49 protein-coding genes (2 of these 49 only partly in view) are annotated in these 57,671 nt (G+C 65.7%); 24 read left to right on the top strand and 25 right to left on the bottom strand.

Translation table 11 applies throughout. The features are described from left to right. On the top strand, positions 1-69 hold the end of the coding sequence (gene shc, locus FLL57_RS14190) for a squalene--hopene cyclase (protein WP_142883209.1). 1,893 nt of this gene lie to the left of the window's left edge; 69 of the gene's 1,962 nt are visible here — the last part of the coding sequence; its start codon lies beyond the left edge, outside the window; the stop codon is at positions 67-69. Then, entirely contained in the window at positions 66-809 is a 744-nt protein-coding gene (locus FLL57_RS14185; RefSeq protein WP_013501376.1) for a phosphorylase, read from the top strand. Before shc ends, FLL57_RS14185 begins: the two co-directional genes overlap by 4 nt. Positions 810-1,294: 485 nt before the next feature. Here FLL57_RS14185 and hpnH read toward each other — a convergent pair whose 3' ends face one another. Both hpnH and ispH read right to left on the bottom strand, forming a co-directional pair. Continuing rightward, a complete protein-coding gene (gene hpnH, locus FLL57_RS14175) occupies positions 1,295-2,455 on the bottom strand; it encodes an adenosyl-hopene transferase HpnH (RefSeq protein WP_142883208.1) in 1,161 nt (386 codons plus the stop codon). 41 nt (positions 2,456-2,496) lie between these two features. Next, positions 2,497-3,441, bottom strand: coding sequence for a 4-hydroxy-3-methylbut-2-enyl diphosphate reductase (gene ispH / locus FLL57_RS14170; RefSeq protein ID WP_013501378.1), 945 nt, complete (start codon positions 3,439-3,441; stop codon positions 2,497-2,499). Positions 3,442-3,753: 312 nt separating this feature from the next. Here ispH and FLL57_RS14165 point away from each other — a divergent pair, with 312 nt between their 5' ends. The 7 genes from FLL57_RS14165 to FLL57_RS14135 all read left to right on the top strand — a co-directional run bounded on the left by FLL57_RS14165 (position 3,754) and on the right by FLL57_RS14135 (position 12,045). Further along, positions 3,754-6,360: an MMPL family transporter gene (locus tag FLL57_RS14165; RefSeq protein ID WP_142884220.1), complete on the top strand. Its 2,607-nt coding sequence runs from the start codon at positions 3,754-3,756 to the stop codon at positions 6,358-6,360. Between the two features lie 334 nt (positions 6,361-6,694). Further along, the gene (gene hpnO / locus FLL57_RS14160) at positions 6,695-8,086 is read left to right on the top strand and encodes an aminobacteriohopanetriol synthase HpnO (protein WP_142883207.1); all 1,392 of its coding nucleotides are present in this window, start codon (positions 6,695-6,697) and stop codon (positions 8,084-8,086) included. A 63-nt stretch (positions 8,087-8,149) separates the two neighbouring features. Next, positions 8,150-9,157, top strand: a complete 1,008-nt coding sequence (locus FLL57_RS14155) for a universal stress protein (protein ID WP_235677144.1) — start codon at positions 8,150-8,152, stop codon at positions 9,155-9,157. A 134-nt stretch (positions 9,158-9,291) separates the two neighbouring features. Beyond that, complete coding sequence (locus FLL57_RS14150) at positions 9,292-9,639, top strand: antitoxin (protein WP_082315484.1); 348 nt, start codon at positions 9,292-9,294, stop codon at positions 9,637-9,639. A 7-nt stretch (positions 9,640-9,646) separates the two neighbouring features. Further along, positions 9,647-10,057: a type II toxin-antitoxin system VapC family toxin gene (locus FLL57_RS14145; protein WP_041807132.1), complete on the top strand. Its 411-nt coding sequence runs from the start codon at positions 9,647-9,649 to the stop codon at positions 10,055-10,057. A 107-nt stretch (positions 10,058-10,164) separates the two neighbouring features. After that, positions 10,165-10,551: a hypothetical protein gene (locus FLL57_RS14140; RefSeq protein WP_142883206.1), complete on the top strand. Its 387-nt coding sequence runs from the start codon at positions 10,165-10,167 to the stop codon at positions 10,549-10,551. A gap of 39 nt (positions 10,552-10,590) precedes the next feature. Beyond that, positions 10,591-12,045, top strand: a complete 1,455-nt coding sequence (locus FLL57_RS14135; protein ID WP_142883205.1) for a type I restriction-modification system subunit M — start codon at positions 10,591-10,593, stop codon at positions 12,043-12,045. 576 nt (positions 12,046-12,621) lie between these two features. On the opposite strand, the gene FLL57_RS14130 is transcribed toward FLL57_RS14135, so the two are convergent. Continuing rightward, positions 12,622-14,241, bottom strand: a complete 1,620-nt coding sequence (locus tag FLL57_RS14130) for a GMC family oxidoreductase (RefSeq protein WP_142883204.1) — start codon at positions 14,239-14,241, stop codon at positions 12,622-12,624. 124 nt (positions 14,242-14,365) lie between these two features. Here FLL57_RS14130 and FLL57_RS14125 point away from each other — a divergent pair, with 124 nt between their 5' ends. Then, entirely contained in the window at positions 14,366-15,538 is a 1,173-nt protein-coding gene (locus tag FLL57_RS14125) for a M20 aminoacylase family protein (protein ID WP_142883203.1), read from the top strand. Between the two features lie 142 nt (positions 15,539-15,680). Here FLL57_RS14125 and FLL57_RS14115 read toward each other — a convergent pair whose 3' ends face one another. Together FLL57_RS14115 and FLL57_RS14110 are read right to left on the bottom strand one after the other, a co-directional pair. Next, positions 15,681-17,771, bottom strand: coding sequence for a carbohydrate porin (locus FLL57_RS14115; protein WP_235677143.1), 2,091 nt, complete (start codon positions 17,769-17,771; stop codon positions 15,681-15,683). Positions 17,772-17,865: 94 nt separating this feature from the next. Further along, positions 17,866-18,915, bottom strand: a complete 1,050-nt coding sequence (locus FLL57_RS14110; RefSeq protein ID WP_142883201.1) for a transporter — start codon at positions 18,913-18,915, stop codon at positions 17,866-17,868. A 249-nt stretch (positions 18,916-19,164) separates the two neighbouring features. Between FLL57_RS14110 and FLL57_RS14105 the strand changes: the two genes are divergently transcribed. After that, positions 19,165-19,665 (top strand): ferritin-like domain-containing protein, encoded by a 501-nt coding sequence (locus tag FLL57_RS14105; protein WP_013501391.1) that lies wholly within the window; start codon positions 19,165-19,167, stop codon positions 19,663-19,665. Between the two features lie 89 nt (positions 19,666-19,754). Here FLL57_RS14105 and FLL57_RS14100 read toward each other — a convergent pair whose 3' ends face one another. From FLL57_RS14100 to FLL57_RS14065, 8 genes are all read right to left on the bottom strand, one after another. Further along, the gene (locus FLL57_RS14100) at positions 19,755-20,984 is read right to left on the bottom strand and encodes an ABC transporter substrate-binding protein (RefSeq protein WP_142883200.1); all 1,230 of its coding nucleotides are present in this window, start codon (positions 20,982-20,984) and stop codon (positions 19,755-19,757) included. Between the two features lie 349 nt (positions 20,985-21,333). Next, entirely contained in the window at positions 21,334-22,569 is a 1,236-nt protein-coding gene (locus FLL57_RS14095) for an ABC transporter substrate-binding protein (protein ID WP_142883199.1), read from the bottom strand. A gap of 181 nt (positions 22,570-22,750) precedes the next feature. Further along, positions 22,751-23,974 carry an ABC transporter substrate-binding protein gene (locus FLL57_RS14090; RefSeq protein ID WP_142884217.1) on the bottom strand — a complete coding sequence of 408 codons (1,224 nt, stop codon included), beginning with the start codon at positions 23,972-23,974 and terminating at the stop codon, positions 22,751-22,753. A gap of 236 nt (positions 23,975-24,210) precedes the next feature. Then, entirely contained in the window at positions 24,211-25,230 is a 1,020-nt protein-coding gene (locus tag FLL57_RS14085; protein WP_142883198.1) for a branched-chain amino acid ABC transporter permease, read from the bottom strand. 2 nt (positions 25,231-25,232) lie between these two features. Continuing rightward, on the bottom strand, positions 25,233-26,111 hold the full coding sequence (locus FLL57_RS14080; protein ID WP_013501396.1) for a branched-chain amino acid ABC transporter permease: 879 nt from the start codon (positions 26,109-26,111) through the stop codon (positions 25,233-25,235). An 11-nt stretch (positions 26,112-26,122) separates the two neighbouring features. Next, positions 26,123-26,836, bottom strand: a complete 714-nt coding sequence (locus tag FLL57_RS14075; protein ID WP_013501397.1) for an ABC transporter ATP-binding protein — start codon at positions 26,834-26,836, stop codon at positions 26,123-26,125. Continuing rightward, entirely contained in the window at positions 26,833-27,633 is an 801-nt protein-coding gene (locus FLL57_RS14070; protein ID WP_013501398.1) for an ABC transporter ATP-binding protein, read from the bottom strand. Before FLL57_RS14070 ends, FLL57_RS14075 begins: the two co-directional genes overlap by 4 nt. A 30-nt stretch (positions 27,634-27,663) precedes the next feature. After that, entirely contained in the window at positions 27,664-28,530 is an 867-nt protein-coding gene (locus tag FLL57_RS14065) for an IclR family transcriptional regulator (RefSeq protein WP_013501399.1), read from the bottom strand. 131 nt (positions 28,531-28,661) lie between these two features. Between FLL57_RS14065 and FLL57_RS14060 the strand changes: the two genes are divergently transcribed. From FLL57_RS14060 to FLL57_RS14035, 6 genes are all read left to right on the top strand, one after another. Further along, a complete protein-coding gene (locus FLL57_RS14060; RefSeq protein WP_142883197.1) occupies positions 28,662-30,761 on the top strand; it encodes a 3-hydroxyacyl-CoA dehydrogenase NAD-binding domain-containing protein in 2,100 nt (699 codons plus the stop codon). 166 nt (positions 30,762-30,927) lie between these two features. Then, positions 30,928-32,586: a dicarboxylate--CoA ligase PimA gene (gene pimA, locus FLL57_RS14055; protein WP_142883196.1), complete on the top strand. Its 1,659-nt coding sequence runs from the start codon at positions 30,928-30,930 to the stop codon at positions 32,584-32,586. 31 nt (positions 32,587-32,617) lie between these two features. Next, the gene (locus FLL57_RS14050) at positions 32,618-33,805 is read left to right on the top strand and encodes an acetyl-CoA C-acyltransferase (RefSeq protein WP_142883195.1); all 1,188 of its coding nucleotides are present in this window, start codon (positions 32,618-32,620) and stop codon (positions 33,803-33,805) included. A gap of 159 nt (positions 33,806-33,964) precedes the next feature. After that, a complete protein-coding gene (gene pimC / locus FLL57_RS14045; RefSeq protein WP_013501403.1) occupies positions 33,965-35,155 on the top strand; it encodes a pimeloyl-CoA dehydrogenase large subunit in 1,191 nt (396 codons plus the stop codon). Between the two features lie 189 nt (positions 35,156-35,344). Then, positions 35,345-36,487: a pimeloyl-CoA dehydrogenase small subunit gene (gene pimD, locus FLL57_RS14040; RefSeq protein ID WP_142883194.1), complete on the top strand. Its 1,143-nt coding sequence runs from the start codon at positions 35,345-35,347 to the stop codon at positions 36,485-36,487. 133 nt (positions 36,488-36,620) lie between these two features. Then, complete coding sequence (locus tag FLL57_RS14035) at positions 36,621-37,394, top strand: SDR family NAD(P)-dependent oxidoreductase (protein WP_013501405.1); 774 nt, start codon at positions 36,621-36,623, stop codon at positions 37,392-37,394. A 144-nt stretch (positions 37,395-37,538) separates the two neighbouring features. On the opposite strand, the gene FLL57_RS14030 is transcribed toward FLL57_RS14035, so the two are convergent. From FLL57_RS14030 to FLL57_RS14000, 7 genes are all read right to left on the bottom strand, one after another. Further along, positions 37,539-39,158 (bottom strand): sulfite reductase subunit alpha, encoded by a 1,620-nt coding sequence (locus FLL57_RS14030; protein ID WP_142883193.1) that lies wholly within the window; start codon positions 39,156-39,158, stop codon positions 37,539-37,541. After that, complete coding sequence (locus tag FLL57_RS14025; protein ID WP_142883192.1) at positions 39,155-40,927, bottom strand: NirA family protein; 1,773 nt, start codon at positions 40,925-40,927, stop codon at positions 39,155-39,157. Before FLL57_RS14025 ends, FLL57_RS14030 begins: the two co-directional genes overlap by 4 nt. Before the next feature lie 42 nt (positions 40,928-40,969). Then, positions 40,970-41,392, bottom strand: coding sequence for a globin family protein (locus FLL57_RS14020; RefSeq protein ID WP_142883191.1), 423 nt, complete (start codon positions 41,390-41,392; stop codon positions 40,970-40,972). 357 nt (positions 41,393-41,749) lie between these two features. Beyond that, positions 41,750-41,881, bottom strand: a complete 132-nt coding sequence (locus tag FLL57_RS23670; RefSeq protein ID WP_349627482.1) for a hypothetical protein — start codon at positions 41,879-41,881, stop codon at positions 41,750-41,752. 328 nt (positions 41,882-42,209) lie between these two features. Then, positions 42,210-43,370, bottom strand: a complete 1,161-nt coding sequence (locus tag FLL57_RS14010; RefSeq protein WP_142883190.1) for a CmpA/NrtA family ABC transporter substrate-binding protein — start codon at positions 43,368-43,370, stop codon at positions 42,210-42,212. Positions 43,371-43,515: 145 nt separating this feature from the next. Beyond that, on the bottom strand, positions 43,516-44,100 hold the full coding sequence (locus FLL57_RS14005) for an ANTAR domain-containing response regulator (RefSeq protein ID WP_047310094.1): 585 nt from the start codon (positions 44,098-44,100) through the stop codon (positions 43,516-43,518). 15 nt (positions 44,101-44,115) lie between these two features. Then, positions 44,116-44,322 (bottom strand): hypothetical protein, encoded by a 207-nt coding sequence (locus FLL57_RS14000; RefSeq protein WP_142883189.1) that lies wholly within the window; start codon positions 44,320-44,322, stop codon positions 44,116-44,118. Between FLL57_RS14000 and glpK the strand changes: the two genes are divergently transcribed. From glpK to FLL57_RS13980, 4 genes are all read left to right on the top strand, one after another. Beyond that, positions 44,309-45,811 carry a glycerol kinase GlpK gene (glpK, locus tag FLL57_RS13995; RefSeq protein WP_047310093.1) on the top strand — a complete coding sequence of 501 codons (1,503 nt, stop codon included), beginning with the start codon at positions 44,309-44,311 and terminating at the stop codon, positions 45,809-45,811. The genes FLL57_RS14000 and glpK overlap by 14 nt on opposite strands. A gap of 18 nt (positions 45,812-45,829) precedes the next feature. After that, complete coding sequence (locus tag FLL57_RS13990; RefSeq protein ID WP_047310092.1) at positions 45,830-46,066, top strand: DUF4160 domain-containing protein; 237 nt, start codon at positions 45,830-45,832, stop codon at positions 46,064-46,066. Then, positions 46,047-46,310 carry a DUF2442 domain-containing protein gene (locus FLL57_RS13985; RefSeq protein ID WP_047310091.1) on the top strand — a complete coding sequence of 88 codons (264 nt, stop codon included), beginning with the start codon at positions 46,047-46,049 and terminating at the stop codon, positions 46,308-46,310. Before FLL57_RS13990 ends, FLL57_RS13985 begins: the two co-directional genes overlap by 20 nt. Positions 46,311-46,451: 141 nt before the next feature. Next, positions 46,452-47,084 carry a glutathione S-transferase family protein gene (locus FLL57_RS13980; protein ID WP_142883188.1) on the top strand — a complete coding sequence of 211 codons (633 nt, stop codon included), beginning with the start codon at positions 46,452-46,454 and terminating at the stop codon, positions 47,082-47,084. An 865-nt stretch (positions 47,085-47,949) separates the two neighbouring features. Here the strand turns inward: FLL57_RS13980 and metH are convergent. The 3 genes from metH to metF form a co-directional block, all read right to left on the bottom strand. Continuing rightward, positions 47,950-51,831, bottom strand: a complete 3,882-nt coding sequence (gene metH, locus FLL57_RS13975; protein WP_142883187.1) for a methionine synthase — start codon at positions 51,829-51,831, stop codon at positions 47,950-47,952. Between the two features lie 11 nt (positions 51,832-51,842). Beyond that, positions 51,843-52,244: an endonuclease domain-containing protein gene (locus FLL57_RS13970; RefSeq protein WP_142883186.1), complete on the bottom strand. Its 402-nt coding sequence runs from the start codon at positions 52,242-52,244 to the stop codon at positions 51,843-51,845. Between the two features lie 83 nt (positions 52,245-52,327). Next, positions 52,328-53,215 carry a methylenetetrahydrofolate reductase [NAD(P)H] gene (metF, locus tag FLL57_RS13965; protein WP_142883185.1) on the bottom strand — a complete coding sequence of 296 codons (888 nt, stop codon included), beginning with the start codon at positions 53,213-53,215 and terminating at the stop codon, positions 52,328-52,330. A gap of 409 nt (positions 53,216-53,624) precedes the next feature. Here metF and FLL57_RS13960 point away from each other — a divergent pair, with 409 nt between their 5' ends. After that, on the top strand, positions 53,625-54,641 hold the full coding sequence (locus FLL57_RS13960; RefSeq protein WP_041807737.1) for an LLM class flavin-dependent oxidoreductase: 1,017 nt from the start codon (positions 53,625-53,627) through the stop codon (positions 54,639-54,641). 113 nt (positions 54,642-54,754) lie between these two features. Here FLL57_RS13960 and FLL57_RS13955 read toward each other — a convergent pair whose 3' ends face one another. Then, positions 54,755-55,609 carry a prephenate dehydratase gene (locus tag FLL57_RS13955; protein WP_013501421.1) on the bottom strand — a complete coding sequence of 285 codons (855 nt, stop codon included), beginning with the start codon at positions 55,607-55,609 and terminating at the stop codon, positions 54,755-54,757. 59 nt (positions 55,610-55,668) lie between these two features. Beyond that, positions 55,669-56,406 carry a 3-deoxy-manno-octulosonate cytidylyltransferase gene (locus FLL57_RS13950; RefSeq protein WP_142883184.1) on the bottom strand — a complete coding sequence of 246 codons (738 nt, stop codon included), beginning with the start codon at positions 56,404-56,406 and terminating at the stop codon, positions 55,669-55,671. Between the two features lie 227 nt (positions 56,407-56,633). Here FLL57_RS13950 and FLL57_RS13945 point away from each other — a divergent pair, with 227 nt between their 5' ends. Together FLL57_RS13945 and FLL57_RS13940 are read left to right on the top strand one after the other, a co-directional pair. Then, positions 56,634-57,188 (top strand): c-type cytochrome, encoded by a 555-nt coding sequence (locus tag FLL57_RS13945; RefSeq protein WP_013501423.1) that lies wholly within the window; start codon positions 56,634-56,636, stop codon positions 57,186-57,188. Between the two features lie 211 nt (positions 57,189-57,399). Next, positions 57,400-57,671 carry the start of an extracellular solute-binding protein gene (locus tag FLL57_RS13940; RefSeq protein ID WP_013501424.1) on the top strand. 1,624 nt of this gene lie beyond the right edge of the window, so 272 of the gene's 1,896 nt are visible here — the first part of the coding sequence; it begins with the start codon at positions 57,400-57,402; the stop codon falls past the right edge of the window.

Raw genomic sequence — 57,671 nt, 5'->3', positions numbered from 1 at the left:
CTCTGGGCGCTCGCGCGGTATCGGAATTTGCAGGCCACGAACAGCAAGGTGGTAGGGGTCGGAATGTGATTTTGGGGGCAGTGGACGACCAAGCCGCGGCGCATCGCCAAGATCCGCGGCCGGTCTTGATTGTGACGGGCCTGATTCAGGAAGCACGTATCGCGGCGGGGCCGGGCCTCACCGTTATCTGCAGCAGCAGCGATCCGAAGCAATTACGCGCGATCATGGCCGATTTCGACGCATCGTCGATTCGCGGCGTGATCAGCTTCGGCGTCGCAGGCGGTCTCGATCCGTCACTCAAGGCCGGCGACATCGTTATCGCCACCGAGGTGATGGCGGGTGAACGCCGCTGGACGTCGGAAGTTGCATTGACCGACGAATTATTGCGAAGCGCCGGCGTCCGCCGGCAGCGCGTCGTCCGTGGTGGTCTGGTTGGGGCCGAGCAGGTGATCGCGGCGCGTACCGCCAAGGCGGCGCTGCGGTCGGAAACCGGCGCGGCCGCTGTCGATATGGAAAGCCACATCGCCGCCGATTACGCCGCTGCCGCCAACCTGCCGTTCGCGGCGCTGCGGGTGATCAGCGATCCGGCGAGCCGCAGCCTGCCGCAGATCGTCTCGACCGCGATCAAGCCGAATGGCGACGTCGATCTGCGCAAGGTGCTGCGCGGCATCGCCCGTCACCCGACCTCGATCCGCTCGCTGGTGTCGACCGGCATCGACTTCAATCGGGCGCTGCGGTCTTTGCGCGGCTGCCGCAGCTTCGTGCTCGACGCAGTTCTCGGCCGCGGCGGTCTTGTCGCCGAGATCTGAGCGCATTGCGTGCCGCCGGCGAGCGCGGCGCGGACTTGGCGTCCGCCGACAAGCGCTGATCGGCGCGAGTCGTGAGGCTCTTTGAGCGTCACGACTTGATCTCGTGTTTCAGCCACTCCAGGAACCTGCCGAGATAGTGCGGATCGGCGCGCAAGGTTGGTTGAGCCAAGTATTTCTCGCCAGCCAGGCTTCCCAATGGCCCAGCCGCGTCGCTGACGTGACCAGCGGAAATGCGAGACGATTCTCCGGTTTCCGATGGACCTCTCCTGACCAAGATCCAGGCCGCAGATCGGCGTCAGGTGCTCTTCGAACAACAGCGGCGACGCCTTCGAAGGTGGGGCGATCTTGTCACCGCCGCCCCGCGTGATCAGGAGATCGTGCGAGGACACGTCTGGCGTTATTCACGACTTGAACGGGCGACACATGCCCAACAAAAATGCGCGGCCCGCAGGCCGCGCATTTGATGTGTCAGCCTGTCGCCGCGATCACGCCGCGGTCGAGGTCTCCGGCTGGCGCTTGTCCTTGGCCTCGGTGGCTTCGTCGCGGCGGATCTCGGACAGCTTCTTCTCGACCTGCTCGGAGAACACGTACTGCGCCGGGCGCTGCTTGGACATGTCGATCTCCGGCGCCATCGGTCCCGATGTCCGGATGCCGCGCAGCGCCACCCAGGCCGCCTTCAGCGGGTTGTTGAGCGACGCCATCGCCGCGGTCGGCTCGTAGCCGCAATGCGCCATGCAGTCGGCGCACTTTTCGTACTTGCCGGTGCCGTAGGAATCCCAGTCCGTGGTTTCCATCAGCTCCTTGAAGGTCTTGGCATAGCCTTCGCCGAGCAGGTAGCACGGCTTCTGCCAGCCGAAGATGTTACGCGCCGGCATGCCCCAAGGGGTGCACTCGAACTCCTGGTTTCCGGCCAGGAAGTCGAGGAACATGCTGGAGTGCATGAAATTCCACTTCTTGCCCTTGCCGCTGGCGAATACCTGGCGGAACAGGTTTTTGGTCTTGGTGCGGTTGAGGAAGTGCTCCTGGTCCGGCGCCCGCTCATAGGCGTAGCCCGGCGAGATCGAGACGCCGACGCCGAGTTCCTCGGTGAAGTCCATGAACTTGGCGATGTCCTCGGCGGCGTAGCCGTCGAACACCGTGCAGTTGACGTTGACGGCGAAGCCCTTGGCCTTGGCGGCTTTGATCGCCGCGACGGCGCGGTCGAACACGCCCTGCTGCGACACCGCCTTGTCGTGATGCTCCTTCAGGCCATCGAGATGCACCGAGAAGAACAGGTAGGGCGACGGCTCGAACAGATGCAGCTTCTTCTCGAGCAGCAACGCGTTGGTGCACAGCGACACGAATTTCTTGCGCGCCACCAGGCCGCGCACGATCTCGCCGATCTCCTTGTGGATCAGCGGCTCGCCACCCGGGATCGCGACCATCGGCGCGCCGCATTCCTCGGCGGCGTCCCAGCACTCCTGCGCGGTCATCCGTCGGTTCAGGATCGCGTCGGGATAGTCGATCTTGCCGCAGCCGGCACAAGCGAGGTTGCAGCGGAACAGCGGCTCCAGCATCAGCACCAGCGGGTAACGCTTCCGCCCGAGCAGCTTCTGCTTCAGCAGATAGCCGCCGATCACCAGCTCCTTGTGAAACGGTATAGCCATTACAAAATCTTCTCTTTCAAGCGCATGTCGGTTGGTACGGCTCAGGCGGTCGCCAGTTCCGCAGGCAGAACGAATTCGATGTTTTCCTCCCGGCCCGGCAGTACCGAAACGGTCACCGGACCGATCCGGCGCAGCGCCTCGATCACGTCGTCGACCAGCACTTCCGGCGCCGAGGCGCCGGCGGTGATCCCGACCGCGCGCTTGCCCTCCAGCCATTCCGGATTGAGCTCGCTGCCATCGGCGATCAGGTAGCTCGGAAGGCCGGCCTCGGTGCCGATCTCCCGCAGCCGGTTGGAGTTCGAACTGTTGTTGGCGCCGACCACCAGGATCAGATCCACCAGCTTGCTCATTTGCCGGACCGCCGATTGGCGGTTCTGGGTAGCATAGCAAATGTCGCGGGTATCCGGGCCCTGGATGTCCTGGAATTTCTCCGACAGCGCCGCGATGATGTCCTTGGTGTCGTCGACGCTGAGGGTGGTCTGGGTGATGTAGGCCACCGGGGTTTCCGGCGGCAGCGTCAGCGCCGCGACGTCCTCCAGATTCTGCACCAGCAGCACCGGGCCGGGAACCTGCCCCATCGTGCCCTCGACCTCCGGATGGCCGGCATGACCGATCAGGATCAGGGTGCGACCCTTCGACGTATAGCGCTTGCCCTGGTTGTGGACTTTGGTGACCAGCGGGCAGGTGGCGTTGAGCACCGGCAGGCCGCGAGCGGCGGCCTCTTCCTCGATGCTGCGAGCGACGCCGTGGGCGCTGAACACGGTGACCGCCTTCGGCGGCACCTCGGACAGTTCCTCGACGAAGATCGCGCCCTTCGCCTTCAGGCTCTCGACGACGTATTTGTTGTGAACGATCTCATGCCGCACATAGACCGGCGGACCGTACTTCTCCAGCGCGCGCTCGACGATCTCGATCGCACGCACGACGCCGGCGCAAAAGCCACGGGGTTGGGCAAGGAACACTTCGAGGGGGCGAACTTCAGACAAGGGGCACCACGCTCATGGTCGGTCGGTCTCCTGGAGCACGTCGTAATTCCCGTAGCATGATCTAGCTGGTATGAGGACACCCGCAACCGCAAGGGACGCAGGGGACTTATCGGCGCAGTGCAACCCATCATGCACAACGCCCTTGGCAAGCAGGCTCGGTGAGATTACTTCCGCGCACACGTCTCCCCCGGCTTGTTTTCGGCCACATTGTCCAGTCCTTGGTCGCAGAACCATCAGAAACAGTTCGAACGACTCGGAACCCGGCGGAGCGGCCGCATTTTAGGCCAGCCGGAAGCAATAGAAAGTGTTAATGTGCTGAAACGTGCCATCGTCTCCATTGTCAAAGCCAGCACTCGGGTTGCGGCTTTTACTGTGCTGATCGGCGTATTTCTCGCTGTCGCGGCCGGTTTCTATACTTACCAACATTTCGGGATCAACACCGACATCAACCATTTGATCTCGTCTGATCTCGACTGGCGCAAACGTGATATCGCGTTCGAGAAGGCGTTCGATCAGGAAAGACTGATCCTGGCGGTGGTCGAGGCCCCGACGCCGGAATTCGCGAATGCCGCGGCGGCCCGGCTCTCTGATGAATTGTCGAAGAATCACAAGAACTTCGACTCGGTGAAACGGCTCGGCGGCGGGCCGTTCTTCGATCGCAACGGACTTTTGTTCCTGCCAAAGGACGAGGTCGCCAAGGCGACCGGCCAGTTCCAGCAGGCGGTTCCGCTGATCGAGATCCTGGCGGGCGACCCGTCCATCCGCGGCCTCACCGCGGCTCTGGAAACCGGACTGCTCGGGCTGAAGCGGGGCGAACTGACGCTCGACGGCACCGCCAAGCCGTTCGATACCGTTGCGGCGACAGTCGAGGACGTGCTCGGCAGCCGGCAGGCGTTCTTCTCCTGGCGCGCTCTGGTCAATCCGGAACCGCTGACCGCCGGCGACAAGCGCGCCTTCATCGAGGTCAAGCCGATCCTCGATTTCCAGGCGCTGGAACCCGGCAAGGACGCCACTGATGCGATCCGTCAGGCGGCGGTCGATCTCAAGCTCGAGCAGGATTTCGGGGCGCGGGTGCGGCTGACCGGTCCGGTTCCGATCTCCAATGAAGAATTCGCCACCGTCAAGGAGGGCGCCATCGTCAACGGCATCGGAACCGTATTGGTGGTGCTGTTGCTGCTGTGGCTGGCGCTGCATTCTTCCAAGATCATCTTCGCGGTCGCCGCCAATCTGACGATCGGCTTGGCGATCACCACCGCGGTCGGGCTGATGCTGGTGGATTCGCTCAACCTGCTGTCGATCGCCTTTGCGGTGCTGTTCGTCGGCCTGGGTGTCGATTTCGGTATCCAGTTCAGCGTCCGCTATCGCTCGGAACGCCACAAGACCGGCGATCTCGACAAGGCGCTGGTGCAGGCTGCGGAGTATTCGGCTGTGCCGTTGTCGCTGGCCGCGATGTCGACCACCGCCGGCTTCCTGTCGTTCCTGCCGACGTCGTACAAGGGAATCTCCGAACTCGGCGAAATCGCTGGCGCCGGCATGGCGATCGCGTTCCTGACCAGCATCACCGTGCTGCCGGCGCTGCTCAAGCTGCTGAATCCGGCGGGCGAAAAGGAGCCGCTCGGCTACGCCTTCCTGGCGCCGGTCGATCGCTTCCTGGAGAAGCATCGGATCGGCGTCATCGCCGGTACGATCGGGGTCGCGGTCGCCGGCCTGCCGCTGCTGTACTTCATGCAGTTCGACTTCAATCCGATCAACCTGCGCAGCCCGAAGGTCGAGTCGATCGCGACCTTCCTCGACCTGCGCAAGGATCCAAATACCGGCGCCAATGCCGTCAACGTGATGGCGCCGTCGGAGCAGGCGGCGCGCGACATCGAGGCCAAGCTCGCCAAGCTGCCGGAAGTGTCGCGCACGATCTCGCTCGACACGTTCGTGCCGCCCGACCAGCCGGCCAAGCTCGCGCTGATCCGCGAAGGCGCCAAGCTGTTGGAACCGGCGCTCAACCCCGAGCAGGTCGATCCGCCGCCGTCCGATCAGGAGAACGTCGCGTCGCTGAAGAGTTCGGCCGAGGCGCTGCGCCGCGCCGCCGGCGAGGCCAGCGGGCCCGGCGCCGACGCCTCGCGCCGGCTCGCCGCTGCACTGACCAAGCTCGCCGAGGCCGATCAGGCGACGCGCGACAAGGCCCAGGACGTGTTCGTGCGGCCGCTGCTGATCGACTTCGAACTGCTGCGCAACATGCTCAAGGCCGAGCCGGTGACGCTCGACAATCTGCCCGCCGACATCGTGTCGTCGTGGAAGACCAAGGACGGCCAGATCCGCGTCGAGGTGCTGCCGAGCGGTGACCCGAACGACAACGACACGCTGCGCAGATTCGCCGCCGTCGTGCTGCAGGCCGAGCCGCTGGCGACCGGAGGTCCGGTGTCGATTTTGAAGTCGGGCGATACCATCGTCGCCTCGTTCATCCAGGCCGGTCTGTGGGCGCTGCTGTCGATCTCGATCCTGCTGTGGATCACGCTGCGCCGGCTCACCGACGTGGCGCTGACCCTGGTGCCGCTGCTGGTGGCCGGGGCGGTGACGCTCGAAATCTGCGTGCTGATCGACCTGCCGCTGAACTTCGCCAACATCGTCGCGCTGCCGCTGCTGCTCGGCGTCGGCGTCGCGTTCAAGATCTATTACGTCACCGCCTGGCGCGCCGGCCGCACCAATCTGCTGCAATCGGCGCTGACCCGGGCGATCTTCTTCAGCGCCCTGACCACCGCGACTGCGTTCGGCAGCCTGTGGCTGTCCAGCCATCCGGGAACCGCCAGCATGGGCAAGCTGCTGGCGCTGTCGCTGGTGACGACGCTGGCGGCGGTGCTGCTGTTCCAGCCGGCCCTGATGGGCAAGCCGCGCCACATCGACGAGAGCGGCGACACCGATCTGTGAGTCGTGCCCGGCAGGGGCGTCGGCGCTGCCGGCATCCCTGCTGGGACTTCGCCGAGGCGAGGCGTTTGTTCCAGCGGCCTGCCGTTTCTCAGCATGACGTGCCGCTGAGACCGGCGGGCAAGGCGACATTGACGCAGGCGGCGTGACAGGGCTGGCGCCGCATGGGGCGTTGGGACTATACCCACGTCGGGGCAGGGGGGCGTGCTTCATGCGGGAGCGGCCGTGAAATCCGGCGTGTCTCCCGCGCATCACAACTCTGGAAAGAAAGCTCCAGTGCGACGCACCGCCAGCCTTATGTGTTGACGGGGGGTCCAACAAGCGACGTAAGTATCCCATGCAGCAGCCGAATTTAGACCTCGCCGAGATGTTCGCGGCGCGCGAAGCGCAACGCAGCTCGATGCATACGCGGCATCTCAACGAGCAGCTCGTCCGCGTCCTCAAAACCATCGGCTACGACGTCGGCTTCCAGAAGGGCACCGGCCAGTATCTCTACGACCGCGACGGCGCCCGCTATCTTGATCTGCTCAGCGGCTTCGGCGTGTTCGCGCTCGGGCGCAACCATCCGGTGGTGCGCAAGGCGCTGCAGAGCGTGCTCGACGCCGACCTGCCCAATCTGGTGCAGCTCGACGTCTCGACGCTGGCCGGCATCCTGGCCGAGCGGCTGCTGGAGCAGGCGCCGTATCTCGACAAGGTGTTCTTCGCCAATTCCGGTGCCGAGAGCGTCGAGGCCGCGATCAAGTTTGCGCGCGGCGCGACGGGGCGCAACGGCATCGTCAATTGCGACCACAGCTATCACGGCCTGACCTACGGCGCGCTGTCGCTGACCGACGACCAGAACTTCCAGGGCGGGTTCGGGCCGCTGCTGCCGGGTGTCACCACCATCCCGTTCAACGATCTCGAAGCGCTGGAGAAGGCGCTGTCGACCCGCGAGGTCGCGGCCTTCATCGTCGAGCCGATCCAGGGCAAGGGCGTCAATATGCCCACCGACGAGTTCCTCCCCGCGGCCGCGGCGCTGTGCAAGCGCTACGGCACGCTGTTCGTCGCCGACGAGATCCAGACCGGCATGGGCCGTACCGGCCGCTTCCTCGCGGTCGAGCACTGGAACGTCGAGCCCGACATGGTGCTGCTGTCGAAGGCGCTGTCCGGCGGCCACGTGCCGGTCGGTGCGGTGCTGACGCGCAAGTCGATCTTCGACAAGATCTTCAACCGCATGGACCGCGCGGTGGTGCACGGCTCGACCTTCGCCAAGAACGATCTGGCGATGGCTGCCGGCATTGCGACGCTGGAAGTGCTGAAGGCCGAGAAGCTGGTCGAGGCCGCCGCCAAGCGCGGTGCCGAGCTGCGGCTGGCGCTGACCCGGATGGTTCCTGGCTACGAGCTGCTCAAGGAAGTGCGCGGCAAGGGCCTGATGATCGGCGTCGAATTCGGCCCGCCGCAGTCGCTGCGGCTGAAGGCGTCGTGGACGATGCTGGAGACCGCCAACAAGGGTCTGTTCGTTCAGCTCATCACCGTGCCGCTGTTCAAGGATCACAAGATCCTGACCCAGGTCGCCGGCCACGGCCTGCACACCATCAAGCTGCTGCCGCCGCTGACCATCACCGAGGACGACTGCGCCTGGATCGAACGCTCGTTCGATCAGGTGATCGCCGACAGCCACAAGGTTCCCGGCGCGATCTGGTCGCTCGGCAAGACCCTGGTCGACAACGCGGTACGAAAATCGGCGTAGCTTGATCGCACGCGGCGATCTGCCGGCAGCAGTCCCGAGCTGAGTGACGTTGCCTGAGCGACGTTGCGCGCTTCGCTTGCGCACAACTCATCGATCCGTGTGTGCGGCTGCGTGCAGACCGAATGCGGGTCGCCTGTCGTGTGCGTTGACGTGACGCAACACCACATCCCCTCGCCGACCTTTCTTCGCTACTCGTGCCGGCAGCGATTGGCCTGGATCAGTGGTGAGCGTATGGCCCTCAAGACGATCGTCGTATTCGTCGACCAGACCCCAGCCAGCGACGCGCGCGTTCGCTATGCCGCCGGCCTGGCGATGCGTCACCAGGCGCATCTGATCGGCCTCTTCATCGTCCCGAATGCGTGGCAGCACGATCGCTCCGACAGCAACATCCAGGGCGGCGCGGCGATCCGCGAGATGCTGGAACGGCACAATCTCATCGAAAGCGATGCGCTGCAGGCCGCGGGTCGCAGTTTCGAGGCGATGGCTGCGCGCGACGACGCCTCGTTCGAATATCGCGCTGTTCGCGGCGGCGACGTCGGCGAGCTGGTCCGGCTGCATTGCCTCCACAGCGATCTCGTCGTCGTCGGGCATCCTTCCGCGGGCCTGCCCGCGGGATGGTCGCCGCAGCAGATGCTGCTCTCCACCGGGGTTCCGGTGCTGATCGTTCCGGCGAGCTGGCCCGAAGGGACGATCGCGCGCAACGTCCTGTTTGCCTGGAATGCGAGCCGCGAAGCGCGGCGCGCACTCACCGACTCTCTTCCGGTGCTGCGTGCGGCGGAGGCGGTTTCGGTCGTGGTGGTCGATCCGAACAATAATCGTGCGCATGGGCAAGAGCCCGGCGCCGACATCGCGCACCATCTCAGTCGCCACGGTGTCACCGCGCGCGTCGAACAGTTGCAGTCCAAAGGCGAGCCGATCGCCGAGGTGATCCGGCGCTACGCCGCCGAACACCAGTCCGACCTGATCGTGCTCGGCGCCTACAGCCACTCGCCGAAGCGCGAATTGCTGTTCGGCGGCGTGACCCGCACCTTGCTGAGCAAAGTGACGATCCCGACGCTGATCGCGCATTGAGGCCTGCGAACGGAACGGCGTGCCGGCAAGAGCATGGCCGGCACGCGGTCAAGCACGTGTGCAGTTTCGCCGTGATCGTCGAGCCTCGATAGCGGCCGCAGCGGGCGCTGTTGCTTTGACGATGCCCAGTTGCAATGATATATATCATTGGTAGATATCAAATTGGAGGCTTGGTCGTGACCAATCGCGCCAAGAGGTCCGGGGCCTCGTCGCCTTCCGCGCCCGACGCGCCGGCGACCGCCAAGCTATTCATGCACGGCCGCAGCCAGGCGGTGCGCTTGCCCAAGGCGTTCCGCTTCGAAGGCTCGGAGGTGCGCGTCTCTCGGCAGGGCGACAAGGTCATCCTGGAGCCGATCAAGCGGAAGCCGTTCGACGCCGAGGCGTTCTGGGCCAAGCTCGACGCGCTCGGCGCGCGCGATTTCCCGGATCTGACAGACGACGATTTGCGCCCGGATCTCGACGACAAGCCTTCGTTCGATTGACGACGCCGTGTTGTTTCTTGATACCAATGTCGTCGTCGATCTGCTGCGTAAGCGATCGCCGCGGCTTCGCGACAGTTTCGCCGCTGCCTGCGCCTCCGATAGTCCGCTCGCGATCTCAAGTATCGTGCTGTTCGAGCTGCGCTTCGGCGCACACCACAGCCAGCGGCCGGAAGCGAACATGCGTGCGCTCGAGGCTTTCCTGGACGATACCGGCATAACCGTCGTGACTTTCAACGCAGCCGACGCCGCGCAAGCCGCCGACATCCGCGCCGGGCTCAGCCGGGCGGGCGCACTGATCGGACCCTATGATATCCTGATCGCCGCGCAGGCGCGCGCCCGCGGCGCGATCCTGGTCACTGCCAACCGGCGCGAGTTCGAGCGCGTGCCCGGGCTGATGGTCACCGATTGGACGGCGTGACGGGTTGAGCGTGCGCTCCCTGACGAGCCGACCAGGGCGCTGCTGGCGCGACTTTCGCCGCAGACTACAGTTGCCCGACGCGGCCGTGGAGGAAGGACGCTTGCGAAATGACCGACGACGACGCTCCGCCGTTCGCCGACCGCTGGGTTCGCATCATGTGCGACTATTCGGCCGAAGGCGTCTGGGACAAGCAGGGCCGTTCAGTCTCGGCCGAAGACCTGCCGGTGCCGTCCGACATCCACCGCATGCTGCTGGGCTGGCAGGAGTGGTACGAAGCAGCCGACTCCACCGACGCGGATCGGCTGCCGTTCGACGGCGCCGCACACGCCGCCTTCGGCCTATACATCGCCCGCAGGGTCAAGCGCGCGCTGCCGGACTGGACGGTGGTCTATTTCGACGAAAGCAAATTGCCGCCACGCGGCGCGCCCGATTTGCCGCGTCACGTTTTCGAATACGAAATCCATCTTCCGGACTGCCCGCCCGGAAAATTCTGATCACCCGTGCGCATCCGCGCCTCTCGATGAAAGTCTGCTGTGAACCCGCAATCCCTCGTCGCCAAGGTCTGGAATTTCGCACATGTGCTGCGCGACCAGGGCGTGTCGTATCAGGCCTATATCAGCCAGATTTCCTACCTGCTGTTCCTCAAGATGGACGAGGAGCGCGTCGAGCAGATCGGCGAAGCATCGATGCTGCCCGACGGCGCGCGCTGGGCCGATATCAAGGAATTGTCCGGTGAGGCCCTGGGCACGACCTACGGCAAGCTGCTCGAAAAACTGTCGAAGCAGCCGGGCATCATCGGCGCGATCTTCCTGAAGGCCCAGAACGAAATCCAAGACCCGGCCAAGCTCAAGCGCCTGGTCGGCCTGATCGACGGCGAAACCTGGCTCGCCTTGCCGGTCGACGTGAAAGGCAGCATCTACGAAGGGCTGCTCGCCCGTAACGCCGAGGACGTCAAATCCGGCGCCGGGCAATACTTCACGCCGCGCCCGGTGATCGAGGCAATGGTCGCGCTGGTCGATCCGAAGCCGCATCAGACTGTGCACGATCCGGCCTGCGGCACCGCCGGATTTCTGCTCGCGGCGTGGGAGCACATGAAGAAGCACCCGAAGGCGCGTGACCGGCGGGTCTATTCCGAGCTGAAGAACAAGTTTTCCGGCGTCGACATCGTCCCCGAGGTGGTGCGGCTCGCGGCGATGAACCTTTACTTGCACGGCATCACCGGCGTGGACTCCATCGTCGAGGCCAAGGACGCGCTGCTCGGCGCCGGCGGCAAGAGCTACGACGTGGTGCTGACCAATCCGCCGTTCGGCAAGAAGCAGAGCTACCGCATCGTTCGCGACGACGGCGAGATCGACAGCGAGCGCGAGGACTACGACCGCCAGGACTTTTTCGTCACCACCTCGAACAAGCAGCTCAACTTCCTTCAGCACATCATGACGGTATTGGCGCCGAACGGCGAAGCGGCGGTGGTGCTGCCCGACAACGTGCTGTTCGAGGGCGGCGCCGGCGAGACCATCCGGCGCCGGCTATTGCAGAACTTCGACTTCCACACCCTGCTGCGGCTGCCGACCGGCATCTTCTACAAGCAGGGCGTCAAGGCGAACGTGCTGTTCTTCGACAAGAAGCCCCCGTCGGAGGAGGCCTCGACCAAGGAGCTGTGGATTTACGACCTGCGGACCAACCAGCGCTTCACCCTGAAAGAGCGCCCGATGGTCCGGGCCGACCTCGACGATTTCGTCGCTTGCTACCGGACGGGCCACCGCGCCGAGCGCGCCGAGACCGAGAAGTTTCGCCGCTACCCGCTCGACGCTCTGTTGTCGCGGGACAAGGTCAACCTCGACATCTTCTGGCTCAAGGACGACACCCTCGACGACCCCGACCTACTGCCGCCGCCCGACGAAGTCGCCGCCGAGATCGTCGAGAGCCTGGAGACCGCGCTGGAGCGGTTTCGGAGCGTGTCGAAGGCGCTGGGGGAGGGGCCGGCTTGAGCCAACCGTCGCTCCGCGGCGCGTCGTCCACGCTGGCCCTCGAACCGACTTGACAAAATTCCTATTGTGACTATAATCCGCTTTGTCCTGTCCACGAGGGGCGCTTCGCGAGGCGTCGTTGAGTGGGACAGATCATCGGCCGGGAGGCTGGCCGGTGAGGGTCGGCGAAGTCGCACTGCGCGGCATCGTCCGGCCGGATGCGGCGTCCTGCGCGGTGTGGTTCGCAGCCACGTCGTCCGGGAAGTCGAGGGTCGCCGTCCGCCGCTACTACGAGCGGCTGCCGCTTCAGAGGCTGGACGGGTCGAGTAGAGGCCGGGGAAAGCCCGCAAGCTCGCTCGGTCCCGGAAGCACGGTCCTTCGGCTCAAAACTCGCCGCGGTGGGCGCGCCGACGAGGCGTAGCGCGATGGTTCGCAGCCATCGCGATCAGCACCACCCTTTGCGCCGACCGGCGCGCCCCCACCCCTCGCTGCGCAGCGACGGGTGCACGGCTCCGACGCATCAGGCGCCGCGAGAACGAATTGCCGTGGCTGTTTGACACGTGAGCTGGACAATCCAAGCGGGGCGCGGCCTGGCACTTACTTCCCATCCTCCAGGATCATCTCCGCGCCCTTCTCGGCGATCATCGCGGTCGGGGTGTTGGTGTTGCCGGAGGTGATCGTCGGCATGATCGAGGCGTCGACGACGCGCAGGCCATCGAGGCCGTGGAAGCGCAGGCGTTCGTCGACCACCGCGAGTGGATCGTCGGCGCGGCCCATCTTGGCGGTGCCGACGGGATGGAAGATCGTGGTGCCGATGTCGCCGGCGGCTTTGGCCAGCGAGGCGTCGTCGTCGCCGACCGAGGGCCCGGGCAGATACTCCTCGGGGTGATACGTCGCCAGCGCCTGCTGCTTCATCAGCCGCCGCGTGACGCGGATCGCGTCGGCGGCGACGTGGCAGTCTTCGGCGGTCGACAGATAATGCGGCGCGATCGACGGCGCGGCGTCGAGGGCTGTCGATTTCAGCTTGATCTCGCCGCGCGAAGTGGGGCGCAGATTGCAGGCGCTGACGGTGATCGCCGAGAACCGATGCAACGGATCGCCGAACTTGTCGAGCGACAGCGGCTGGACATGGAACTGGATGTTGGCGCGCTCCTGATGCGGGTCGGAGCGGGTGAAGATGCCGAGCTGCGACGGCGCCATCGTCAAGGGGCCGCGCCGACGCAGCGCGTAGTCCAGCCCCATCCAGGCGCGCCGCGGCAGCGAGTGATAGATCTCGTTCAACGTGCGGCCGCCGCTGACCTTGTAAATCGCGCGCTGCTGCAGATGGTCCTGCAGGTTGCGGCCGACGCCCGGCCGATCGAGCACCGGCTCGATGCCGAGCGGCTTCAGCCATTCGGCCGGGCCGATGCCGGAGCGATGCAGCACCTGCACCGAGCCGATCGCGCCGGCGCACAGAACCACCTCGCGGCGGGCGCGGGCCTCGATCGGCACTCCGTTCTGCATGAAGCGGACGCCGACCGCGCGGCCGTTCTCGACCAGTACGCGGTCGACCACGACATTGGTTTCGAGCCGCAGGTTGGAGCGGTGCAGTGCAGGCTTGAGAAAGCCGCGCGCCGACGACCAGCGCCGGCCGCGCTTCTGGTTGACATGGAAATAGCCGACGCCTTCGTTGTCGCCGGTGTTGAAATCGGCGCTGCGCGGAATCCCCATCTCGCAGGCCGCGTTCGCCACCGCATCGAGGATCGGCCACGACAGCCGCGCCGCCTCGATCCGCCAGCCGCCGCCCTTGCCGTGATGTTCGCTGTCGCCGAGGAAGTGGTCTTCGAGCCGGCGGAACACCGGGCGGACGTCGTCCCAGCCCCAGCCGGTGAGGCCGAGCTGGCGCCAATGATCGTAATCGGCGGCCTGGCCGCGCATCGAGATCATCGCGTTGATGGCCGAGGAGCCGCCGATCACCTTGCCGCGCGGATAGGCCAATGACCGACCATTCAGGCCCGGCTCGGGCTCGGTCTTGAACATCCAGTCGGAGCGCGGATTGCCGATCGCGAACAGATAGCCGACCGGAATGTGAAACCAGATCCAGTTGTCGCGACCGCCGGCCTCCAGCAGCAGCACCTTCCGACTCGGATCGGCGGAGAGCCGGTTGGCGACGATGCAACCTGCGGTGCCTGCGCCCACCACGATGGTGTCGAATTCGCCTTCGATCCGTGCCGTCATCGAGTCCGCCCGTGCATTTTGTCGTTGGGCAGAGGCTTAGCGCCGCGGGTCGGCGCTGTACAGTTGCCGGAGCGGAACGGGCCGGTTAGCCTGCTGGCTTGGACAACTGGAGCCGCACCGCCTCATGCCCGTGATCAACCGTGTCGCCGATCTGCAGCCCGACATCGCGGCCTGGCGCCGCACGCTGCATCAGCAGCCGGAGCTGATGTACGACGTCGACGGCACCGCGGCGTTCGTCGCCGAGCGGTTGCGCGAATTCGGCTGCGACGAGGTGGTCACCGGGCTCGGCCGCACCGGTGTGGTCGGTGTGATTCGCGGCGCTCGCCCGGCCGGCACCGGCGATCTCAAGGCGATCGGGCTGCGCGCCGACATGGACGCGCTGCCGATCATGGAGGCGACCGGACTGCCTTACGCCTCGAAGGTGCCGGGCAAGATGCACGCCTGCGGCCACGACGGCCACACCGCGATGCTGCTCGGCGCCGCGCGCTATCTCGCCGAAACCCGCAACTTCGCCGGCGATGCGGTGATGATCTTCCAGCCGGCCGAGGAGGGCGGTGCCGGCGCCGCGGCGATGATCGACGACGGCCTGATGGAGCGGTTCGGCATCGAGCAGGTCTACGGCATGCACAACGGCCCCGGCATTCCGGTCGGCGCGTTCGCGATCAGCCCGGGCCCGGTCATGGCGGCGACCGACGCCATCGACATCCGCATCGAAGGTCATGGCGGTCATGCGGCGCGGCCGCATCTGTGCGTCGATCCGGTGCTGGCCGGTGCGCAACTGATCACCGCGCTGCAGGGCATCGTGTCGCGCAACGTCGATCCGTTCGAAGCCGCGGTGCTGTCGATGTGCGAGTTCCACGCCGGCAACGCCCGCAACGTGATCCCGCAATTCGCCGAGCTGAAGGGCACGGTGCGGACGATGACCGCCGAGGTGCGCGACATGATCGAGCAGCGCGTGCGCGACGTGGTGGCCGGCGTCGCGCAGGTGACCGGCACCAGGATCGATCTGACCTACGAGCGCGGCTATCCGGTGCTGGTCAATCATCTGGCGGAGACCGATGTCGCGATCCAGATCGCGCGCGAGGTCGCCGGCGAGGCCAACGTGATGCCGCTGCCGCCGCTGATGGGCGCCGAGGACTTCGCCTACATGCTTGAGAAGCGGCCGGGCGCGTTCGTGTTCATCGGCAACGGCGACAGCGCCGGGCTGCATCACCCGGCCTACGACTTCAACGACGAGGCGATCGTGTACGGCACCTCGTATTGGGTCCGGCTGGTGGAGACCCAGCTTGCGGCGTGACGCTCAGCGTCGCCTCGAATTCGCGCAAAACCTCCGTCATGCCCGGCCTTGTGCCGGGCATCCACGTCTTTGCGGACATCACCGCACGAAGGACGTGGATGGCCGGGACGAGCCCGGCCATGACGGAATCTCATCACCGTAGCTAGAACTGCGTGCGCAGTCGCGTCGCGATCAGGTGCACCGGGCCGCGGTCGCGGTTGAACGCCGGGTTGGCGATGAACTGATAGTCCGCGGTCAGCCGCCAGGAATACAGCGGCAGGCTGTAATAGGCTTCGAACACCTTCTCGTCGCCGGGATTGGGTAGCCGGCCGTCGCCGATGATCGCCGTCAGGCCGCCGGCGTCGAGATAAGCGATCCGCGACGCCGAGATGTGGTTGAGCAAGCCGCCGAGCCCGACCGTGTCGCCCTCGCGGCCCCACATCCGCCCCGATAGCGACAGCCCGGCCGACACCGTGCGATCGGAATCGGTGAAGGCGTTGGTCTCGAGATTGGGGCTGCTGAAGCCGGCGCGGGCGAACATGCCGATGTCGGTGGTGAGCTGCTGCTCGAGGCTGGCGGACAGACCGGTCTTGGAGGTGTAGCGGCGGACGTCGGCGATGCTCGGCGTGGTGCCGGTCGCCTGCGCGGCGCGGACCGCGTCGTTGAAATTGCCGAGCCGGGCGCGGTTGAGGAAGCCGGTGACCAGCACCTTGCCGGCAAGGCCCCACAGCTCGTGGCGATGTTCGAGCTCGCCGACAAGCTGGAACTGGCCGAACGCGGGATCGAGGTCGGTGTTGTTGGGCGTCACCGGCAGATCGAACACGCCGGCGCGCACCGTCCAGGCGCCGGCGTACCACTCGACCGAGGTGCCGTAGGTGAACGCCCAGGCGTCGGCCGCGTAGTCGAAGGTCAGGGCGTCGGCAAGGCCCCAGTTGAGGAAGTCGACGCGGGGGTCGTGGGCGTATTTGTTGACGTCGAAGATGTCGGCGACCGAGAACTTGCCGGCGGTGATCACGATGCGGTCGGCGGTCTGCTTGCCGGCGAACTGGTTGGGCCCGCCCTGCACGGTTTCGACCGGGCCGCCGAGGTCGAGCGTCTGCCGGACGAAGTAGCGCGGCACCCGCGCATACGGATAGTCGGCGCCGACCTTGTACGACTCCGCGCTCGGAAACGCCGCGACGCCGAAGGTGCCGCTGAGGCCGAAGCCCTGGTTGATCTCCGGATTGATCCAGAATTCGGCGCCGTCCCACAGTCTGGCGCCGACGTAGAGCGTGGCGTCGAAGGTCTGGCGTGCCTGGTTCGGCTTCAGGCTGTTGGCGCCGAGATAGGGCGAGCGGAATCCGGGGGCGTATTGCCAGGTGAGGGTGCTCTGGCCGTGCACCGCGAACCGCTCCAGCTCCAGCGCCTCGATGCCCTTGGTGAAGACATCCGTCTTGGCGATGTCGTCACCGAGCCGATAGTTCAGGCCGAGGCGGACTGCATGAGTCAGCACGTCGGAGGTGACGCGCTCGCCGGCGATCGGAAAGCTGACCGTACCGTTACCGAACCCGGTCGCCAGATATTCGGCCCGCGCGCTCCAGGCCGGTGACAGCGGCAGGTCGATGCCGGCGCCCGCGGACCAGCCGAGGCGCCACAGCAGCGCGGTCTCCTGCTGCGCGAGCGCGGGATCCGGCGGCCAGCGCAGCCGGTCGTAGCTCCAGGCGAAGCCGGCGGTGACGTAGGGCAGCCAGCCGCCCAGCGCGTAGCCGAGACGGCCGCGCACGGTGCCGCCGAGCAGCGCCTGATGATCGTGCCCGCCGACCGTGCCCGACGGCAGGGTATTGCCGGTATTGCCGCCGAGGGTGTTCGGCGAATTGAGGTCGGCCTCGACGCCGATCAGCCAGCGCGACGGCAGCATCCAATTGTAGCCGGCCTGCAGCCCGACCACGTAGCTGCCGGTGCCTTTGAACAACTGAAACGCATCGAACAGATCGATCGAACCGCTGCCGCCGGCCGGGGCGGAGCTCCAGTTGGAGTGACCGGCGACCGCGCTGAAATGTGCGCCGATATAGAACCCGCTCCAATCGAACACCGCGCGCGGCGCGAGCGGTGCTGTGCGCACGAGATCGGCCGCCGCCGCAGGGGCGGTGCAGATCGTGGTGGCAGCGAGGAGTGGCAACAGCAGGTTGGTTTGCACGCGGTCGGTCGTCCAGGTCTTCGAGTTGGCGTCCCGTATCACAGCGATCGGAACACCGGTGCCGCCGATCGGAGCCATCGTCAGATTTCGCGGCGGCGTAGCTGCCGGGCCACAGCCCGGCCTGGGGCAGGCTTGCGACACGCCGGCAAGCAGGAGGGGCACAGGCGGCTGACTACCTGATCAGACCGAAGCGCTTCATCACCACATAGGCGACGATCGACGACAGCAGCATGATCACGATCGCCCAGACAAAGCCGCCGGCGTCCTCGGCGAACGGCAGGCCGTGCAGGTTCATCCCGAACATGCCGGTGACGAGTGTCGGGGGCAGCAGCAGTGCGGTCAGCACCGACAGCACCCGCAGGCTGCTGTTGCCCTGCTCCTCGATCTGCAGATGCAGCTCTTCCTGCAACAACCGGCTGCGCTCGCGCATCTCGACCACCGAATGGTCGAGCCCGTCGAGCCGCTGCGCCAGCTTGCCGGCGCACGGCCGCAGCCGCGGAGCGAGTTCGGCGCCGTCGCGGTCGAACCGATGCAGCAGCACGCGCAGGCCGGATAGATGCCGATGCAGCCGCACGCAACTGCGGCGCAGCCGGCCGAGGCCCTGGCGCAGCTCGTCGGTGTCGTCGGTCAAGAGCTTCTCCTCGAGCCGGTCGAGCGCCTGCGCCATGTCGTCGGCGATCGCTTCGATCGCCTCGGCGACGTTGTGGACGATCATGTCGAACAGCCCGGCACAGCTCTCGACCCGATGGCCGGTCTCCAGCGCCCGCCGCGCCTCATCGACCGCGCCGAGCGGCTGGTGACGTCCGGTGATCACCAGATGCTCGGTCATAGCGAAGCGCAGCAGGCCGATGTCCTCGGTGATTTCGTCGATGTCGCGGCCGAGATCGGCGATCGCCCCGTACACGCAGCCGCCGACATTGTGGATCTGCTGATAGGCGTCCGCGGCCTGCAGCAAGGCCTTGGCCGGCGGCGGCAGCTCGGTGCCGCCGATCCAATGCAGCGCGCGGGTGTCGGTGAGATCGAGATGTAGCCAGGTCCAGCCGTCGTGCGGTTCGAGTGGCAATACGCCGTCAGGCCTCGCCTGTGCGACCCCGTCGGGGCCGATCCGGAACGCCCAGATCAGCCCGGGCACCATCGGATGCGCCGAGGCGCCGCCGGCCGCGGGTTCTGCGGCGGGGACACTGAAGCGGACATCGCCCGCGAGCGGCAGCACGGGCGGCATCGCTGCGCAATCAGACCGAACGCAGCACGCCGGTGCACCGGGGCGGCGTCGCGGCGATGGGGGAGGCGGGGCGGCTGCCGTGGTTCATTCTCGTCATCCTGCACGTACGAATGACGATTTTGCCTCGGCGATTTGACGGTGGGATGACAGCGCCGGGCGCCGCGAACACCAGGAACAATTGCCTGAAGGTCGCGTTGGGCGGGTGGACTGACAGCGCCCTACCTCATTCACCCGACGGAGTTCACCAAGATGGCCGCGACCAAAGACAAGGACCTCAACGACCTGTTCCTCGACACCTTGAAGGACATCTATTTCGCCGAGAAGCAGATCCTGAAGGCGCTGCCGAAGATGGCGAAGGCCGCCACCTCGGACAAGCTGCGGGCGGCGTTCGAGAAGCACGTCGCCGAAACCGAAGGCCAGATCGAGCGGCTGGAGCAGGTGTTCGAACTGCTCGAGAAGCCGGCCCGCGGCAAGACCTGCGACGCCATACTCGGGATCATCGACGAGGGTAAGGAGATCATGGACGAGTACAAGGGCACCGAGGCGCTCGATGCCGGCCTGCTCGCAGCCGCCCAGGCGGTCGAACATTACGAGATCTCCCGCTACGGCACGCTGAAGACCTGGGCCGGCCTGCTCGGCATGAAGGATGCGGTCCGGCTGATCGACCAGACACTGCAGCAGGAAAAGACCACCGACCAGACTCTCTCGAAGCTGGCCGAGAGCGAGGTCAATTACGAGGCGGCGGCGTAAGCGGCGGCATTTCGCAGGCTATCGGCGGATCGGAACGACGAAGCCCCGGGCGCTGCCGCCCGGGGCTTCTGCGTGATCGTCCGTCAGTCTCAGCCGCCGACGTCGGCGCTGATGACGTCGCCGAACAGCTCCCACTTCTCGCCCTTGAAGCGCATCAGCTGCAACTGGCTGACCGGCGCGAAGTCGGTCGCCGAGGTGTTGATCTTGATGCCCGGCAGCAGCACTTCGGTGCGATAGTCCTTCAGGCTGGCGGCCTGCTTCATGACGTTTTCGCGGGTGAGGTTGTCGCCGCACTTCTTCAGCACCTCGACCAGCGTCTGGGCGACGCCGTAGCCGACCACAGTGCCGCCATCGAGCTTGTTGCCCTCCGGGAACTCCTTGTCCATGAAGGCGAGGAACTCCTTCATACCGGCGTCGTCCTTCCACTGCTCGTCGGAGACGTCCTTCAGATACGCCGCCGAGATGACGCCCTGGGCGTTTTCATAACCCGCCGGCTTGATCACGCTGCCGACCGAGGCCGACACGTTGTTGAGGAAGTGGGTCGGCTTCCAGCCGATCTCCCCCATCTTCTTGATCGCCTGGGCGGCGAATTTCGGCGTGGTGATGTTGATGAAGACGTCCGCGCCGATCGACTTCAGCTTGACGATGTGGCTGTCGATCGTCGGCGTCGAGATCTCGTAGGCTTCCTTGATGACGATCATCGACGCGCCCTTGGCGCCGAGCCCGTCCTCGAGGCCCTTCAGATAATCCTTGCCGTAGTCGTCGTTCTGATACAGCACCGCGATCTTCGCGTTCGGCATCTCCTTGAGGATGTACTTGGCGTAGATCTGGGTTTCGCTCTGGTAGTTCGGCTGCCAGCCCATCGTCCACGGGAAATTCTTCGGATCGTTCCATTTGGTCGCGCCGGTGGCGACGAACAGTTGCGGTACCTTCTTGCTGTTCATGTATTTGTGGATCGCCGAATTCGGCGGTGTACCGAGCGAATTGAAGATCAGCAGAACTTCATCGCTCTCGACCAACTTGCGTGCCTGCTCCACCGTCTTCGGCGGCGAATAGGCGTCGTCGTAGCTGATGAAGTTGATCTTGCGCCCGTTGATGCCGCCCTTGTCGTTGATCATCTTGAAATAGGCGGCTTCGGTGCGGCCGATCACGCCGTAGGCGGAGGCCGGTCCGCTGTAGGGCATGATGTTGCCGATCTTGATCTCGGTATCGCTCACGCCGGGATCGTATTTCTTCTGCGCGAGCGCGCCGCTCGAGGCTGCGAAGCTGACGAGGAGTGCCGCGGATAGCGCAGCCGCGTGCGAACGGAGTGATGGCATTTCGAACTCCCTTTTCTTGGATGTATGATTGTTGTGTCGATTGCGGGCTCTTGCCGGCCCTTTGTCGACATTCAACACCTTCTCCGCGTCGCCAGCAAGCAGCAGCCGGCGACAGAATAGTCGCAATCGAATTGCTGCATTGCGAAGTAGCTGATTACAGACTAACACCCAGGTAGAACTACCTGGGTCGCGCTGTCGTGTCCGGTCTTGATGCGCTGCAACCGCCCGCGGCGGTTGTGGCGCGGATGCGCGAATTCCGCCCGGCCGATTCGCCGGCCGGGCAAACAAAAGCCCCCGGCAATCGCTTGCCGGGGGCTGGTTCGGACGGAGGCCGTCCGTGACCGTGCGATCAGTTCGTCGCGGCGTCGGCCGAGATGATGTCGCCGAACAGCTCCCATTTGTCGCCCTTGAAACGCATCATCTGAAGCTGGCTGATCGGAGCGAAATCGGTCGCCGACGTGTTGATCTTGATGCCGGGCAGCAGCGTGTCCGTCTCGAAGTCCTTTAGGCTGGCGGCCTGCTTCATCAGGTTTTCGCGGGTCAGGTTGTCGCCGCACATTTCCAGCACCTTGTGCAGAGTCTGGGCGACGCCGTAGCCGTACACCAGGTTGCCGTCGGCCTTGTTGGCGCCCGGCATGTATTTGTCGACGAAGGCGTGCCAGTTCTTGAACCTCGGATCGTTGTCCCATTGCGGATCGGTCGGATCCTTGGCGTAGTTGGCCGACAGCACACCCTGGGCGTTGTCGAAGCCGGCGGGCTGCATCACGCTGCCGACGGAGGCGGAGACGTTGGTGAGGATCTGCATCGGCTTCCAGCCGAGTTCGGCGGTCTTGCGGATGGTCTGCGCGCCGAATTTCGGGGTGGTGTAGATCAACAGTACGTCGGGATTGAGCGAGCGCAGCTTGACGATATGGCTGTCGATCGTCGGGGCCGAAATCTCGTAGGCTTCCTCGGCGATGATCATCGACGCACCCTTGGCGCCGAACCCGTCCTTGGTGCCCTTCAGGTAGTCTTTGCCGAAGTCGTCGTTCTGATAGAGAATCGCCACCTTGGCGTCGGGCTTCTCCTTCATGATGTATTTGGCGTAGATCTGCGCTTCGCTCTGGTAGGAGGGCTGCCAGCCGATCGTCCACGGGAAGCCCTTCGGATCGTTCCACTTGGTGGCGCCGGTGGCGACGAACAGTTGCGGTACCTTCTTGGCGTTGAGATATTTCTGAATGGCGGTGTTGGACGGCGTGCCGAGCGGATTGAACACCGCCAGAACTTCGTCGCTTTCGACCAGCTTGCGGACCTGCTCGACGGCCTTCGGCGGCGAGTAGGCGTCGTCGTAGCTGATGAAGTTGATTTTGCGGCCGTTGATGCCGCCCTTGTCGTTGACCATCCGGAAGTAGGCTTCCTCGGTCTTGCCGATGGTGCCGTAGGCCGATGCCGGGCCCGAATAGGGGATGATATTGCCGATCTTGATCTCGGTGTCGGACGCCCCGGTGTCGTACTTCTTCTGTGCGAGGGCAGTGCCGGTGAATGCGGCGAAACTGACGGCGACGGCTGCCGAGGCGGCGAGCGCGCGCGAACGGAAGGTGGGCATTAAGAAGGCTCCTTGGGATTTTCGATTCTTCTTGTGGACTTCGAGGTCCGGAGCCGATTGAACACGTTTCTCGCGGGCGCAGCAACCAAAAGGCGGCGGTTGCAGCCGCGCTGCGGCAAGTGGCCCTATCCTGCGGCCCCGACGATGCCGTCGATGTCCGAAGCCTGCGGCGAGGCGCCGCTTAGTTGCGTAGTTCGCCGCCGATCACCGGACCGAAAAGTTCCCAATGATCGCCGGAAAACCGCATCATCCGCAGTTGCTCGATCGGATGGAAGTCGTCCGCTGCGGTGTTGATGGTGATGCCGGGGAGCAGCGTGTCGGGCGCGTAGCCTTCGAGGCTGGCGGCCTGCTTCATGATGTTGGCGCGGCTGAGATCGTCGCCGGCGCGGCGCAGCACTTCGACCAGGCATTGCGCTGCGCCGTAGCCGTAAACCACCGAGTTGTCGCCGCGGTCGACGTCCGGCGCGTAGGCGTCGAGGAAGGCATGGAACCGTCTCATGCCTGCGTCGTCTCGCCATTGCGGATCGGCGGCGTCCTTGTTGTAGGCGGCCGACACCAGCCCCTGCGATGCGTCGAGCCCGGCGGGGCGGAGCACCGCGGCGATCGAGGCCGACACCAGGGTCTGCACATACAGCGGATGCCAGTCCAGCGTGGCGGCGGCCCGGATACTCTGGGCGGCGAATTTCGGCGTGGTGATCGAGACGAACACGTCGGCACCGGACGCCTTCATCCGGGCAATGTGATTGTCCGCGGACGGTTCTGTGACTTCGTAGCTCTCCTCCAGCGCGATCATCGATGCTGCCCGATCGCCGAGCCCGTCCTTGAGGCCTCTGAGCATGTCGCGGCCGAGGTCGTCGTTCTGGTACAGCACCGCGATCCGGCCCTGCGGGCGGGTCGCGAGAATGTACTTGGCGTAGACCCGCCCCTCGGTCTGGTAGGGTGGCTGCCAGCCCATCGTCCAGGGAAACGCCTTGGGATCGCCGAACCGGGTGGCGCCTGTGGCGGCGAACAATTGCGGCACCTGTTTGGCGTTGAGATATTTCTGGATCGCGGCGTTCGACGGTGTGCCCATCGCGCTGAACACCAGCAGGACCTCGTCGCGCTCGACCAGCTTGCGGACCTGTTCGACCGCCTTGGCCGGGTTGTAGCCGTCGTCATAGGAGATGAATGCGATCTGGCGGCCGTTGATGCCGCCCTGATCGTTGATCATCCTGAAATACGCCTGTTCGATCCGGCCGACGATCGAATAGGCCGAAGCCGGCCCGGAATACGGCATCAGATTGCCAATTCGGATGACGCGGTCGTCGGTGCCGGCGGCGCTTCCGCCGGCCAGTGCCGGTGAGGCGAGGGCGAGGGTAGCGGCGGACAAAGCCAACAACGCGCGTCGGCGCCAGCGGCAGGGCATATTGAGGGACATGGCTCGATCGGGGTCGTGGGCGGCGCGCGGCGTGCGTGCGTCTCGGTACTGCCCTGCATACGCCCGCGCCGGCCGGCGCGACACCCTCCGATCGGGCAACAGCCCCGCCGGCGGCGCAGAGGCGGGCCGACGCTCGCGGCCGGCGAGAACGGCCAAAGGAGAGGCAAAGAAAAGGCCCCTCGCGATCGGGTCGCGAGGGGCCGGGAGTGGGCGGTGCGGGCGGGTTATGCCCGCCGGCCGAGTTTGTGCACCCAGTTCTGCACCGTGTAGGCGATCTGCCGCGAGCCGTGCGGCAGCAGGAAGATGATCAGCACCAGGATCACGCCGAACACCGCGCCCGACAGACCCTTGGAGAACTCCTCGGCGATGTTCGGCACGAACACGATGAACGCCGCGCCGACGATCGAACCGGGCAGCCAGCCGACGCCGCCGACCACCATGCCGAGGAACAGCGCGATTGCGAGCTGGATGGTGTAGCTGTCCGGCGCGACGAACTGCACCGCGATGGCGCCGAGGCCGCCGGCGACGCCGGTGATGCCGGCAGAGATGCCGAACGCCAGGGTCTTGTAGCGCGCCACGTCCACGCCCATCGCCGAAGCGGCGATTTCGTTGTCGCGGATCGCCATCATGGCCCGGCCCGAGCGCGACTTCAGCAGGTTGACCGAGGCGACATAGATCACCATCGAGACCACCAGCACGAAGTAGTACAGCCACATATCCTGCGACATCGGCAGGCCGAACGGCGCGTCGGGCTTGGTGATCACCAGACCCTGCACGCCGCCTGTCCAATGCTCGAAATAGTGCAGCTTCAGGAGCTGCGGCATCGCGGTGGCGAGCGCGAATGTCGCGAGCGCCAGATAGATGCCGGACAGCCGCAGCGCGGGCAGGCCGAACAGATAGCCGCAGATGAAGCAGATCGCTCCGGAGATCGGCAGCGTCAACGCGTAGTTGACGCCGAAGTTCTCCATCAGGATGGCCGAAGTGTAGGCGCCGACCGCGTAAAACGCGCTCTGGCCGAGCGAGAACTGGCCGGAACCGCCGGTCAGGATGTTGAGTGCCAGGACGGCGATGGCGTAGATCAGCACCATCGTCATCTGGAAGATGATGAAGTTCTTGGCGAACAGCGGGGCGAGACACAGCAACAGCACAACCACGACCGAAGCGGTGGTGCCGAGCGCCATGTACTTCTTCGGCGTGGTCTCGACCGGCTGTGTATCGTTGACGATTTCCTGCAGTGCGCTCATGTTCAGACTCGCTTGACGATGGTGCGGCCGAACAGGCCAGTGGGTTTCACGACGAGAACGGTGACGATCAGTGCAAGCGCGATCGGCAGCTTGAGTTCGTTACCGACACCCGGAATGTAGGTGCCGGCGAGATTCTCGAACACGCCGACCAGGAAGCCGCCGACCACCGCGCCGAACGGGCTGGACAAGCCGCCGAGCACCGCAGCCGCGAAGCCGTAGATCAGAACGCCGCCCATCATGTTGGGCTCCAGGAACACCACCGGAGCGATCAGCATGCCGGCGATCGAGCCGATCGCGGCCGCCATGCCCCAGCCGAGCGCGATCATCCACGAGGTGTTGACGCCGACGAGCCGCGCGGATTCCGGCTGTGCCGCAGCCGCCCGCATCGCCAGACCGATCCGGGTGTACTGGAAGAACAGAAACAGCAGGATCAGCAGCACGATCGTCACGCCGATCATCCCGGCCTGGTGGGTCGAGATCAACTGGCTGCCGAGGAACGGCGAGGAGCCGAACGGCGAGGGGAACTGCTTGATGGTGAAGTCCCAGGTCAGGCCTGCGACCGAGTTGATGATCGCGAACAGCGCGATGAAGCCGGCGACGTGCGTCAGCACCGGCGCGTTGCCGAGCGGCTTGAACAGCGCGCGCTCGATCACGATGCCGCCTGCGAACGAGAACGCCAGCGTCAGCACGAACGCGCCCCAATACGGCACGCCCCATTGCATCAACTGCCAGGCGACGAAGGTGGAGAACATCGCCATTTCGCCCTGGGCGAAGTTGAGGTGGTCGATCGCCTGGTAGATCATCACGACGGCGAGCGCCATGCAGGCGTAGATCGCCCCGGTGGCGATGCCAGCCAGGATTTGGTTCAGAAACAGATCCATGGCGGGTCTCCTCAGTAGCCCAGATAAGATTTGCGGACGTCTTCGTTGCTGGCGATCTCCTCCGCACTGCCGGACATCACGATCCGGCCGGTCTCGATCACATACGCCTTGTCGGCGAGTTCGAGCGCGAGCTGGGCGTTCTGTTCGACCACCAGGATGGTGACCTTGTCCTCGCGGTTGATCTTGCCGAGGATCTTGAACAGATCCCGCACGATCAGCGGCGCGAGGCCGAACGAGGGTTCGTCCAGCAGCATCAGCCGCGGCCGCAGCATCAGCGCGCGGGCGACCGCGAGCATCTGCTGCTCGCCGCCGGACAGCGTGCCGGCCTGCTGGGTGTGGCGCTGCTTCAGCACCGGGAAGTGCGCGTACATCCGCTCGATGTCCGAGGCGATCGCCTTGGTGTCCTTGCGGCTGATGGCGCCGAGCTGAAGATTCTCCTCCACCGTCATGGTGGTGAAGGTGCCGCGTCCCTGCGGGACGTGGGCGATCCCGAGCTTGACGATGGACTCCGTCGAGCTCTTGTTGATGGCCTTGCCCTCGAACTCGATCGCGCCGGTCGAGCGCACCATGTTGCAGATCGCCCGCAGTGTGGTGGTCTTGCCGGCACCGTTGGCGCCGAGCAGGGTGGTGAGGCTGCCTTCGTGCAGGTCGAATTCGAGCCCGTGCAGCGCCTGGACCTGGCCGTAATAGGCGCGCAGGTCGCGAACGTTGAGCATCGCGGTCATTGTTCGTCCTTGCTCCCCAGATAGGCTTTGATCACATCCGGGTCGTTCTGCACCTGCGTCGGCGTCCCCTCTGCGAGCTTGCGGCCGAAATTGAGCGCGACCACGTAGTCGGCGGTCGACATCACCATCCCCATGTGGTGCTCGACCAGCAGCACGGTGATGCCGCGATCGTCGCGGATGCGGCGGACCAGGTCGCCGAGGATGTAGACTTCCTCGTGATTGAGGCCGCCGGCGGGTTCGTCGAGCAGCAGGATCTTCGGCTCGGCGGCGAGCGCGCGCGCCAGCTCGACGCGCTTCTGGGTGCCGAACGGCAGGCCCGACACGGTGGTGTGGGCGACGCTGCGCAGTTCGAGATAGCCGAGGATGTCGTCGACGCGCTTGTTGAGCACCTTCTCGGAGCTGCGGATCCACGGCATCCGCAGCGAATCCGAAACGATGTCGCTGTTGGTGCGGCAATGCGCGCCGACGCGCACGTTGTCGATCACCGACATGTTGGGAAACAGCGCGACGTTCTGGAAGGTGCGGCCGATGCCGACTTCGGCGATGCGATGCGGCGGGCGGGTGAGAATGCTCTCGCCTTCCAGCAGGATGTCGCCCTTGCTCGGCTGATACAGCCGGGACAGGCAGTTGAACAGCGTGGTCTTGCCGGCGCCGTTCGGGCCGATCAGACCGAGGATCTGTCCCTTGTGCATGTTGAATGAAATGCCGTTCAGGGCGACGATGCCACCGAACACGACGCTGACGTCGCGCACCGCGAGAAGCGGCGACGCGGAAGACGAAACCTGAGCCTGCATCATTTGCAGCGGCCCGGCCGAGGTAGCGACCTGCTACCTGATCCCCTCGACGACACGCGCAACTTTCCCTCCTTTTGTTCTTTTGTTATCGGATTTTCTTGGTTGCGGCGCAGCTACTCCCCCGAGCGCCGCTTCGATTTTCCTTACCATCGCCACGAGGCGAGGTCCAATATCGTTGATCAGTCGCTCTTCCGTGAAACGGAATGCCGGTGCGCCGCAGTTGAACGCGTAGGTCCCGGTGCCGTCGTTCAAAGTCATCGCAACGCCTGCTGCATGGACGTCGTCTTGCCATTCGCCGACCGAAATCGCAAAGCCGCGCTTTTCCACCATTTCTTCCGAGCGCTCGATCCCTTCTTTGATGCGCGGCCACCGGCTGCCGTAGTGCTCGCGCATTTCCCTCATCAGAATCGCGCGTTCTTCATTCGGCAGTGCACACAAATACGCGCGTCCCATCGCCGTGGTGGCGATCGGAATCCGCGAACCGACGTCCAGTTGCACGCCCACGGTGAGGCTCGATCGCGCCTGGCCGACATAGATCATGCTGAGGCGATCACGCGCGCCGACCGCCACGGCACCGCCGGTCTGCTGCATCAATTCGTCGCGGAACGGCTGCGACAGATGTCGTAGCCCGAGATTGGCGACGGCCGCATAGCCGAGCGACATCGCGGCCGGTGCGAGTTGATACTTCTCGAACCGGGGCACCTGCGTGAGATAGCCGAGTTTGGTCAGCGTGTAGGTCAGCCGCGAGATCGTCGGCTTGGGCAATTTGGTGCGCGCCGCCAGTTCCTGATTGCCGAGCAATCCGTCGTTGGGGCCGAACGCGCGCAGCACCTCCAGTCCGCGCGCCAGAGCGACGACGAAACTGCGGTCGGTGGCGGATTTCTTGGCTGGACGTTTCATCCCTGCACGGCTTTTGATTTATGGACGTCGTTGACAATCGACGCTCTTCAAAATAACCCTCGATGTCAAGATGTGGAATTAATTTTCGCAGTGCGAAATCAACCAAGAAACGCAAACCCAAGGAGAACGGCATGAGCGAAGTCGTCACACGCGCAACGCAGGATCAGGTCGCGATCGTCACGGTCGACAGTCCGCCGGTCAATGCGCTCAGTGCGGCTGTTCGCCGCGGCATTCTGGAAAACGTCAACGCCGCCGTTGCCGATCCCGCCGTGCAGGCGATCGTGCTGGTGTGCGCGGGCCGCACCTTCATCGCCGGCGCCGACATCACCGAATTCGGCAAGCCGCCGCAGCCGCCGGCGCTCAACGACGTCATCGCCGCGCTGGAGAATTCGCCGAAGCCGACGATTGCGGCGATCCACGGCACCGCGCTCGGCGGCGGTCTCGAAGTCGCGCTCGGCTGCCATTTCCGCGTCGCCGTGAAGGAGGCCAAGCTCGGTCTTCCCGAGGTCAAGCTCGGCCTGTTGCCTGGTGCCGGCGGCACCCAGCGCCTGCCGCGCGCGGTCGGTCCTGAGCTCGCCGTGCAGATGATCGTCGGCGGCAGCCCGATCGGCGCTGCTGAAGCGCTCAAGCATGGTCTGGTCGAAGAGATCGTCGAGAATCTGGTCGCGGGCGCGGTCGCGTTCGCCAAGAAGGTGGTGGCCGAGAAGCGCCCGACCCGCCGGCTGCGCGACGATGATTCCAAGCTCGCTGCTGCCAAGGCCGATCGCTCGATCTTCACCAATGCGGTTGCGGCGATGACCAAGAAGGCGCGCGGCCTCGAAGCGCCGTTCGCCTGCGCCGACGCGATCGGCGCCGCGATCGATCTGCCGTTCGAAGAGGGGCTGAAGAAGGAGCGCGAGGGCTTCATGAAGCTCGTCGTGTCCGATCAGTCGAAGGCGCAGCGCTACGCGTTCTTCGCCGAGCGTGAAGCCGCCAAGGTCGACGGCGTGCCGGACGGCACCAAGCCGCGCCCGGTGTCGCGCGTGGCGATCATCGGCGCCGGCACGATGGGCGGCGGCATCGCGATGTCGTTCGCCAATGCGGGCATCCCGGTGACGCTGATCGAGACCGGCGAGGAGCAGCTCAAGCGCGGCCTCGGCATCATGCAGAAGAACTGGGAAGCCACCGCAGCACGCGGCGGCCTGCCGCCGGACGCGCCGGCCAAGCGCATGGCGCTGATCACCGGGGTGGTCGGCCTCGAGAACGTCAAGGATGCCGACCTGATCATCGAGGCGGTGTTCGAAACCATGGCGGTGAAGAAGGAAGTGTTCACCGCGATCGACGCCCACGCCAAGCCGGGCGCGGTGCTGGCGTCGAATACCTCGTATCTGTCGATCGACGACATCGCCGCGGTCACCAAGCGTCCGCAGGACGTGCTCGGCATGCACTTCTTCTCGCCGGCCAACGTGATGAAGCTGTGCGAGATCGTGCGCGGCGCCAAGACCGCGCCGGACGCGTTGCTCACCGCGGTGTCGATCGCCAAGAAGATCGCCAAGGTGCCGGTCGTGGTCGGCGTCTGCGACGGCTTCGTCGGCAATCGCATGTTGGCGGCCCGCTCCAAGCAGTCCGAGAAGCTGCTGTTCGAAGGCGCGCTGCCGCAGCAGGTTGACGCCGTCGTCACCAAGTTCGGCATGCCGATGGGCCCGTTTGCGATGGGCGATCTCGCCGGCCTCGACATCGGCTGGCGGTCGCGCAAGGACCGCGGCATCAAGTCGGAGATCGCGGACGCGCTGTGCGAAGCCGGCCGCTTCGGCCAGAAGACCGGCAAGGGCTACTACAAGTACGAAGCCGGTTCGCGCGCCCCGATGCCCGATCCGGAAGTCGAGACGCTGATCAACGACACGCTGGCCAAGCTCGGCCTCAAGCGACGCGACATCACCGACGCGGAGATCCTCGAGCGGATGGTTTACCCGATGATCAACGAGGGTGCCCGCATTCTCGAAGAGAAGATCGCGGCGCGTCCGAGCGACATCGACGTGGTCTGGCTGTACGGCTACGGCTGGCCGATCTATCGCGGCGGCCCGATGCACTACGCCGACTCGGTCGGCCTCAAGCACATCGCCGAGCGGCTGTCGGCTTACGCCAAGGCCACCAACGATCCGTCGCTGGAGCCGGCCCCGCTGCTGAAGAAGCTCGCCGACGAAGGCAAGACCTTCGCGTCGATCGGCCAGCCGTCCAAGGCTGCGGCGTGATCGCTCTCCCTCTCCCGCTTGCGGGAGAGGGCCGGGGTGAGGGCGACACGAGGGATAGGCTGTCGTCGTGGACCCCCCACCCCCTACCCCTCCCCGCAAGGGGGAGGGGAGGTACGCTCGCCTCGCTTCGGAACAATCCTTAGTTCATTCAGCAATGGTTGGTGGCATGTCCAAACCCGGCGAACAGTTCTATCCCCCTGGTATCCGCTGGGACGTGCCGATTCCGCGCGGCACGCTGGTCGATCTGCTGGCGCAGGCGGCGAAGAACTATGGCTCGCGCCCGGCGCTGGAATTCCGCGACCGGCAGATCACCTACACCAAGCTCGAAGCGATGGCCGAGACCGCCGCGTCCGCGCTGCTCGCCGCCGGCTACGACCGCAACTCCTCGGTCGCGCTGTTTCTCGGCAACACGCCGGACCATCCGATCAATTTCTTCGGCGCGCTGAAGGCCGGCGCCCGCGTGGTGCATCTGTCTCCGCTCGACGGTGAGCGGGCGCTGTCGCACAAGCTCACCGATTCCGGCGCACGGGTGCTGATCACCACCAATTCCGCGGCGCTGCTGCCGATGGCGCAGAAGTTCCTGGAGAAGGGGCTGCTCGATCGCCTGATCGTCTGCGCCGATGCGGCGTGGGGCGAGTCCGGCACGCCGCTGGCTCCGCTGCCGGACGATCCGCGGGTCACCACTTACGCCGACTTCGTCAAGGACGCCCTGAAGCCGATGGCGTGGCCGACCGTCACGCCCGACGACATCGCGCTGCTGCAATACACCGGCGGCACCACCGGCCTGCCCAAGGGTGCGATGCTGACCCACGGCAATCTCACCGCGGCCGAAGCGATCTTCAGCATCTGGTGGGCGCCGAGTCGGCGCGAGGGCGTGATCGAGCGCGTGATCTGCGTGCTTCCGCTGTTCCACATCTACGCGCTCACCGTGATCCTGTTTCGCTGCCTGCGCCAGGGCGATCTGATCTCGCTGCACCAGCGCTTCGACGTCGCCTCGATCTTCCGCGACATCGAGGAGAAGCGCGCCACCTCGTTCCCGGGCGTGCCGACGATGTGGATCGCGCTCGCCAACGATCCGTCGCTGGAGAAGCGCGATCTGTCGTCGCTCGTCACTGCCGGCTCCGGCGGTGCGCCGCTGCCGGTCGAAGTCGCACGGCTGTTCCAGCGCAAGACCGGGCTGTCGCTCAAGAGCGGCTGGGGCATGACCGAGACCTGTTCGCCCGGCACCGGCCATCCGCCGGAAGGTCCGGACAAGCCGGGGTCGATCGGGCTGATGCTGCCGGGGATCGAACTCGACGTCGTCGCGCTCGACGACACCTCCAGGGTGCTGAGGCCCGGCGAGGTCGGCGAGATCCGGGTTCGTGGCCCGAACGTCACCAAGGGTTATTGGAATCGCCCTGAAGAGGCCGCCCACAGTTTCGTCGGCGACTGGTTTCTCACCGGCGACATCGGTTACATGGACCAGGATGGCTACTTCTTCCTGGTGGATCGCAAGAAGGACATGATCATCTCCGGCGGCTTCAACGTCTATCCGCAGATGATCGAGCAGGCGATCTACGAACACCCGGCGGTGCAGGAGGTGATCGTGATCGGCATACCGGACGATTACCGCGGCGAAGCTGCGAAAGCCTTCGTCAAGCTGCGCGACGGGGCGCAGCCGTTCAGCATCGACGAGCTTCGTGCCTTCCTCACCGGCAAGCTCGGCAAGCATGAGCTGCCGACCGCCGTGGAGTTTCTCGACGAACTGCCGCGCACCACGGTGGGCAAACTGTCCCGCCATGAACTGCGCAGCCAGCAGACCACCACCAAGACACAGACCAAGTAATTCGTAACAGCAACCCCGCAGGAGCCTGCATATGAACGAGGCCGTTATCGTTTCAACCGCGCGCACGCCGATCGGCAAGGCGTATCGCGGCGCTCTCAACGCAACCGAGGGCGCCACGCTGCTCGGCCACGCCATCGAGCACGCGGTGAAGCGCGCCGGCATCGACCCGAAGGAGGTCGAGGATGTGGTGATGGGTGCGGCGCTGCAGCAGGGCGCCACCGGCGGCAACATCGCCCGCAAGGCGCTGCTGCGCGCCGGCATGCCGGTGACCACCGCCGGTACCACCATCGACCGCCAGTGCGCCTCCGGCCTGCAGGCGATCGCGCTCGCCGCCCGTTCGGTGATCTTCGACGGCGTCGAGATCGCGGTCGGCGGCGGTGGCGAGTCGATCAGCTTGGTGCAGAACGACAAGATGAACACCTTCCACGCCGTCGATCCGGCGCTCGAAGCGATGAAGGGTGACGTCTACATGGCGATGCTCGACACCGCCGAAACCGTGGCGAAGCGTTACGGCATCTCGCGCGAGCGCCAGGACGAGTATTCGCTGGAAAGCCAGCGCCGCACCGCGGCGGCGCAGCAGGGCGGCAAGTTCAACGACGAAATCGCGCCGATCTCGACCAAGATGGGCGTGGTCGACAAGGCCACCGGAGCGGTGTCGTTCAAGGACATCACCCTGTCCCAGGACGAAGGTCCGCGGCCGGATACCTCCGCCGAAGGCCTCGCCGGCCTGAAGGCCGTGCGCGGCGAAGGCTTCACCATCACGGCCGGCAACGCCAGCCAGCTCTCCGACGGCGCCTCGGCCACGGTGATCATGAGCGACAAGACCGCGGCCGCGAAGGGCCTCAAGCCGCTCGGCATCTTCCGCGGCATGGTCTCCTACGGCTGCGAGCCGGACGAGATGGGCATCGGCCCGGTCTTCGCGGTGCCGCGCCTGCTGAAACGCCACGGCCTCAGCGTCGACGATATCGGCCTGTGGGAGCTGAACGAAGCCTTCGCGGTGCAGGTGCTGTATTGCCGCGACAAGCTCGGCATCGATCCGGAGAAGCTCAACGTCAACGGCGGCGCGATCTCGGTTGGCCATCCCTACGGCATGTCGGGCGCGCGCCTGGCCGGTCACGCGCTGATTGAAGGCCGCCGCCGCAAGGTGAAGTATGCGGTGGTGACGATGTGCGTCGGCGGCGGCATGGGCTCCGCCGGCCTGTTCGAGATCGTGCAGTAAGCCTCACGGAGTCATTCCGGGGCGCGAGCGCGGCTCGCGAACCCGGAATCCTGATGTTGCTGCGGCACCACTCAACAGCTCGAGATTCCGGGTTCGCGCTTCGCGCTCCGGAATGACGAATGATAGTTTCGTAGACGAATTCGACCCAAGGAGGATCCGATGGATCTGAACTTCAGCAAGGAAGAAATCGCGTTCCGCGACGAGGTGCGGCAGTTCTTCAAGGACAACGTGCCGGCCAAGACGCGGCAGAAACTGATCGAAGGCCGCCACAACACCAAGGAAGAAATGGTCGAGTGGTACCGCATCCTCAACAAGAAGGGCTGGGCGGTGACGCACTGGCCGAAGGAATACGGCGGCACCGGCTGGAGCAGCGTGCAGCACTACATCTTCAATGAGGAGCTGCAGGCAGCGCCCGCGCCGCAGCCGCTCGCCTTCGGCGTCTCGATGGTCGGCCCGGTGATCTACACCTTCGGCAGCGAGGAGCAGAAGAAGCGCTTCCTGCCGCGGATCGCCAATGTCGACGACTGGTGGTGCCAGGGCTTCTCCGAGCCGGGCTCGGGCTCCGACCTCGCGTCGCTCAAGACCAAGGCCGAGAAGAAGGGCGACAAGTGGATTATCAACGGCCAGAAGACCTGGACCACGCTGGCGCAGCACGCCGACTGGATCTTCTGCCTGTGCCGCACCGATCCGGCCGCCAAGAAGCAGGAAGGCATCTCCTTCATCCTGGTCGACATGAAGACCAAGGGCATCACCGTCCGTCCGATCCAGACCATCGACGGCAGCCACGAAGTCAACGAAGTGTTCTTCGACGACGTCGAGGTGCCGCTGGAGAATCTGGTCGGCCAGGAGAACAAGGGCTGGGACTACGCCAAGTTCCTGCTAGGCAACGAGCGCACCGGCATCGCCCGCGTCGGCATGTCGAAGGAGCGCATCCGCCGCATCAAGCAGCTCGCCGCCCAGGTTGAGTCCGGCGGCAAGCCGGTGATCGAGGATCCCAAGTTCCGCGACCGGCTCTCCGCGGTCGAGATCGAGCTGAAGGCGCTCGAGCTCACCCAGCTCCGCGTCGTCGCCGATGAAGGCAAGCACGGCAAGGGGAAGCCGAACCCGGCTTCGTCGGTGCTGAAGATCAAGGGCTCCGAGATCCAGCAGGCGACAACCGAGCTGCTGATGGAAGTGATCGGCCCATTCGCCGCGCCCTACGACGTCCACGGCGACGACGACTCGAACGAGACGATGGATTGGACCGCCCAGATCGCCCCCGGCTACTTCAACAACCGCAAGGTCTCGATCTACGGCGGCTCCAACGAGATTCAGCGCAACATCATCTGCAAGGCGGTGCTCGGGCTGTAAGCGGCTCAGCGAAGCGTCTCCTAAACCTCTCCCCGCGCGCGGGGAGAGGTCGGATTGCGCAGCAATCCGGGTGAGGGGGCGTCTCCGCAAGGCCGAGAGTCAGCGACTCGCGTCGCCCCTCACCCCAACCCTCTCCCCGCAAGCGGGGAGAGGGAGCGAGGCAACCGGATTTCTTAAGGAAGCATCACGATGGATTTTGATTTGTCGGAGGAGCAGCGTCTCCTCAAGGAAAGCGTCGAAGGCCTGCTGAAGGGCTCTTACGATTTCGACAGCCGCAAGAAGTACGCCAAGGAGAAGGGCGGCTGGAGCCGCGCGGTGTGGGGCAAGTTCGCCGAGCAGGGCCTGCTCGGCCTGCCGTTCTCGGAAGAAGATGGCGGCTTCGGCGCCGGCGCGGTCGAGACCATGATCGTCATGGAAGCGCTCGGCCACGCGCTGGTGCTCGAACCCTATCTGCCGACCGTGGTGATCGGCGGCGGCTTCCTTCGTCGTGCCGGCTCGGCCGCGCAGAAGGCGGCGCATCTGCCCGGCATCATCGACGGCAGCAAGACCTTTGCGTTCGCCCAGCTCGAAAAGAACTCGCGCTGGGATCTCGGCGACGTCTCCACCACCGCCAAGAAGAATGGCGACGGCTGGGTGATCGATGGCGAAAAGTTCGTGGTGCTGAACGGCGAAGCCGCCGACACGCTGATCGTCACCGCTCGCACCAAGGGCGGCCAGCGTGACCGCGCCGGCGTCGGTGTGTTCCTGGTGCCGGCCGATGCCACGGGCATCACCCGCAAGGGCTATCCGACCCAGGACGGGCTGCACGCCGCCGACATCACCTTTACCGGCGTCCAGGTCGGCGCCGATGCGGCGATCGGAGATCCGGAGAACGCGCTGGAGCTGGTCGAGGCGGTGGTCGACGATGCCCGCACCGCGCTGTGCGCCGAAGCGGTCGGCCTGATGGATGAATCGCTCACCACCACGGTCGAGTACATCAAGACCCGCAAACAGTTCGGCGTGCCGATCGGCTCTTTCCAGGTGCTGCAGCATCGCGCTGCCGACATGTTCGTTGCCACCGAGCAGGCCCGCTCGATGGCGATGTTCGCCACCATGGCGGCCGAGTTCGAGGACGCCAAGGAACGCGCCGGCGCGATTGCGGCCGCGAAGGTGCAGATCGGCAAGTCCGGCAAGTTCGTCGGCCAGCAGTCGATCCAGCTTCATGGCGGCATCGGCATGACGATGGAAACCAAGATCGGCCACTATTTCAAGCGGCTGACCATGATCGAGCAGACCTTCGGCGATACCGATTACAACCTCGCCCGCGTCAGCGCGGGTGGTGGGCTGATCTGATCTCTGCACGAGTCATTCCGGGACGCTCACGACAGTGAGCGAACCCGGAATCTCTCACCTCCGTCATTCCGGGTTCGCGAGCTTCCGCTCCGCCCCGGAATGACGACAACAAAAATACTCAGGGAGCCTCGCCATGACCGTCAATCCGTTCGATCTGTCCGGCAAGGTCGCCGTCATCACCGGATCGTCGCGCGGCATCGGGCGGGCGTCTGCGGAGCTGCTCGCCAAGCTCGGCGCCAAGGTGGTTGTATCCAGCCGCAAGGCCGATGCATGTGAAGAGGTCGCCGAGGGCATCCGCAAGGACGGCGGCGATGCGCACGTCATCGCCTGCAACATCTCGCGCAAGGCCGAGGTCGACGGGCTGATCGACGGCGCAACTGCCAAATACGGCAAGGTCGACATCCTGGTCTGCAACGCCGCGGTCAATCCGTATTACGGCCCGCTGCTCGATATCGCCGACGAGGCGTTCGACAAGATCATGGCGTCGAACGTCAAGAGCAATATCTGGCTGTGCGCCCGCGCGATTCCGCAGATGGCCGAGCGCGGCAACGGCTCGGTGGTGATCATCTCGTCGATCGGCGGCCTGCGCGGCTCCACGGTGATCGGCGCCTACGGCATCTCCAAGGCGGCCGATTTCGCGCTGTGCCGCAGCCTCGCCGGCGAATGGGGCCCGAAGGGCGTCCGCGTCAACGCCATCGCGCCGGGCCTGGTCAAGACCGACTTCGCCCGTGCGCTGTGGGAAGACGAGGCCAATCTGAAGCGCCGCACCGCCGGCACCCCGCTGCGCCGGATCGGCGAACCGCACGAAATCGCCGGCGCCGTCGCCTATCTGGGCTCCGACGCCTCGACCTTCATGACCGGCCAGACCATCGTGATCGACGGCGGGGTCACGACCGCGTCGGTGTAGGCGTCGCGGTCACGCACCCTTCCTCCGTCATTCCGGGGCGCTCACGAAGTGAGCGAACCCGGAATCTCTCTTCGTTGGAAACAACCTTTGGATTCCGGGTTCGCGCTGCGCGCGCCCCGGAATGACCGGTGAGGGGCAGGGTACTTAGTATACATCCTGCTGATAGCGCCCCTGCTTCTTCAGCTCCGACACGAACGCCGTCGCCTCCGCCGCTGAACGGGCGCCGTGCTGGGCGACGATGTCGACCAATGCGCGCTCGACGTCCTTGGCCATGCGCTTGGCGTCGCCGCAGACGTAGAGGCTGGCGCCTTCGGTGAGCCAGCTCCAAAGGTCGCGGCCGACTTCGCGCATCCGGTCCTGGACATAGATCTTCTCGCCGCTGTCGCGCGACCATGCCAGCGTCAGGCGTGTCAAATGGCCGGCGTTTTTCATCGCCTTCAATTCGTCCTCGTAGAAGAAGTCCGAGGCGGAGCGCTGATGCCCGAAGAACAGCCAGTTCTTGCCCGGCGCCTGGATCGCCTGGCGTTCGTGCAGGAAGGCACGGAACGGCGCGACGCCGGTGCCGGGGCCGATCATGATGATCGGCTGGCTGGAATCGGACGGCAGCGCGAAATTGTGCGCCTTCTGTATGTAGGCACGGAGCGTGTCGCCGGGCTGCACCCGCTCGGCGAGGCCGGTGGAGCAGACGCCGAGCCGCTGCCGCTTGCCGATTTTGTAGCGCACGCAATCGACCGTCAGCGACAGCCGGCCGGGCGTGGTCTTCGGCGACGACGAGATCGAGTACAGCCGCGGCTGCAAGGGATCGAGCGCCTCGATGAACGCTTCCGGATCGGGGCGAAGGCCAGGGAATTTCTCCAGCGCGGCGAGCACGTCGAGCGTTGCGGCGTCGCCGTCGGGATCCTCGCCGCTGGCGAGCGCGCGGGCCTTCTTCCGTTTGTCGCCGCCGGTGATGTAGCTGATCAACTGAAACAGCGTGTCGGGTGCGGGCGACAGCGACACGCTGTCGAGCAGCGTCTCGCGCAAGGTCCGTTGGCCGATCGGCAACTCCGCCGGTGCGCCGAGCGCCGCGATGATCGAATCGACCAGCGATGGATCATTGGTCGGAAACAGCCCGAACGAATCGCCGGCCTCGTAGCTCAGGCAATCCTCCAGCTCGAACTCGACGTGCCAGGTTTCCTTCTCCGAGCCCGGCTTGTTGAGCCGGCGCCGTGACAGCACTTTCGCGGTTGCCGGATTGTCGCGCGAGGTGCCGCGCGGCGGCAGCGCCGCAACTGGGGCGGCATCGGCGGCCAGCGAGGGCGCATGCTCCAGCGTCGGCGCCGCGCCGATCTGTTCGGCCAGCGCCTTCACCATCCGCGCGGTGTCCTTGCCGCCGGGGGCGCACAGGTTCAGCCGCGTCTCCTTGCCGTCGAAAATCGCGCCCGAGTAGTTGCGGCAGTCGTAGCCGCATTGGCCGCAATCCTGCTGCGCCATCGCGGCCATCAGCCTCCAGCGCAGCGGCTTGCCTTCCGCAAGCTGCATCCGTTCGCCAATCGGCAGGCTCTGATCGTGCCACGGCGCGCCGCCGTCGTCGTCTTCGGCCGCTGGCGCCGGGCCGCCGGCGAGCAATGCTGCGGCCTGATCGGGCGACAGCGCGGTGACGCCTTGCCCATCGAGCGACACCAGTCCGGCGAAGAAGCCGTTGAGCCAGGCGCGCTGCTCCTCGGAGAACGGCGCGGTCTCCGGCACCAGGAGCGGGATCGGCGGCGGCAGGTTCTGGCTCATGCCACGGTCTCCGGTGATGGTTCGGCTGCGAACAGTTGCTGCAGCGTCGCCGCATCGTGGCGGCGGGCGAAGGCGAGGAAGGTTTCGGATGGCGAGGTGCGCTGCGCGAGGTACGTCTGCAGCATCCGCTCGATCACGCGTGGTGCATCGTCCTGCTTGACGTCGCGCAGCACCTCGGTGCCGATCGCCGCGTCCGGGCCAAAGCCGCCGCCGACATGGATGTGAAAGCCCTCGACGCTGTCTTCATCCGAGATCGCCACCTTGGCGCCGATCAGGCCGATGTCGCTGATGAAGTGCTGGGCGCAGGAGTTATGACAGCCGGTGAGATGGATGTTGATCGGCGTGTCGAGCGGCACGCGCGGCTCGCAATATTGCGCGATCGCTTCCGCGGTTTCCTTGGTATGCGCGGCTGCGAAGCGGCAGCCGCTGGCGCCGGTGCAGGCGATCAGTCCGGCGCGGAGCGGCGAGGCGGTGATCGCCAGTCCCAGCGCCTCGATCGCCGCGGTAGCCTCAGTCACGCGCGGATCCGCCACGCCGGAGATCAAGAGATTCTGCCACACCGTCAGCCGCAGATCGCCGTCGCCAAAATTGCGCGCGACCTCGGCGAGCCCGCGCATCTGTGCCGAGGTGAGATGGCCGGTCGCGAGCCGGACGCCGATCCAGTTCAGCCCTTCCTGCTGTTGCGGGTGCACGCCGAGATGCGCCGCGCGATCCTGCGCCGGGCGCGGTGCCGCAGCTTCGGTGGGCACTCGGATCAGCTTGCGGCCGAGCTTCTCCTCGACAAGCTCCAAGTACTTGTCGAAGCCGAACGCATCGAGCACGTATTTCAGCCGCGCCTTGTTGCGGTCGGTGCGGTCGCCGTGCTCGATGAACACCCGCACGATGGCATCCGCCACCTCGGTCGCCTCGTCCGGCGCCACGATCACGCCGGTGTCGCGGGCGAAGTCCTTGTGGCCGGTGATGCCGCCGAGCGCGAGGCGAAACCACATGCCGGGCGCGACGCCGTGACCGTCCGCGATCTGCACCGCCTGGAATGCGATGTCGTTGGTGTCCTCCAGCGTCGGGATCAGTCCGCCGCCGTCGAATGCGACGTTGAACTTGCGCGGCAGCCCGAACAGCGCGCGTTCGTTGAGAATGTGGAAGTGCCAGTCGCGGGCGTAGGGCCGCGTATCGATCAGTTCCTGCGGATCGATCCCGGCGGTCGCCGAGCCGGTGACGTTGCGGATGTTGTCGGCGCCGGAGCCGCGCGCCCACAGCCCGAGGCTTTCGATGCCCTGCAGCAGCAGCACGGCGTTCTTCGGCGCGATCTCGCGCATCTGCAAATTGGCGCGCGTCGTGACATGCGCGTAGCCGCCCGCGAGCGTGTCGGCCAGATCGGCAAGCCCGGCCATCTGCCACGATGTCAGGATGCCATTGGGAATACGCAGGCGGCACATATACGAAGTCTGCGCTGGTGCGACGTAAAACAGCCCGTAGTAGCGCCAGCGGAAATTGTCCGCCGGCTTCGGCGCGGCGTTATCCTTCGCCTGCTGCTTCAGTCGGGCGTAGGCATCGAATGGGTGCTGCTCGCGCTTCCACTTCTCCTGGTCGTTGAGCTTCTTGCCCGACGCGGTGACGCGGTCCTGCGCTGCAATGTGGATCGCGTCCGGGCCGCTGGGTGACGCGGCGCCGCCGGCCGGCAGGCTGCCGCGCGCGGCGCGCGCCGCAGTGACGCCAGTGGCGAAGCCTTCGAGATAGCGCTTCTGGTCGATCGAGAATTCGCTGCCCATCGCCGCCTCACGCCGCTTGCACGGAGAGGAGCAGGGCGCTTATCAGCTCGGCGTGGTATCGCCGTAAGCCGCCGCCAGCATCGTCTCGGACAGCATCGCGTAGGCGTCGCGCCAGGCCGCCGCCAGCTCCGGCGTCCAGTTCGCGCCGAGCTCGCGCTCCAGCGTCCACAGCAGCGCTGCACCGAACGGCGTGTAGTGCGCGGCGCTGACGCCGTAAGCGATGTGCAGCCGCGCCAGCCGCCCCGTGGCCGGCAGGATGGTGTCGAGGGCGGTCAGGCCGGTCACCACCACGTTCAGCGTGCTCATCAGCTTCTTGCCCTGCCGGCGCATGTCGCCGTGAAACAGCGCCCGCAGCTCCGGCGCGGTCGTGAACAGCCGCTCGTAGAACAGCGTCGCGGTTTCGTCCGAGATCGGCGTCAGCCGCGCGAAGCTCTGTTGCACCAATGCGATCGCCTGCGGCGTCATCACGATCCTTGCTTGCGATGTGGTTTCGCCGACATCCGTACACGAAGCGCTGCATCGACCAATCCCCTTTGCACGGGGCGCCTCGAACCGACGAAAAAAAGCCGCTGCCTGGTTGCTCGCGGAGCGAGGCCAGGACAGCGGCGTTGCTGTCGGAGTTTCGATGACGCCAGGACGCCCCACCGGCATCCCGCAACGATAGCTCAGCGAATTTCGTGCCAATTGCTGGCAGGAGAGGGATTTGGCCGGATTATCAGGCGCTTAGCGGCTCGCGTGGGGGATGCCGGCGCCTGCTCGAAGCCGCCGTCCTGCGCTGCCCGGCTGAGCAGCGTGGCGATGAAATGTGCAGCGCAGCAGCTCTCAGGCAGGGTGGTGGTTCGGATAAGCGGCGCCGATCATCCGCGCCGAGATCACCGCATAGACCTTGCGCCACGATTGCTCGACGTCGTCGTCCCAGAACCCGGCGAGCTGCCGGCCGAGACTCCAGAGCAGCGCTTCGCCGACCGGCGCGTAGTGATCGGGGCGGACGCCGTAGCGGACGTGATCGACGCGAGCTTGCCGGCGACCGCGTACAGACCGGTGAGATTGTCGAGGCTGCCGACCAGCACCGCCAGGGTCTGGATGAACTTATCCTTCATCCGGGTCATGTCGCTGCGAAACAGCGTCCGGCTGTCCGGCGCGATCTCGAACAGCCGGGCGTAGAACTGATCGGCCATCTCGGTCGAGCGCGGCCACATCAGGTCGAACGAGGTCCGCACCCGGTGGATGTCGGCGGGACTGAGGGTCGCGAGCGGACTCATGACGCGGTCTCGTGCGGGGCTCAGCGCCGGATCGTCATCCGCGCCAGATAGCCGGCGATGTCGTCGGGATCGAACGGCGCGCCGGTGCACTCGCCGATGCCGTCGGCGGGCGCGCTCGGCAACGCAGGAGCCGTGCCGACCGCTGCGTCATACAGGTCCGGCCGGAACACCGCTTTGGCGGCGGCGAGCAGATCGGCCGACAGCGGCGCCTGTCCCCACCGCACCATCTGGGCGTAGTTCCAGGCACCCTGCACCGGATCGGGCCGCGCCGCGGCCTCGCGCCCGACCAGCAGATAGCGGTCGGTCGCGCGGATCGTGCCGTCCGCCGCGACCTTGAGTCGCCCGTCCAGCGTGCGGCGGATCAGCTCCGGCGTCACCTCGATCCGGCCCGGCGCGGTGAGCAGGCCGCAGACCTCGTCGCGGTTGGCGACGTCCTCGATGTAGTCGGCGGCGCGGGCATGGGCGCGGATCAAGGCTTGCAGCACCTCGGGGTGTTGCGCGGCCCAGTTCGCCCGCACCGTCAGCATCTTCTCGGCGGCGCGCTGGAACAGCTCGCTGGTGAAATGCAGGATGGTGCCGATGCCGAGATCGATCGCCACCGAATTCCATGGCGCGCCGACGCAGAAGCCGTCGAGATGCTTGCTGGCCAGACTCTCGACCATGAACGGCGGCGGCAGCACCACCAGCCGCACATCCTCGTCCGGATCGACGCCGCCGGTGCCCATCCAGAACCGCAGATCGTAGTTGTGGCTGGAGAACGGGAAGGTCATGCCGAAGGTCAGCGGCTCCTGGCCCTTGGCGCGGCGCTCGGCGACGACCCGCGCCAGAGCCTTCGCCGACACCACCGGATCGGCAACGTCGCCGTCGGCCATCGCGACGATTGCGGCGTGCAGGTCCGGCGACACCGTGATGGCGTTGCCGTTGACGCCGAGGCCGAAGCCGGAAATCACCGGCACCTTGACGTGGCCGATGCCGAGGCTGGAGGCGACCGCCAACGGGGCGAGCAGATGCGCGGCGTCGAACATCCCGATATTGAACTTGTCGCGAACGTTGGCCCAGGAGATTTCGCGGACCAGCTCGACGTCGAGCCCTTCGGCGGCGCAGAAGCCTTTGTCGGCGGCGACGATCAGCGCAGCAGCGTCGACCAGCGGGATGAATCCGATGCGCAGCCGCTCGCTCATTTCAGGCGCTCCAGCTTTCCACTCGTCATGCCCGGCCTTGTGCCGGGCATCCACGCCTTGCTGACGGCAACGCGAGAAAGGCGTGGATGGCCGGGACGAGCCCGGCCATGACGCGTGGAGAGGATGGTGTTGATGGCGCGACGCATCATTTCAGCATCTCCGAAGCCGTGATCACAGACTGGGCGATCTCGGCGATCTTCTTCTTCTCGTTCATCGCGGTGGTCCGCAGCAGCACGTAGGCCTGCTCCTCGGTGAGGCCCTTGGCCTTCATCAGGATGCCCTTGGCGCGGTCGATCACCTTGCGGTCCTCCAGCGCCGAGCGGGCGTTGCTCAGTTCGGTCTCGAGCTTGGCGAAGGCATTGAAGCGCGAGATGCACAGATCGAGGATGTGCTTCATCCGCTCCTTCTTCAGCCCGTCGACGATGTAGGCGGACACGCCGGCATCGACCGAGGCCTGGATCGAGGCGGTGTCGCTCTGGTCGACGAACATCGCGATCGGCCGCTTCACGATCCTCGAGACCTGGAACATCTGCTCCAGCATGTCGCGGCTGGGGTTCTCGAGGTCGATCAGGATCACGTCGGGATCGATCTGGTAGATCCGCGCCAACAGATTGGTGGTGCCTTCGAGATGGGTGATCTCTGTCATCCCGGCCTCGCGCAGGCCCTCGGTCAGAATCGCGGCGCGCACCGGGTTCTCATCGACGATGACGATGTTGAGCGAATGGTCCATCAGTCGAGGCGGTACCTATGGAGGGTTGATGGCAGCACAAACCACATCCCGGTCGGCAATTGAAGCAGATTGATTGTGCACCGCCGGCGCTCCCAGGTTCAAACCCGGCAGCGGGCGCGGCCCAGATTTTCCGCCGATATTGACGGCGAAACCGCGATCGGGTGGGGTGGGCAAAACCGTTCCGTCATCATCTCCGGGAAGAACGCTGATGCCTTTCGTCATGGCCATCGATCAGGGCACCACCTCGTCGCGGGCGATTCTGTTCCGCTCCGACATTTCGATCGCGGCCTCCGCGCAGCAGGAATTCCCGCAGCATTTCCCGGCGTCCGGCTGGGTCGAGCACGAGCCCGAGGACATCTGGGCGACAACCATCGCCACCTGCCGCGCGGCGATGGACAAGGCCGGCGCGACCGCCGCCGATATCGCCGCGATCGGCATCACCAACCAGCGCGAAACCGTGGTGGTGTGGGATGCCGTCTCAGGCCAGGCGATCCACCGCGCCATCGTCTGGCAGGACCGCCGCACCGCGGAGTTCTGCACCCGGCTGAAGGCCGAGGGGCTGGAGCCGATGGTCACCGCCAAGACCGGGCTGATCATCGATCCGTATTTCTCCGGCACCAAGGTCGCCTGGCTGCTCGACAACGTGCCCGGCGCGCGGGCTCGCGCCGAACGCGGCGAGCTGAAGTTCGGCACCGTCGATTGCTATCTGCTGTGGCGGCTGACCGGCGGCAAGGTTCACGCCACCGACGCCACCAATGCCTCGCGCACGCTGCTGTTCAACATCCATGACGGCGCCTGGGACGACGAACTGCTCAAGCTGCTGGGCGTGCCGCGCTCGATGCTGCCGGAGGTGAAGGATTCCTCGGCGCATTTCGGCGACAGCGTGCCGGAGCTGTTCGGCGGTTCGATCACCATCCGCGGCATCGCCGGCGACCAGCAGGCGGCGACCATCGGCCAGGCTTGCTTTACCCCGGGCATGATCAAGTCGACCTACGGCACCGGCTGCTTCGCGCTGCTCAACACCGGTGCGACGCCGGTGAAGTCGAACAACAAGCTGCTCACCACCGTCGCCTATCAGCTCGACGGCAAGCGCACCTATGCGCTGGAAGGCTCGATCTTCGTTGCCGGCAGCGCGGTGCAATGGCTGCGCGATGGCCTCGGCGTCATCAAGCATGCCTCCGAGACTGGGCCGCTCGCCGACAAGTCGGATTCGGCGCAGAGCGTGTATCTGGTGCCGGCCTTCGTCGGCATGGGCGCGCCGTATTGGAATCCGCGGGTGCGCGGTGCGCTGTTCGGCCTGACGCGCAACACCGGCCCGGCCGAACTTGCCCACGCCGCGCTGGAGAGCGTGTGCTACCAGACCTTCGACCTGTGGGCGGCGATGCGCGCCGACTGGCCGGACGCTGACGCCGCCACCACCGTGCTCCGCGTCGACGGCGGTATGACCGCCTCCGACTGGACCATGCAGCGCCTCGCCGATCTGCTCGACGCCCCGGTCGACCGCCCGGTGATCCAGGAAACCACCGCGCTCGGCGCCGCCTACCTCGCCGGCCTCAGTGCAGGCGTCTTCCCCGAGCCACAAAAATTCGCCGACAACTGGCGCCTCGACCACCGCTTCCGCCCCGCCATGAGCGCGGCGACGCGCGAACGCAAATTGGCGGGCTGGGCGAGGGCGGTGAAGGGGCTGCTGGCGACGGATGAGGGGGAGTGACAGGGGAGCTTCGTCGCAATGCCGACCGTGCTGCGCTGGGGGCCGTACCGGGCGTTCTTCTACTCGAATGAATCCGGAGAACCTGCTCACGTGCATGTCCGCGCCGGCAACAGCGAAGCCAAGTTCTGGTTGCACGATCTCTCGATTGCGGTGAATGCGGGATTTCCCGCTCACGAGATCGGCGCTATTCTTCGTCACCTCCGCGCGCATCGTGAGTTGCTGGAAGGCAAGTGGCATGAGCACTTTGGAAATTGATGTCGGTGACATCAGACCGGTTGCGGTGGAGTTCACCGCGGACGAACTCGTCGTGACGCTCGCCGATGGCCGGCGGATCGCAACGCCGCTCGATTGGTACCCCAGCCTGCTACACGCGTCTGCGACGGCGCGCACCAATTTCGAGTTGATGCCGATGGGCATTCACTGGCCGGAGCTCGACGAAGACCTCGGCATTGCAGGTATGCTACGCGGTCGATCTGCGACACGCGCTTCACAAGCTTAGCGCAGGGGCGGACGACTGGCGCGTCATTGCCCAAGCACGCCACGTCATGACGTCCTCGCCGAGCACCGTCGGCTATTTCGCGCTTGAGCCGCACCGGCAGCCGGACGACGATTATGCTGTATTAACCCCACGGTGCCCGCGATGATCCTGATCGGCCAATACGACTCCCCCTTCGTGCGCCGCGTCGCGCTCGCGCTGCGGCTGTATGAGTTGCCGTTCGAGCACCGGCCGTGGTCGACCTTCGGCGATGCCGACAAGATTGCGCCATACAATCCGCTGCGCCGGGTGCCGACGCTGGTGCTGGACGATGGCGAGGCGCTGATCGAGAGCACCGCGATCCTGGATTATCTCGACGAACTGGTCGGGCCTGCCATGGCCATGATCGCGGAGAGCGGATCGGCGCGGCGGCAGGTGCTGAAAGTCTGCGCGCTGGCGACCGGGCTTGGCGACAAGGCGGTCAGCCTGGTCTACGAGCGGGTGCTGCGCCAGCAGCAATCCGACGTCTGGGTCGCGCGCTGCGAGGCGCAGATCGGCAGTGTGCTCGACGTGCTGGAGGCGCAACGCGCCGCGATCGCGACGCCGTTCTGGTTCGGCGACACCATCGGCCACGCCGATATCGCGGTCGCCTGCGTGCTGCGCTTCACCGGCGAGGCGCATCCGCATCTGTTCGATGCCGCGCGCCATCCCGCGCTCGCGGCCCATGCGGCGCGCTGCGAAGCCCTGCCGGCGTTTCGCGAGATCGTACAGCCGCTGATCCCGCCGACGCCGGCATAGGCGGGGGAGGAGGGCGACAGCACGTCCGGTTGCCTGATCGCGCGCGGGGTCCATGAGGCTGATCGTCGGATCAGCCTCGGCCATGCGAAGTTGCGCCGCATATTGACAATATTCCTACAAGGACTATAGTCCGTGTCGTCCTGTCCGTGAGGGGCGCTTCTCAAGGGCGCTTGGAAGCGGGACAGATCGTCGGCCGGGAGACCGGCCGGTGAGGGTTTGGCGAAGCTGCATGGTGCAGCGGCGCCGAGCCTGACGCGGCGTCCTGCGCGAGCGGCCTCGCAAGCCGATCGTCCGGGAGGCAGAAGGTCGCCGTCCGCCGCTACTATGAGCGGCTGCCCATCGCGAGGCTGGACGGGACGGAACGAGGCGGGAGAAATCCCCGTGCTCCCCGCGCCCGGAAGAACGGTCCCGACGCCAAAAGATCGCCGCTGGTGGGCGCGCCGTGACGGCGTCGCGCGATGGTTCGCAAGCCATCGCGACCAACCACCAACTTTGCGCCGCGCGGCGCGCCCCCGCCCCTCGTCGTGATGACGACGGGCGCATAGCTCGGGCTCGTTCGAGCCGCGAGATCGCGACGCCGTGGCTGTTTGACAGGCTGAATCGGAACAACGCAGTTCGAGCCGAAGCTCGCGACAAGCCTCGCGATCACGCACGCGCTCGCCCGACTTTCCACCGTCATCGCCCGGGCCATACAACGAGCCGGGCGACCCAGTATCCCAGAGCGCCCGCTGCATCGCTCGAGGCTCACTACGCGCTCTCTGCCATACTGGGTCCCCCGCCTGCGCGGGGGACGACGGCGGAGGCGGCTGATGCGGTGACGGCGGCTTGCGCAGGCGATCACGCCTGCAAGAAGGCCGCCCCGCTGTTATTTCGCCGCGACTTTCTGCTTGCGCCAGGCGAGGTGCAGCGCGCAGGTGCAACCCTGCGGATGCGAGGCCAGAGCGGCGTCGTCGGCCGACAACGCAGCATCGGCTTGCGGCGCCAGTGGCGGCATGCCGGTTTCGTCGGTGGCAACCGTGCTGCGCGCCGGAATGTAGTTCAGCACCGGAGCCAGCCAGCGTTCGGCGGTGGCGACGTCCCAGCCCTTGCGGGCGGCGTAGTCTTCGACCTGGTCGCGTTCGATCTTGCCGACGCCGAAATAGGCGCTCTGCGGATGGCTGAAATACAGTCCCGACACCGACGAGCCCGGCCACATCGCAAAGCTCTCGGTCAGCGTCACGCCGGCGGAGGCTTCGGCGTCGAGCAGCTCGAACAGCGTCGCCTTCTCGGTGTGGTCGGGCTGCGCCGGATAGCCGGGCGCGGGGCGGATGCCCTGATACTTCTCCAGGATCAGATCGTCGGCCGACAGCGTCTCGTCCGGCGCATAGCCCCAGAACTCGCGGCGGACGCGGGCGTGCATCCGCTCGGCGAAGGCTTCGGCGAGGCGATCGGCCAGCGCCTTGACCATGATCGACGAGTAGTCGTCGCGCTCGGCCTTGAACTTGTCGGCGATCACGTCCTCGCCGATGCCGGCGGTGACCACGAAGCCGCCGATATAGTCGGCGACGCCGCTCGCAACCGGCGCGATGAAGTCGCTGAGCGCGGCGTTGGCGCGGCCTTCGCGCTTGTCGAGCTGCTGGCGCAGGCTGTGCAGCGTGGCGATCGGCGTGGTGCGCGCTTCATCCGCATAGACCAGGATGTCGTCGCCTTGCGCATTCGCCGGCCAGAACCCGATCGTGGCGTTGGCGGTGAACCAGTTCTCGGTGACGATGCGGTCCAGCATCTTGCGGGCGTCGGCATACAGCGCCGTTGCGGCTTCGCCGACCACGCCATCCTCGAGAATCGCGGGGAAACGTCCGGCGAGCTCCCAGGCCTGGAAGAACGGCGTCCAGTCGATGTAGTCGACCAGTTCGGCGAGCGAATAGCTGCTGAAGCTCCGGGTGCCGATGAAGGAGGGCTTCACCGGCTTGGTCGCGGCCCAGTCGATCTTGGTGGCGTTGGCGCGGGCGGCGGCGAGCGTCAGCCGCTTCTTGTCGGCCTGGGCGCGGTGATGCGAGGCCGAGATCTTGGCGTAGTCGGCGCGAATCTCCGCCGCATAGGCGGCGCCCTTGTCCTTCGACAGCAGCGAAGAGGCGACGCCGACCGCACGGCTGGCGTCGTTGACGTGCACCACGCTGCCGGCGGGATAGGCCGGGTCGATCTTCACCGCGGTGTGGACACGGCTCGTCGTCGCGCCGCCGATCAGCAGCGGAATGTCAAAGCCGCTGCGCTGCAGCTCGCCGGCGAGGAAGCTCATCTCGTCGAGCGACGGCGTGATCAGCCCGGACAGGCCGATGATATCGGCGTTCTCGGCCTTCGCGGTCTCGATGATCTTGGCGGCCGGCACCATCACGCCGAGGTCGATCACCTCGAAATTGTTGCACTGGAGCACGATGCCGACGATGTTCTTGCCGATGTCGTGGACGTCGCCCTTGACGGTGGCGAGCACAATCTTGCCGGCGGAGGAGCGCTCGCCGAGATCGGTCCCGGCGGCGAGATTGCGCGCCTTCTCCTCCTCCATGAACGGCATCAGATAGGCGACCGCCTGCTTCATCACGCGGGCCGACTTCACCACCTGCGGCAGGAACATCTTGCCGTCGCCGAACAGGTCACCGACCACGTTCATGCCGGCCATCAGCGGACCTTCGATGACGTACAGCGGCCGCTCGGCCTTGGCCCGTGCTTCCTCAGTGTCAGTTTCGATGAACTCGGTGATGCCGTGCACCAGCGCGTGGCTGAGCCGCTGCTCGACCGGCCACGAACGCCAGGCGAGGTCCTGTTCCTTCTGCTGCTTGCCTTGGCCGCGATATTTGTCGGCGAGCGCCAGAAGCCGCTCGGACGCACCCGGGTCGCGGTTGAGGATGACGTCCTCGCACACCTGGCGCAGCTCGGGATCGATGTCGTCATACACGATCATCTGCCCGGCATTGACGATGCCCATGTCCATGCCGGCCTTGATGGCGTGATACAGGAACACCGAGTGCATCGCCTCGCGCACCGGCTCGTTTCCGCGGAACGAGAACGACAGGTTGGAGACGCCGCCGGAGACGTGTGCGTGCGGCAGGTTTTGGCGGATCCAGCGCGTCGCCTCGATAAAGTCGACGCCGTAGTTGTTGTGCTCTTCGAGGCCTGTGGCGATCGCGAAGATGTTCGGATCGAAGATGATGTCTTCGGGCGGGAAGCCGATGCGGTTGACGAGAATGTCGTAAGCGCGGGCGCAGATCTCGGTCTTGCGTGCGTAGGTGTCGGCCTGGCCGGTCTCGTCGAACGCCATCACCACCACGGCGGCGCCGTGACGCTTGGCGATGCCCGCCTCGTGAACGAATTTGTCCTCGCCCTCTTTGAGCGAGATCGAGTTCACGACCGGCTTGCCCTGCAGGCACTTCAGGCCGGCCTCGATCACGTTGAATTTCGAGGAGTCGACCATCACCGGCACCTTGGCGATGTCCGGCTCGGCGGCGACGAGGTTGAGGAAGGTGACCATCGCGGCTTCGGAATCGAGAAGCCCTTCGTCCATGTTGACGTCGATGATCTGGGCGCCGTTCTCGACCTGATCGCGCGCCACCTGCAGCGCGGCAGCGTAGTCGCCGGCGGTGATCAATTTCCGGAACTTCGCCGAGCCGGTGACGTTAGTGCGCTCGCCGACATTGACGAACGGAATGGCCTTGGTCAGCTCGAACGGCTCGAGGCCCGAGAGCCGCAGCCGCGGCTCGATGGTCGGGATCACGCGCGGCTGATGCGGCGCGACCGCTTCGGCGATCGCCTTGATGTGGGCCGGCGTGGTGCCGCAGCAGCCGCCGACGATGTTGACGAGGCCGGCTTCGGCGAACTCGCCGACGAGACCTGCCATGTACTCCGGGCTTTCGTCGTATTGGCCGAATTCGTTGGGCAGGCCGGCGTTGGGATAGGCGCAGACCAGCGTATCGGCGACGCGGCTGATATCGGCGATGTGGGCGCGCAGATCCTTGGCGCCGAGCGCGCAGTTGAAGCCGATGGTGAGCGGCTTGGCGTGCCGCACCGAATTCCAGAACGCTTCGGGCATCTGGCCGGACAGCAGGCGGCCTGACTTATCGGTGATGGTGCCGGAGATCATCACCGGCACGTCGATGCCGCGGGCTTCGGTGATCTCGGCGATGGCGTACAGCGCCGCCTTGGCGTTCAGCGTATCGAAGATGGTTTCGAGCAGCAGGATGTCGGCGCCGCCGTCGAGCAGGCCGTTGATCTGCTCGGCATAGGCGATGCGCAGATCGTCGAACGTCACCGCGCGGTAGCCGGGATTGGCGACGTCGGGCGAGATCGAGGCGGTGCGGTTGGTCGGGCCGATCGCGCCGGCGACGAAGCGCGGCTTACCGTCTTCGGCTTCGACCTTGGCGGCGGCATTGCGGGCGAGGCGGGCGCCGTCGCGGCTCATCTCGTAAGCGAGGTCCGACATGTCGTAGTCGGCCTGGGCGATCGAGGTCGAGGAGAAGGTGTTGGTGGCGACGATGTCGGCACCGGCGCGCAAGTACTGCGCGTGGATGTCCTCGATCGCCTGCGGCTGGGTCAGGATGAGGAGGTCGTTGTTGCCGCGCAGGTCGCGGTGGAAATCCTTGAACCGCATCCCGCGGAACGCAGCCTCGTCGAGCTGCAACTGCTGGATCATCGTCCCCATCGCGCCGTCGAGCACGAGGATGCGCTGCGCGGCGAGGGCGTGAAGACGATCGGCGATCGGGCTTTTGGAAGTCGACATTTGCAAATTACTCAGCGCGGCTCCCTCTCCCCGTCGGGGAGAGGGCTGGGGTGAGGGGGATCGAACGCATGCGGTCTGATCGTTCGAGCAATCGTTTCGAGTACGCCGTCGATGTTCGACAGCACGTCGTTGTTCCAGAACCGAATGACCAGATAGCCCATCGCGGAGAGTACTTCCGTCCGCGCCGCATCTTGCTCGGTCTGTTGTCCATGTTGTCCGCCGTCGAGTTCGACGACGAGCCGCGCTTCGGTGCAGCAGAAGTCGACGATAAATCGGTCGATCGGGAATTGGCGTTTGAATTTCCAGCCATCGAGCTGGCGATTGCGCAGACGCCGCCACAGCAACGTTTCAGCCTGCGTCGGCTGAGCCCGCAGGCGTCTGGCGATCGGTGTACGCGTGGTGCGGACGATCATTGGCGCCTGTGCCCCCTCACCCCAACCCTCTCCCCAAAGGGGAGAGGGGGCGGGCGGTGCGCTTGGAGAGTTCAGTTGCAAACTCACGCGGCTTGCCTTGCCGCCTGCGGCCGGAAGCCCAGCAGATGGCTGATGGCGAACACCAGGTCCGCGCGGTTCATGGTGTAGAAGTGGAAATTGTTGACGCCGTGCTTGGCGAGCTTGTGCACCTGGCCGGCCGCGACGGTGGCAGCCACCAGCTTGCGGGTGTCGGGATCGTCGTCGAGCCCTTCGAATTGTTTGGCCAGCCAGTCCGGCACGCTGGCGCCGGCGCGGGCCGCAAAGCCCGCGGCCTGCTTGAAGTTCTGCACCGGCAGGATGCCCGGCACGATCGGGATACCGATGCCGCGGGCGCGGACGCGGTCGAGGTAGCGGAAGTACAGGTCGTTATCGAAGAAGAACTGAGTGATGGCGCGCGTCGCGCCGGCATCGACCTTGGCTTTCAGGATATCGAGGTCGGCATCGAAGCCGGTGCTCTCCGGATGCTTCTCCGGATAGGCCGACACCGTGACGTCGATGTCCGGATAGCGGCGCTTGATCGAGGCGACGAGGTCGGCCGAGCTGCGATAGCCCTGCGGATGCGGCGTGTAGGTGCCGCCGAGGCCGGTGGTCGGATCGCCGCGCAGCGCCACGATATGTCGGACGCCGATGTCGTGATACCGCGTCACCACCTCGTCGACATCGCCACACGGAGCGTCGACGCAGGTCAGATGCGCCGCCGGGGTCAGATCGGTTTCTTTCAGAATGCGCGCGATGGTGGCGTGGGTACGCTCCCGGGTGGAGCCGCCGGCCCCGTAGGTGACGGAGACGAAGCTCGGATGCAGCGGCGCCAGCCGGCTGATCGCCTGCCACAAATTGCGTTCCATCTCTTCGGTCTTCGGCGGGAAGAACTCGAAAGAAATTGCCGGAAGCTGTTGCGGCAGGTCGCTCATCTGATGGTCATCCAGTTTGAAAGGGCGGTTCGGGTGTCCACAGGCACGTGCGGCTGCCCAACGATCAGGAACCTCCACGAACCGCGTTAAATTAGGCCGAACTGCTTTCGGCGGCCAGCCCACTTTGGGAGGTGGTGGCTTGGGAAGTTGCCCAAAATAGTCAATTTAGTTCGCTCTATGGGGGCGTGAGCTGTGTGATAGTGGGCAGGATATGCGGCGCGCATGCTTTAAAAATCTACGATATGACAGATGTTTATGTGCAGTGCAGCGATCCGCGCAGAGCGAGGTCCATCAGACTCCTCCAAGCTTGCGGTCGTTCTGCCCACTCCGAGAATAGGAGGCAAAGCATCACCGAATTGCCTAGCCCATTACCTTTGCGCAGGCCTCGGTTGAGCACTAGGTTATGGACATGTTGCCGCTCTCGATCCTCGACCTGTCTGTCGTCACCACCGGCACACCACCGGCGGTCGCCCTGCGCAACTCGATCGACTTGGCGCGCCACGCGGATTCGCTGGGCTATGTGCGTTACTGGCTGGCCGAGCATCACAATCTGCCATCGGTCGCCAGTCCGGCGCCCGAGATCATGATCGGACAGATCGCGGCGGTGACCGAGCGCATCCGCGTCGGTTCCGGCGGCGTGATGCTTCCCAACCATGCACCGTTGATGGTGGCCGAGCGATTCAAGATGCTGGAAGCGCTGTTCCCAGGCCGGATCGATCTCGGCATCGGCCGCGCGCCGGGCACCGATCAGGCAACGATGCACGCGCTCCGCCGCCGACTCGACGGCCGCGAAGGCGACGATTTTCTGGAGCGGCTGCAGGAGCTGACCCTGTGGGAAACGCGCGGCTTTCCGCCGCGTCATCCCTACAACAGCGTCGTGGCGATGCCCGACGACACACCGTTGCCGCCGATCTGGCTGCTGGGTTCCAGCGACTACAGCTCCGAACTCGCCGCCCAGGTCGGCATGGGCTTCGCGTTCGCGCATCACTTCGCCTCGCACGACGCGGTCGAGGCGCTGACGCACTACCGCAGCAACTTCCGTCCGACCCGCTGGCGCTCGACGCCGCACGGCATTCTCGCCGTTGCCGCCGTGGTGGCCGACACCGACGAAGAGGCGGAGCGGCTGGCGAGCTCGATGGATCTCAGCCGCCTTCTGCGCGACCGCGGCCGCTACGTGCCGCTGCCGAGCGTCGAGGAGGCGCTGTCCTATTCGTACACCGAAGCCGACCGTGCCTCGATCACGCGCAATCGCTCGCGTCTGTTCGTCGGCAGTCCGGCGACGGTGCGGCAGGCGTTGCAGCCGCTGATCACCGCCAGCCGCGCCGACGAGCTGATGGTGATCACCGCGACCTACGACCACGAAGCGCGCAAGCGGAGCTATAGCTTGCTGGCCGACGCGTTCGAGCTGCAGCGCGTGGCGGCATAGTTCGGTGCTGTCGCAAAGTTCGTGATTGCGAGCGCAGCGACGTAATCCAGAGGCTCCGTGCACGGAGCTGGATTGCTTCGTCGCTACGCTTCTCGCAATGGCGCTACCCGAAGTCAGCGCTCGCTGAACGTCGCCCGGAACGGGTGTCCTGGATAGACGCCGACGATGCGGAATTCGCGGGAGAAGAACTTCAGTTCGTCGAGCGCGAAAGCGAGGTTGCGATCCTCAGGGTGGCCTTCGACGTCGGCGTAGAACTGCGTGGCGAAGAAATTGCCGTCGACCATGTAGCTTTCCAGCTTGGTCATGTTGACGCCGTTGGTGGCGAAGCCGCCGAGCGCCTTGTACAGCGCCGCCGGCAGGTTGCGGACACGGAAGACGAAAGTGGTGACGAGCTGGCCAGAGCCCTGCTGCGCCCAGCGCGGCTCGCGGGCCAGTACCACGAAGCGGGTGGTGTTGTGAGTCTCGTCTTCGATGTCCTCGGCGAGGATGTCGAGGCCGTAGATCTGCGCCGCCAACCGCGAGGCGATCGCCGCGCAGCTCTTGTCGCCGCGCTGGGCGACGACGCGGGCCGAGCCCGCGGTGTCGCCGGCGACGATCGGCTTCAGGCCGAATTTGCGGATGATCCGCCGGCACTGGCCGAGCGCGTGGACGTGGCTTTCGACCGTCTTGATGTCTTCGAGCTTGGCGCCGCGCACCGCCACGAGCTGATGCCGGATCGGCAGAAACCATTCGCCGACGATGAACAGTTTCGAGGTCGGCAGCAGGTGATGGATGTCGGCGACGCGGCCGGCGACCGAGTTCTCGATCGGGATCATGCCGAGATCGGCTTCGCCCGAGGAGATCGCGCTCAGCGCGTCCTCGAAAGTGGCGCAAGGCATCGCCTCGGCGGTGGGGTAGGCGTCGCTGATCGCGATGTGAGAATTGGCGCCGGGTTCGCCCTGGAATGCGATTTTCATGGTCTGGGTCATAGCGTCCTGTGTCTGGCGGGCGTTCTAGCAGCCGCAGCGGTTTTCGCCAGAGGGGCGGCTCAGCCGACCAGCACGCGCCGCGCGGTCTCGAGATCGGCCGGCGTATCGACCCCGCGCGGCACGCTGTCGACGATGCCGACGTCGATCCGCATGCCGGCCTCCAGCGCACGGAGCTGTTCGAGCTTTTCGCGACCTTCCAGCGGAGAAGGGGGCAGCGCCACGAAGCGCTCCAGGGCGGCGCGGCGGTAGCCGTACAGGCCGATGTGGTGGTAGCGCGGCCCGTCGCCCCAGGGAGCGGTGGCGCGGGTAAAGTACAGCGCCCGCAACCGGTCCGCAGCCAGCGGCGAGCCGACCACCTTGACCACGTTGGGATTGGTGGCCTCTTCGTCGGTATGGATCTCGGCCGCCAGCGTGGCGATGTCGACGGCGGGATCGGCGAGCGGCGACAGCACGGCCCCGATCTGCTCGGGCCGGATGGTCGGGAAATCGCCCTGCAGGTTGATCACGGTCTGGATCCGGCCCTCCGGATCCAGCGTCTGCAGCGCCTCGAAGATGCGGTCCGATCCGGAAGGATGATCTGCGCGGGTCATCACCACCTCGCCACCATGGGCGGTCACGGCAGCGGCGATCTCCGGGGTGTCGGTGGCCACCGCCACCCGACCGATTTCCGCCGCCTGCGCCCGGCGCAGCACCTGCACCACCATCGGCAAACCGGCGATGTCGAGCAGCGGTTTGCCGGGCAGGCGCGTCGCGGCCATCCGGGCAGGAATCAGGACCAGGGTCTCGGGAGCTGTCATCGTCGGGGAATCGCATTGCCGCGAAAGCGAGGATCGCATGTCGCGAATGGTGCAACGCAACGACAGCCCGGAACTGGTATCAGGCTGCCCGATGCGGCGCGCGTGAGGCGTTTATACGGGTTGCCAGCGCGGGGGCAAACCGATATCTCATCTCGACTAAAGTAGCGTTGAGAATGCCTCCGATGAACAATGCCCGCTCACGGGCCGGTTCTGAAACGCGAGCGAAAATGGATACTTTCGAACTCAACAAAATCGTCGGGGCGATCTTCGGCACCTGCCTGATCCTGTTGTTGTCGAACTTCGCCGCCCAGGCGATCTTTTCCCCGACCAAACCCGAGAAGCAGGGCTATGCAATCGCGGTGAAGGAGGCGGAGCCTGCTCCCAGCAAGGATGCCGCACCGAAGGCCGACGAGCCGATCGAGAAGCTGCTGCAAACCGCATCGGTCGACCAGGGCTCCAAAGCTGCGAGGAAGTGTGCGGCCTGCCACACCTTCGAGAAGGACGGCCCGAACCGCGTCGGCCCCAATCTTTACGGGATCGTCGGCGACCACCGTGGCGAAGGTCGCGGTGGCTTCAATTTCTCGGCGGCCATGAAGGCCAAGGGCGGCGCCTGGACGTTCGACGAACTGAACAAGTTCCTCGCGAACCCGAAGGGGTACATCCCCGGGACCGCGATGAGCTTCGCCGGCATCCCGAACGACAAGGAGCGGGCCGACCTGATCGCCTATCTCAACAAGAATTCCGACAAGCCCGAGCCGCTGCCGGCGACGGCAGAGAAGTAACGATTTTCCCAATGTTGGCGTTTGAGCGGCCGGGTTCTGCCCGGCCGTTTTGTTTGCGCGCCGGTGCGGATTAAACATCGGTAACCGGGACCTTTCGCCGCAAGTCGGCCGTGTGCGGGGTGTTATCCTCCGCCAAAATCGCCATAATCGGACGAATCCTCAGGCAGGTCCGGTCTGGCCGATCACCGCAGCGAACAGGGATTTCCGTATCGTGACGTTGACCCGACGACATCTTCTCCAGGGCGGCCTGCTGGTCGCTGCGACCCCGGCTCTCAACCTCAGCCCCGGCCTGTTCGCGGTCGGCGCGGCGCATGCCGAGGCTGCGCTGGAGGGGGCGAAGTGGCGGCACGGCCTGTCGCTGTTCGGCGACCTGAAATATCCGGCTGGGTTCGCCCGGTTCGACTATGTCGATCCGAACGCGCCCAAGGGAGGCGCGGCGCGGCAGATCGCGCTTGGCACCTTCGACAATTTCAATCTGGCGGT

Source organism: Rhodopseudomonas palustris (genome assembly GCF_007005445.1).
Lineage (GTDB): Bacteria > Pseudomonadota > Alphaproteobacteria > Rhizobiales > Xanthobacteraceae > Rhodopseudomonas > Rhodopseudomonas palustris_G.
The sequence above is the reverse complement of the archived record's forward strand: the minus strand, read 5'-3'. Positions and strand labels throughout refer to the sequence as shown.

Coding starts and splice junctions, on each gene's coding strand:
- FLL57_RS14010 (WP_142883190.1), bottom strand. CDS start 43,370: ATGAGCGAGCGGCTGCGCATCGGATTCATCCCGCTGGTCGACGCTGCT.
- FLL57_RS14115 (WP_235677143.1), bottom strand. CDS start 17,771: ATGGCTCCGATCGGCGGCACCGGTGTTCCGATCGCTGTGATACGGGAC.
- FLL57_RS14030 (WP_142883193.1), bottom strand. CDS start 39,158: ATGAGCCAGAACCTGCCGCCGCCGATCCCGCTCCTGGTGCCGGAGACC.
- FLL57_RS14150 (WP_082315484.1), top strand. CDS start 9,292: ATGATATATATCATTGGTAGATATCAAATTGGAGGCTTGGTCGTGACC.
- FLL57_RS13980 (WP_142883188.1), top strand. CDS start 46,452: ATGATCCTGATCGGCCAATACGACTCCCCCTTCGTGCGCCGCGTCGCG.
- hpnO (WP_142883207.1), top strand. CDS start 6,695: ATGCAGCAGCCGAATTTAGACCTCGCCGAGATGTTCGCGGCGCGCGAA.
- FLL57_RS14000 (WP_142883189.1), bottom strand. CDS start 44,322: ATGACGAAAGGCATCAGCGTTCTTCCCGGAGATGATGACGGAACGGTT.
- FLL57_RS14075 (WP_013501397.1), bottom strand. CDS start 26,836: ATGACCGCGATGCTCAACGTTCGCGACCTGCGCGCCTATTACGGCCAG.
- FLL57_RS13985 (WP_047310091.1), top strand. CDS start 46,047: ATGAGCACTTTGGAAATTGATGTCGGTGACATCAGACCGGTTGCGGTG.
- FLL57_RS13950 (WP_142883184.1), bottom strand. CDS start 56,406: ATGACAGCTCCCGAGACCCTGGTCCTGATTCCTGCCCGGATGGCCGCG.
- FLL57_RS14130 (WP_142883204.1), bottom strand. CDS start 14,241: ATGACGGCACGGATCGAAGGCGAATTCGACACCATCGTGGTGGGCGCA.
- FLL57_RS14035 (WP_013501405.1), top strand. CDS start 36,621: ATGACCGTCAATCCGTTCGATCTGTCCGGCAAGGTCGCCGTCATCACC.
- FLL57_RS14065 (WP_013501399.1), bottom strand. CDS start 28,530: ATGAAACGTCCAGCCAAGAAATCCGCCACCGACCGCAGTTTCGTCGTC.
- pimA (WP_142883196.1), top strand. CDS start 30,928: ATGTCCAAACCCGGCGAACAGTTCTATCCCCCTGGTATCCGCTGGGAC.
- FLL57_RS14025 (WP_142883192.1), bottom strand. CDS start 40,927: ATGGGCAGCGAATTCTCGATCGACCAGAAGCGCTATCTCGAAGGCTTC.
- FLL57_RS14020 (WP_142883191.1), bottom strand. CDS start 41,392: ATGACGCCGCAGGCGATCGCATTGGTGCAACAGAGCTTCGCGCGGCTG.
- FLL57_RS14060 (WP_142883197.1), top strand. CDS start 28,662: ATGAGCGAAGTCGTCACACGCGCAACGCAGGATCAGGTCGCGATCGTC.
- FLL57_RS14105 (WP_013501391.1), top strand. CDS start 19,165: ATGGCCGCGACCAAAGACAAGGACCTCAACGACCTGTTCCTCGACACC.
- glpK (WP_047310093.1), top strand. CDS start 44,309: ATGCCTTTCGTCATGGCCATCGATCAGGGCACCACCTCGTCGCGGGCG.
- metF (WP_142883185.1), bottom strand. CDS start 53,215: ATGAGCGACCTGCCGCAACAGCTTCCGGCAATTTCTTTCGAGTTCTTC.
- FLL57_RS14125 (WP_142883203.1), top strand. CDS start 14,366: ATGCCCGTGATCAACCGTGTCGCCGATCTGCAGCCCGACATCGCGGCC.
- FLL57_RS14070 (WP_013501398.1), bottom strand. CDS start 27,633: ATGATGCAGGCTCAGGTTTCGTCTTCCGCGTCGCCGCTTCTCGCGGTG.
- FLL57_RS14110 (WP_142883201.1), bottom strand. CDS start 18,915: ATGCCGCCCGTGCTGCCGCTCGCGGGCGATGTCCGCTTCAGTGTCCCC.
- FLL57_RS13955 (WP_013501421.1), bottom strand. CDS start 55,609: ATGACCCAGACCATGAAAATCGCATTCCAGGGCGAACCCGGCGCCAAT.
- FLL57_RS13990 (WP_047310092.1), top strand. CDS start 45,830: ATGCCGACCGTGCTGCGCTGGGGGCCGTACCGGGCGTTCTTCTACTCG.
- hpnH (WP_142883208.1), bottom strand. CDS start 2,455: ATGGCTATACCGTTTCACAAGGAGCTGGTGATCGGCGGCTATCTGCTG.
- FLL57_RS14090 (WP_142884217.1), bottom strand. CDS start 23,974: ATGCCCTGCCGCTGGCGCCGACGCGCGTTGTTGGCTTTGTCCGCCGCT.
- FLL57_RS14095 (WP_142883199.1), bottom strand. CDS start 22,569: ATGCCCACCTTCCGTTCGCGCGCGCTCGCCGCCTCGGCAGCCGTCGCC.
- FLL57_RS14080 (WP_013501396.1), bottom strand. CDS start 26,111: ATGGATCTGTTTCTGAACCAAATCCTGGCTGGCATCGCCACCGGGGCG.
- FLL57_RS14005 (WP_047310094.1), bottom strand. CDS start 44,100: ATGGACCATTCGCTCAACATCGTCATCGTCGATGAGAACCCGGTGCGC.
- FLL57_RS13945 (WP_013501423.1), top strand. CDS start 56,634: ATGGATACTTTCGAACTCAACAAAATCGTCGGGGCGATCTTCGGCACC.
- metH (WP_142883187.1), bottom strand. CDS start 51,831: ATGTCGACTTCCAAAAGCCCGATCGCCGATCGTCTTCACGCCCTCGCC.
- pimC (WP_013501403.1), top strand. CDS start 33,965: ATGGATCTGAACTTCAGCAAGGAAGAAATCGCGTTCCGCGACGAGGTG.
- pimD (WP_142883194.1), top strand. CDS start 35,345: ATGGATTTTGATTTGTCGGAGGAGCAGCGTCTCCTCAAGGAAAGCGTC.
- FLL57_RS14050 (WP_142883195.1), top strand. CDS start 32,618: ATGAACGAGGCCGTTATCGTTTCAACCGCGCGCACGCCGATCGGCAAG.
- FLL57_RS13960 (WP_041807737.1), top strand. CDS start 53,625: ATGTTGCCGCTCTCGATCCTCGACCTGTCTGTCGTCACCACCGGCACA.
- FLL57_RS13970 (WP_142883186.1), bottom strand. CDS start 52,244: ATGATCGTCCGCACCACGCGTACACCGATCGCCAGACGCCTGCGGGCT.
- FLL57_RS14140 (WP_142883206.1), top strand. CDS start 10,165: ATGACCGACGACGACGCTCCGCCGTTCGCCGACCGCTGGGTTCGCATC.
- FLL57_RS14085 (WP_142883198.1), bottom strand. CDS start 25,230: ATGAGCGCACTGCAGGAAATCGTCAACGATACACAGCCGGTCGAGACC.
- FLL57_RS14100 (WP_142883200.1), bottom strand. CDS start 20,984: ATGCCATCACTCCGTTCGCACGCGGCTGCGCTATCCGCGGCACTCCTC.